The 41,646-nt window shown below is 61.7% G+C and carries 43 protein-coding genes and 1 tRNA gene; 7 read left to right on the top strand and 37 right to left on the bottom strand.

Annotated elements, in window-relative coordinates; all coding sequences use genetic code 11:
* From Q0K09_RS02960 to Q0K09_RS03080, 25 genes are all read right to left on the bottom strand, one after another.
* Positions 1-1,358, bottom strand: a 1,358-nt coding sequence (locus Q0K09_RS02960; RefSeq protein WP_294472657.1) for a flagellar biosynthesis protein FlhA, incomplete at its 3' end; no start/stop codon positions are given.
* 27 nt (positions 1,359-1,385) lie between these two features.
* Positions 1,386-2,450 (bottom strand): flagellar biosynthesis protein FlhB, encoded by a 1,065-nt coding sequence (gene flhB / locus Q0K09_RS02965; RefSeq protein ID WP_294472660.1) that lies wholly within the window; start codon positions 2,448-2,450, stop codon positions 1,386-1,388.
* 37 nt (positions 2,451-2,487) lie between these two features.
* Positions 2,488-3,264: a flagellar biosynthetic protein FliR gene (locus Q0K09_RS02970; RefSeq protein ID WP_294472661.1), complete on the bottom strand. Its 777-nt coding sequence runs from the start codon at positions 3,262-3,264 to the stop codon at positions 2,488-2,490.
* Positions 3,265-3,276: 12 nt separating this feature from the next.
* The gene (gene fliQ, locus Q0K09_RS02975) at positions 3,277-3,522 is read right to left on the bottom strand and encodes a flagellar biosynthesis protein FliQ (protein WP_294472662.1); all 246 of its coding nucleotides are present in this window, start codon (positions 3,520-3,522) and stop codon (positions 3,277-3,279) included.
* Positions 3,523-3,536: 14 nt separating this feature from the next.
* Positions 3,537-4,199: a flagellar type III secretion system pore protein FliP gene (fliP, locus tag Q0K09_RS02980; protein WP_294472665.1), complete on the bottom strand. Its 663-nt coding sequence runs from the start codon at positions 4,197-4,199 to the stop codon at positions 3,537-3,539.
* Between the two features lie 14 nt (positions 4,200-4,213).
* Positions 4,214-4,573 carry a flagellar biosynthetic protein FliO gene (gene fliO / locus Q0K09_RS02985; protein WP_294472667.1) on the bottom strand — a complete coding sequence of 120 codons (360 nt, stop codon included), beginning with the start codon at positions 4,571-4,573 and terminating at the stop codon, positions 4,214-4,216.
* Between the two features lie 12 nt (positions 4,574-4,585).
* Entirely contained in the window at positions 4,586-4,951 is a 366-nt protein-coding gene (locus Q0K09_RS02990) for a response regulator (protein WP_294472671.1), read from the bottom strand.
* A 65-nt stretch (positions 4,952-5,016) separates the two neighbouring features.
* On the bottom strand, positions 5,017-6,372 hold the full coding sequence (gene fliN / locus Q0K09_RS02995; RefSeq protein WP_294472673.1) for a flagellar motor switch protein FliN: 1,356 nt from the start codon (positions 6,370-6,372) through the stop codon (positions 5,017-5,019).
* A 24-nt stretch (positions 6,373-6,396) separates the two neighbouring features.
* Complete coding sequence (fliM, locus tag Q0K09_RS03000) at positions 6,397-7,389, bottom strand: flagellar motor switch protein FliM (protein ID WP_294472677.1); 993 nt, start codon at positions 7,387-7,389, stop codon at positions 6,397-6,399.
* 44 nt (positions 7,390-7,433) lie between these two features.
* Positions 7,434-8,258: a flagellar motor protein MotB gene (locus tag Q0K09_RS03005; RefSeq protein ID WP_294472680.1), complete on the bottom strand. Its 825-nt coding sequence runs from the start codon at positions 8,256-8,258 to the stop codon at positions 7,434-7,436.
* Positions 8,259-8,285: 27 nt separating this feature from the next.
* A complete protein-coding gene (locus Q0K09_RS03010; RefSeq protein ID WP_294472684.1) occupies positions 8,286-9,134 on the bottom strand; it encodes a MotA/TolQ/ExbB proton channel family protein in 849 nt (282 codons plus the stop codon).
* 56 nt (positions 9,135-9,190) lie between these two features.
* Positions 9,191-9,409 (bottom strand): flagellar FlbD family protein, encoded by a 219-nt coding sequence (locus Q0K09_RS03015; protein ID WP_294472686.1) that lies wholly within the window; start codon positions 9,407-9,409, stop codon positions 9,191-9,193.
* A 77-nt stretch (positions 9,410-9,486) separates the two neighbouring features.
* Positions 9,487-10,566: a flagellar hook-basal body complex protein gene (locus Q0K09_RS03020; protein ID WP_294472689.1), complete on the bottom strand. Its 1,080-nt coding sequence runs from the start codon at positions 10,564-10,566 to the stop codon at positions 9,487-9,489.
* A 100-nt stretch (positions 10,567-10,666) separates the two neighbouring features.
* The gene (locus Q0K09_RS03025; RefSeq protein ID WP_294472692.1) at positions 10,667-11,056 is read right to left on the bottom strand and encodes a TIGR02530 family flagellar biosynthesis protein; all 390 of its coding nucleotides are present in this window, start codon (positions 11,054-11,056) and stop codon (positions 10,667-10,669) included.
* Between the two features lie 25 nt (positions 11,057-11,081).
* Positions 11,082-11,666 carry a flagellar hook capping FlgD N-terminal domain-containing protein gene (locus tag Q0K09_RS03030; RefSeq protein WP_294472695.1) on the bottom strand — a complete coding sequence of 195 codons (585 nt, stop codon included), beginning with the start codon at positions 11,664-11,666 and terminating at the stop codon, positions 11,082-11,084.
* Between the two features lie 21 nt (positions 11,667-11,687).
* The gene (locus Q0K09_RS03035; RefSeq protein WP_294472698.1) at positions 11,688-12,911 is read right to left on the bottom strand and encodes a flagellar hook-length control protein FliK; all 1,224 of its coding nucleotides are present in this window, start codon (positions 12,909-12,911) and stop codon (positions 11,688-11,690) included.
* 36 nt (positions 12,912-12,947) lie between these two features.
* Positions 12,948-13,400, bottom strand: a complete 453-nt coding sequence (gene fliJ / locus Q0K09_RS03040) for a flagellar export protein FliJ (RefSeq protein ID WP_294472701.1) — start codon at positions 13,398-13,400, stop codon at positions 12,948-12,950.
* 19 nt (positions 13,401-13,419) lie between these two features.
* Entirely contained in the window at positions 13,420-14,721 is a 1,302-nt protein-coding gene (locus Q0K09_RS03045; RefSeq protein ID WP_294472704.1) for a FliI/YscN family ATPase, read from the bottom strand.
* Positions 14,722-14,745: 24 nt separating this feature from the next.
* On the bottom strand, positions 14,746-15,567 hold the full coding sequence (locus tag Q0K09_RS03050; RefSeq protein WP_294472707.1) for a FliH/SctL family protein: 822 nt from the start codon (positions 15,565-15,567) through the stop codon (positions 14,746-14,748).
* Positions 15,560-16,603, bottom strand: a complete 1,044-nt coding sequence (gene fliG / locus Q0K09_RS03055; RefSeq protein ID WP_294472710.1) for a flagellar motor switch protein FliG — start codon at positions 16,601-16,603, stop codon at positions 15,560-15,562. The genes Q0K09_RS03050 and fliG overlap by 8 nt, the downstream gene beginning before the upstream one ends.
* Complete coding sequence (locus tag Q0K09_RS03060) at positions 16,600-16,770, bottom strand: hypothetical protein (RefSeq protein WP_294472713.1); 171 nt, start codon at positions 16,768-16,770, stop codon at positions 16,600-16,602. Before Q0K09_RS03060 ends, fliG begins: the two co-directional genes overlap by 4 nt.
* Positions 16,767-18,374: a flagellar basal-body MS-ring/collar protein FliF gene (fliF, locus tag Q0K09_RS03065; protein ID WP_294472719.1), complete on the bottom strand. Its 1,608-nt coding sequence runs from the start codon at positions 18,372-18,374 to the stop codon at positions 16,767-16,769. Before fliF ends, Q0K09_RS03060 begins: the two co-directional genes overlap by 4 nt.
* A gap of 29 nt (positions 18,375-18,403) precedes the next feature.
* Positions 18,404-18,712, bottom strand: coding sequence for a flagellar hook-basal body complex protein FliE (locus Q0K09_RS03070; protein ID WP_294472725.1), 309 nt, complete (start codon positions 18,710-18,712; stop codon positions 18,404-18,406).
* Positions 18,713-18,756: 44 nt separating this feature from the next.
* Positions 18,757-19,206 (bottom strand): flagellar basal body rod protein FlgC, encoded by a 450-nt coding sequence (gene flgC / locus Q0K09_RS03075; RefSeq protein ID WP_294472728.1) that lies wholly within the window; start codon positions 19,204-19,206, stop codon positions 18,757-18,759.
* A 14-nt stretch (positions 19,207-19,220) separates the two neighbouring features.
* Positions 19,221-19,604: a flagellar biosynthesis protein FlgB gene (locus Q0K09_RS03080; protein WP_294472731.1), complete on the bottom strand. Its 384-nt coding sequence runs from the start codon at positions 19,602-19,604 to the stop codon at positions 19,221-19,223.
* A 1,095-nt stretch (positions 19,605-20,699) separates the two neighbouring features.
* Here Q0K09_RS03080 and Q0K09_RS03085 point away from each other — a divergent pair.
* Entirely contained in the window at positions 20,700-21,380 is a 681-nt protein-coding gene (locus Q0K09_RS03085; protein ID WP_294472733.1) for a hypothetical protein, read from the top strand.
* Positions 21,381-21,710: 330 nt separating this feature from the next.
* Here Q0K09_RS03085 and Q0K09_RS03090 read toward each other — a convergent pair whose 3' ends face one another.
* The 7 genes from Q0K09_RS03090 to Q0K09_RS03120 form a co-directional block, all read right to left on the bottom strand.
* On the bottom strand, positions 21,711-23,261 hold the full coding sequence (locus tag Q0K09_RS03090) for an oligosaccharide flippase family protein (protein ID WP_294472737.1): 1,551 nt from the start codon (positions 23,259-23,261) through the stop codon (positions 21,711-21,713).
* 143 nt (positions 23,262-23,404) lie between these two features.
* Positions 23,405-24,010: a hypothetical protein gene (locus Q0K09_RS03095; protein WP_294472738.1), complete on the bottom strand. Its 606-nt coding sequence runs from the start codon at positions 24,008-24,010 to the stop codon at positions 23,405-23,407.
* A 350-nt stretch (positions 24,011-24,360) separates the two neighbouring features.
* Positions 24,361-24,744 (bottom strand): hypothetical protein, encoded by a 384-nt coding sequence (locus Q0K09_RS03100; RefSeq protein ID WP_294472739.1) that lies wholly within the window; start codon positions 24,742-24,744, stop codon positions 24,361-24,363.
* Between the two features lie 56 nt (positions 24,745-24,800).
* Positions 24,801-26,000, bottom strand: a complete 1,200-nt coding sequence (locus tag Q0K09_RS03105; RefSeq protein WP_294472741.1) for a PepSY domain-containing protein — start codon at positions 25,998-26,000, stop codon at positions 24,801-24,803.
* A 200-nt stretch (positions 26,001-26,200) separates the two neighbouring features.
* Complete coding sequence (locus Q0K09_RS03110) at positions 26,201-27,169, bottom strand: PepSY domain-containing protein (protein ID WP_294472743.1); 969 nt, start codon at positions 27,167-27,169, stop codon at positions 26,201-26,203.
* A gap of 65 nt (positions 27,170-27,234) precedes the next feature.
* The gene (locus Q0K09_RS03115; RefSeq protein WP_294472746.1) at positions 27,235-28,608 is read right to left on the bottom strand and encodes a HAMP domain-containing sensor histidine kinase; all 1,374 of its coding nucleotides are present in this window, start codon (positions 28,606-28,608) and stop codon (positions 27,235-27,237) included.
* The gene (locus Q0K09_RS03120) at positions 28,605-29,297 is read right to left on the bottom strand and encodes a response regulator transcription factor (protein WP_294472747.1); all 693 of its coding nucleotides are present in this window, start codon (positions 29,295-29,297) and stop codon (positions 28,605-28,607) included. Before Q0K09_RS03120 ends, Q0K09_RS03115 begins: the two co-directional genes overlap by 4 nt.
* A 278-nt stretch (positions 29,298-29,575) precedes the next feature.
* On the opposite strand from Q0K09_RS03120, the gene hprK reads away from it, so the two are divergent.
* The 4 genes from hprK (at position 29,576) to Q0K09_RS03140 (ending at position 32,647) form a co-directional block, all read left to right on the top strand.
* Entirely contained in the window at positions 29,576-30,529 is a 954-nt protein-coding gene (gene hprK, locus Q0K09_RS03125; RefSeq protein ID WP_294472750.1) for an HPr(Ser) kinase/phosphatase, read from the top strand.
* Positions 30,530-30,548: 19 nt separating this feature from the next.
* On the top strand, positions 30,549-31,493 hold the full coding sequence (locus Q0K09_RS03130; protein WP_294472751.1) for a nucleoside hydrolase: 945 nt from the start codon (positions 30,549-30,551) through the stop codon (positions 31,491-31,493).
* A complete protein-coding gene (locus Q0K09_RS03135) occupies positions 31,490-32,428 on the top strand; it encodes a nucleoside hydrolase (protein ID WP_294472753.1) in 939 nt (312 codons plus the stop codon). Before Q0K09_RS03130 ends, Q0K09_RS03135 begins: the two co-directional genes overlap by 4 nt.
* A gap of 142 nt (positions 32,429-32,570) precedes the next feature.
* Positions 32,571-32,647: transfer RNA gene (locus tag Q0K09_RS03140), tRNA-Pro, on the top strand.
* A 63-nt stretch (positions 32,648-32,710) separates the two neighbouring features.
* On the opposite strand, the gene Q0K09_RS03145 is transcribed toward Q0K09_RS03140, so the two are convergent.
* From Q0K09_RS03145 to Q0K09_RS03165, 5 genes are all read right to left on the bottom strand, one after another.
* Complete coding sequence (locus Q0K09_RS03145; RefSeq protein ID WP_294472755.1) at positions 32,711-33,931, bottom strand: tyrosine-type recombinase/integrase; 1,221 nt, start codon at positions 33,929-33,931, stop codon at positions 32,711-32,713.
* A gap of 97 nt (positions 33,932-34,028) precedes the next feature.
* Positions 34,029-34,208, bottom strand: coding sequence for a helix-turn-helix domain-containing protein (locus Q0K09_RS03150; RefSeq protein WP_294472758.1), 180 nt, complete (start codon positions 34,206-34,208; stop codon positions 34,029-34,031).
* Positions 34,201-35,412, bottom strand: coding sequence for an FtsK/SpoIIIE domain-containing protein (locus Q0K09_RS03155; protein WP_294472775.1), 1,212 nt, complete (start codon positions 35,410-35,412; stop codon positions 34,201-34,203). Before Q0K09_RS03155 ends, Q0K09_RS03150 begins: the two co-directional genes overlap by 8 nt.
* A 151-nt stretch (positions 35,413-35,563) precedes the next feature.
* A complete protein-coding gene (locus Q0K09_RS03160) occupies positions 35,564-36,364 on the bottom strand; it encodes a hypothetical protein (RefSeq protein WP_294472761.1) in 801 nt (266 codons plus the stop codon).
* A 125-nt stretch (positions 36,365-36,489) separates the two neighbouring features.
* The gene (locus Q0K09_RS03165) at positions 36,490-36,741 is read right to left on the bottom strand and encodes a hypothetical protein (protein WP_294472764.1); all 252 of its coding nucleotides are present in this window, start codon (positions 36,739-36,741) and stop codon (positions 36,490-36,492) included.
* A 577-nt stretch (positions 36,742-37,318) separates the two neighbouring features.
* Here Q0K09_RS03165 and Q0K09_RS03170 point away from each other — a divergent pair.
* Entirely contained in the window at positions 37,319-37,963 is a 645-nt protein-coding gene (locus Q0K09_RS03170) for a SprT-like domain-containing protein (RefSeq protein ID WP_294472767.1), read from the top strand.
* A gap of 447 nt (positions 37,964-38,410) precedes the next feature.
* Positions 38,411-41,134, top strand: a complete 2,724-nt coding sequence (locus tag Q0K09_RS03175) for an S-layer homology domain-containing protein (RefSeq protein ID WP_294472771.1) — start codon at positions 38,411-38,413, stop codon at positions 41,132-41,134.
* Positions 41,135-41,646: the final 512 nt, after the last annotated feature.

Below are 41,646 nucleotides of genomic sequence, written 5' to 3' on the forward strand. Positions count from 1 at the left end.
GGCTCCACCGTCTCGATGCCGTCGATCTCCCCGGCGGGGTTGGCGGGCTCCAGGGCCAGGTAGTAGTCCACCAGAATTTCTCCCTGGGCCACCTCTTCCCCACGGATTTTGATGATGTACTGGTTGGTGCCCAGAGCCGCCCCGTCGTGGAGGCGGATGGACGGAATGACAAAGCCCATATCCTGGGCGTACTGCCGCCGGAAGATGACGATGCGGCTGATGAGCTTGCCGCCGCTGGCCTCGTCCACCAGGGGGATGAGGCTATAGCCAAACTCCATCTCCACCGGCTCCACCGTCAGCAGGGAGTAGACGTTGTTGATGTCCTTGTAGTAGTCGGCCTCGCTGGCCGCCTGGAGCTCCGGCGCCTCCTGGAGGGCCTCCGCCGCTTCAGCCTCGGCCAGCTGCCGGGAGGCCGTCATCTGCCGGTTGATCCAGAAGCCGCCCGCCGTCAGGCCGGCGCCCACCAGCAGCAGGGGGAGGGTGGGCGTTCCGGGGATGACCCCCAGGATCAACAGAATGGCGCCGGTGGCCATGATGGCCCGGGGCTGGGCCTTGAACTGGGTTAGCACATCGGTGTTCAGACTGCCGTCGGACACCGACCGGGTGACGATCATGCCGGTGGCGGTGGAGATCATCAGGGCGGGGAGCTGGGATACCAGGCCATCGCCGATGGTGGCGATGGAGTAGGTGGTGAGCACCGTCCCCAGGTCGCCGCCCCCCTGGACCATGCCGATGATGAGGCCGGCCACGAAGTTGATGACCGTGATGATGAGGGCCATCACCGCGTCGCCCTTGACGATCTTGGTGGCGCCGTCCATAGCGCCGTAGAAGTCGGCCTCCTTCTGAATCTTCTGCCGGCGAATCCGGGCCTCCTGCTCGTTGATGAGGCCGGAGCTCAGGTCGGCGTCAATGGCCATCTGCTTGCCGGGCATGGCGTCCAGGGTGAACCGGGCCGCCACCTCGCTGACGCGCTCGGCGCCCTTGGTGATGACGATGAACTGCACCAGCACGATGATGAGAAAGATCAGCACGCCGATGACGATATTGCCCTGGGTGATGAGGTTGCCGAAGGCCGCGATCACCACGCCCGCATGGCCGCCTTCGGAGAGAATCAGCCGGGTGGAGGCGACGTTCAGGCCCAGCCGGAACAGGGTGGTGATAAGCAGCAGGGATGGGAAAATGGAGAACTCCAGGGCCTCGGTGATGTTCATGGTGATCATCAGGATCATCACAGACAGGGCGATGTTCAGGATGATCAGCACGTCCAGCATCCACGGGCGCAGGGGGATCACCAGGAACAGGACCATGACCACCACGATCAGCGATATTGCGTTGTTGAGCAGCTGTCTAACTCTCATAGGCGCTCCCTGGTTCCATGTTTTCACTTATTTCAAGCTTTTGTCCATCTTGTAGAGGTACACCAGCACCTCGGCCACTGCGTTATAGAGCTCCTGGGGAATCTCCTGATTGAGCTCAGTGGAGGCGTAGAGGGCCCGGGCCAGAGGCACGTTCTCCACAATGGCAATCTTGCACTCCTCCGCCTTACGCACAATACGGGCGGCCACCTCGTCCACACCCTTGGCCAGGACCACCGGGGCCGGGTCCTTATCGGGCCGGTATCGGAGGGCCACCGCGAAGTGGGTGGGGTTTCGGATGACCACGTCGGCCTGGGGCACCTGCTGCATCATCCGGGACTGGGCCATCCGGCGCTGGGCCTGCTTGATCTTGCTCTTCACCTGGGGATCGCCCTCGGTCTGCTTGTACTCCTCCTTGATCTCCTGCTTGGACATGCGGATTTGCCGCTCATAATCCCACCACTGGTAGAAGGTGTCGGCCCCCGCCAGGACGATGTAGGCGATCCCGATTTGAATCAGGAGGGAAAAGCTCTCATCGAAGAGATGTCCGCAGGCAGTAAGGAGGTCGGTATAGAGATACCGGGGGAAGAGTCCCAGCGCCCCCACCAGAAATTGATAGATCAGGTAGAGGAGGATGCCGATCTTCAGCAGGCCCTTCAGGGCCTCAATCACGCTCCGAAAGGAGAAGAGGCGCTGGATGCCCTGAAGAGGATTGATCCGGCTGAACTTGGGCCGGAGGGACTCCCCGGTGACCAGCATCTTCGTCTGGAAGAGGGTGGCGGCGATGCCGATGAGGACAGCCACCGCCATTAGGGGGCCTGCCGCCAGCAGAAAGGACATGAGGAAATCCAGAAAGAGCCCGTTCAGCTCCCCGGTGACGGCCCCTCCGGGCAAAGCCGTCGCCCGGGCCAGACAGGAGCGCAGAAACTGGTATATCTGCTCCGCCATGAAGGGGGCAGCCAGCCGCAGGGTGAAGAAGCTGCCCAGCAGCACCGCCACCGAAACCGCGTCGTTGCTGAAAAAGATGTTGCCCTTTTTCCGCTCGTCCCGCCTTCGCTTTGGGGTTGCTTTTTCTGTCTTCTGACTGTCGGCCAAGTCTCCTCACCTCCCGGCCGCAGGTTCTTCGGCCGGGCTATCCCGAGACGCTCAGGACGGTCAGGGCCTGGCGGAGCTGGAGGAGCATCTCCTGTTCCACCTCCAGCAGAAACTCGTTGATGGGGACGAGGAACAGAAAAAGCAGGACCAGTCCGATAATGACCTTCAATTCAATGTTGATGACAAAGGCGTTAATCTGCGGGATGGCCTTCATCAGAATACCCATGCCAATCTCTCCCAGCAGCTCGGCCGCCAGGATGGGCATGGCCAGCTTCACCGCCAGGACCATGCAGCTGCAGAAGATCTCCACCACATAGACGGCTGTGTCCTCTCCCAGAGCCGCCGTCCCGTAGGGCAGCACCTCGGCGGAGGTCAGCAGAATCCGCATCAGGGTGTAGTGGCCGTTCTCCAGGAAGAAGTTCAGCACAAAGAGGACGTTCAGCAGGGACCCGGTTATCGTCATGTTGATCTGGCTTCCGGCGTCATAGGTCTGGGCCATGCTCAGCCCCATCTGGGCGTCGATCACCTCGCCCCCCACATGGACGACGGCATTGCTCAGATGCATCAAAAAGCCCAGCACAAAGCCCACCGCCAGCTCCAGCAGCATGATCACCGCCAGCTCCGCCAGGGTCCCCGGCGGCTGCACTGCGGCGCCCTCCCCCAGGCTGTAGACAAAGACCGACAGCACCAGGATGACCCCCGCCTTCACATAGCCGGGAATATTGCTGCGGCCCAGAATGGGATTGAACAGGACGAAGCCGCTCATCCGCATCAGTACCAACTCGAAGAAATAGAGTTCTGTCCAACCAACCATGACTGCCTGCCTCTACATCAGGGTAAACAGGTACCGGCTGAAATCCATCAAAGTTTCCATCATCCAGCCGCCACCCACCAGGAGGACCAGGACCACCACAATCAGCTTCAAAATGAACGAAAGGGACTGCTCATGAATCTGTGTCACGGCCTGGAAGATGGCCACCACGATTCCCACCGCCATACTCAGCAGGAGCACCGGCGCGCTCAGCATCAGCGCCACGCCGACCCCCTGCCGCATAATATCCGCCGCATCCATTTCTCATCCTCCTCTCACTGAAAGCTCCGCACCAGAGTGGAAAAGAGAAGCTGCCAGCCATCCAGGGCGATGAAAAGAAGGATCTTGAAGGGCATGGAGATCATAGAGGGCGGGAGCATAATCATACCCATGGACATGAGGGTGGAGGCCACCACCACGTCAATCAGCAGGAACGGAATGAATAGGTAAAAGCCAATGAGGAAAGCCCGCTGGAGCTCGCTGGTCATGAAGGCCGGCACCACTATGCGCAGAGGCAGGGCCTCAGCCTCGGCTGTGGTCGTCGGGGCGTCCACCCCCGCCAGGTCGCAGAAGAGCTCCAGGGCGCTGGGCTCCATGTTCCCAATCATGAAGTCCTTCAGGGGCACCTCAGCCCGGGCCAGGAACTCCTCCTGGGTGATTTCCTCCGCCACATAGGGCTCATAGGCCTCTGTCTGGATCTGGCTGATCACCGGCGACATGGTGAAGAGAGTCAAAAACAGGGCCATTCCAACCAGGACCATGTTGGGCGGGTTCTGCTGCAGGCCCAGAGCGGTGCGCAGAAAGGAAAAGGAGATGATGTACCGGGTGAAGGAGGTCATCATCACCACCATGGAGGGCATGAGGGTGAGGATGGTGGTCAGAAACAGGATTTGCAGGGTCTGTACATTCTCCCCATTGACATTGATCAACGCGTCCAAACGGCCGGGCCTCCTTATCTCTTTCTCTGCCGGATGACGTTGCGAAGCGCCTCCTGGAAGCTCAGCTCCGGGGCCGGATGCGCCGCCGCATCCTCCGCGCGCCATTTGGCGGCCTCCTCCTCCGGCACCGTCCGCAGATAGGTCACGCTGCCCTGGGACGCCCCCAGCAGATAGACCCGCTCCCCCACCTGGACCAGGAGCAGCTTCTGCTCCCGGCCCACCGGGACCTGCTCCAAAATGGTGATGTGCCGCCCCCGCAGGCCCCGGGGCAGGCCCGTCCGGCCCACGACATACCGGGTGAAGAGGTAGGACAGAGCCAGCACCACGCAGATCGCCGCCAGGGCCCCCACCAGGGACAGCACAGTCTCCGGCATACCGCTTCCCGGTTAGGGCGCGCCCAGAATGGAGGTTACCGTCTTCATCAGCCGGTCCTCCTTAAAGGGCTTGACAATAAAGTCCTTGATGCCCGCCTGGACCGCCTCCACCACCATGGCCTCCTGGCCCATGGCGGAGCACATAACGATGTTGGCGTTGCTGTCCTTGGCCCGAATGGCCTTCAGGGCCTCCAGACCGTCCATGTTGGGCATCGTAATATCCATCAGAACCAGGTCCGGGTGAATCTCGAAGTACTGCTCCACCGCGTCCTTGCCGTCCACTGCCTCGGTGACGTCGCTGTAGCCGTTTTTGGTGAGGGTGTCCCGGATCACCTTTCTCATAAACGCTGCGTCATCGACGACCAGAATCTTTGCCATGTCACTCATCCTTTTCTATCATCAGATTGATTGATTTCGGCCTCTGGGAGACCGTTGGAGGACTGTCATTTTGCCGGTGCAAGATCGGTTAGCTCGGGCCGCTTGAGCACTTCGGTAATCCGCACACCAAAGTTGTCGTCGATGACGACCACATCTCCCCGGGCCACACAGAGGCCGTTGACAAAGAGGTCCACCTGGTCTCCGGCCAGCTTATCCAGCACCACCAGGGATCCCTTGGAGAAGGTGAGGATATCCTCCACCTTGCGCCGGGTCCGCCCGATTTCCACCGAGACCTCCAGGGGCACCGACATGATGAGCTCCAGGTTCTGGGCCTGCTCCTCGCCGATCTTTTCGGCCACATCCAGGTGAGGGAGCTGCAGGGGCTTGGAGTTGACAACCCGGAGGTCCGGCGGCGCATAGCCCTGGGGCGGTACATAGCCCTGGGGCGGTGCATAGCCCTGGGGCGGCGCATAGCCCTGGGGCGGCGCATAGCCCTGGGGCGGCGCATAGCCCGGAGGCGTTCCATAGGCCGCCGGCTGCTGCTGGGGCGCTGGCTGGGCGGGGGCCGGCTGAGACGCCGCCTGGGCCGCCGTCCCGCCGCCCATGAGGCGTTCGATCTCCTCCTGGTCCAGCTTCCCGCCGCCGGAATCCGCCGCGGGGGCGGGAGCCGCCTGGGGAGCGGTTCCACCGCCGCCCATGAGGCGTTCGATCTCCCCCTGGCTCAGCTTCCCGCCGCCGGAGCCGTCCGCCGCCGCAGGGGCCGGGACCTCCTCCTGGGTGGGCATCTGCACCGGGGCCTCTGGCTCCGGCTGGCCGTGGCCGCTCAGGTCCATGCCAAACCCGGCAATGAGCTCCCGGGCCAGGTCCACCGACATAACGTTGACAAATTCACTCTGGAGGACATCCTCAATCCCCAGCAGGAAGCGGACCACCACCAACATGCCATGGCTGTACTGGAAGTACTCCTTTTTGAAGGCGTCCAGGTCGTCCAGCGTAAAGGACTGGGGGGTGGAGATGTTTACAGGCCGGGCCAGGAAATCGCTCAGGGCGGTGGCGGCCGCCCCCATCATCTGGTTCATGACCTCGCAGACGGCGCTGATGGTGAGGTCGTTGAGCTCGAACTCCTCGTCTGGAATGGTAGTGCCCATGAGGATGTCCACAATGATCTTGACGTCGTTGCGCTTGAGGAGCATGATGTTGCTCCCCTCCAGGCCGGAGACGTACTTGATCTCGATGCCAATGGCGGGCTCCAGGTCCCCCAGGGTAAACTCGTCCACCGGAACCACCGACACGGTCGGTGTGGTGATGTCCACCCGGTGATCCAACATGTTTGAAACCGCAGTGGCGGAAGACCCCAGGCTGATGTTCATGATCTCGCCGATGGCGTCCAGCTCCATCGGACTAAATACGTTTTGGTTCATAGGTGTCTGATGTCCCCTCTCCCCTTATTGGTAGGTCTCGCCAATTTTCACGGCCATATTGTTATTCTGGATGCCCATCTTGCCGCTGAACCACGGCTTGCCGCCGACATACAGGTAGACCGGCTCCTCAGTGGGATGGCCCAAATCAATGACATCTCCCACGTCCAGGAAATAGATATCCCGCAGCTGGAGCTCGGTGCGCCCCAGTTCGGCGGAGATCTCCAGCTCGGAGTCCCGCAGGATATCCAGGATTTCCTCGGAGTTGTCCTCCCCGGTCCCCCGGCCGGACTGGTTGGCTGCGGCAATCCGGGTGAAGATATTGGCCAGCACCGTACCGGGCAGGCAGATGTTCATCTGCCCGGAGCTGTTGGAGAACTGGAAGTTGATGCCCACGATAACCACCGTCTCATCCAGACCGATGAGCTGCACCAGGGTGGGGTTGGTCTCAATGCGGCGGTAGAAACAGGTCAGGTCGATATAGTTCTCCCAGCTCCCGCCCAGTACAGATACCATATCCTCCACCAGGCTCTCGTAGAGCCGCAGTTCCATGTCGGTAAAGGTATAACTGTCCGGCAGCTTGGCGTCCATGTCGCCCTCACCGCCCATCAGGCGGTCCATCATGCTCAGCATCAGCGAGGTGGTATAGTGGATCAGTACCGGCGGCTCCTCCGGGTGGTCCTGCCCCTCCAGCTCCACCTCGGCAATGGTCAGCACGTCCCCTTCGGTGAGGGCGTTGGAGAACTCATAGTACCGCTGCTCCTCCACCGACTCCACCGTAACCTCGCAGGTGGTGTGCAGCATGCCGTTGATCCTGGAGTTGATGACCCGGGTATAGTTCTCAAAGACACTGCTGAGCATTTTCAGCCGGTCCTTGGTAAACTTTCTGGGGCTCTTGAAGTCATACTTTCGGTATTTCTTTTCCGCCTTCTTCACTGTGGAAGCCGATAGATCCATCTCGCCGCTGCGGGCCGCACTTAACAGGGCGTCGATTTGGCTCTGTGATAAGACTTCTGCCATTTTCTTCCCTCCCTGGCAGCGTTGGATTTCTGACGCTTCCGCGTCTACGTTTCCGGGGTCTGCGTAACAGCCGGAGGCTCTGTGGACTCCGTGGGCAGCGGGGTCTCCGCTGAGTCCACAGTGTCCCGCATGGTGTAGTACTGCTGGATGTCGTCTCCCAGCTCACTGTCCAGGTCGAGGCCGGAAATAATCAGCTCCACCCGGCGGTTGCGGGCCCGTCCCTCCGATGTGTCGTTGCTGGAGACGGGGCGCCACTGTCCATATCCCACACTGACCAGGCGCGCCGGGTCAATGATATTTTTCTCCTGTAAGTAGACCGTCACCACCGTGGCCCGGTTGGAGGCCAGGAAGCGGTCGCCGGTGGGGTTGTTGGGCCGGTTGGGATCGCCCTGGGCGGTGTGGCCCAGCACCCGGATTTCGTTGATGGAGTCCGCCGCCTCAGCGATGGAGAGGGAAATCTGGTCCAATACCTCTTGTCCGGAGTCCAAAAGCACCCAGCTGTCCGGACCGAAAAACACCGTCTCATCAAAGGAGATGAAGACATAGCCGTTGCCCCGGCCGATGCTGACCTGACCGGTCATATTGGCTGACTGGATATAGCTCTGCATGGACTCGAAGAGCTGCTCGATCTCCTGGTCGATTGACTCCTGGGAGACCACCGAGCCGTCGGGCGGTACGTCCACCTCCGGGCCACTGGCCACAACGGCGTCCGGGTTCAGGGCCTGGACCAGGGCAATCCAGCGGTTTTGGTCCACACTGGACATAGCGTAGAGCATGACGAAGAAGCACAGCAGAAGGGTCACCATGTCGCCATAGGTGTCCATCCAGTTGGCGCCGCCGCCGCCGCTCTTTTTTCTTTTGACTGCCATCGTTCCCGCCTCCTTGCCGCCGGGCCCTTACTTCTTCCGGCTGCGGCCCTTCCTGCCGCCGCCGGACCCGCCTTCCGTGCCGCCTCCCACAACGTCTCGCCGGTTCTGGTTGACGAAGGTCATCAGCCGTTCCCGGAGGAACTTTGGATTCTCGCCGGACTGAATGGCCATGATGCCCTCCACAATGATCTGCCGGCAGAGGATTTCCTCCTCGTCCCGGGCGGTGAGGTTGGCCACAATGGGGTTGAAGATGACGTGGGCCATCATACAGCCATAGAAGGTCGTCACCAGAGCCACCGACATGTTCGGGCCCAGGGAGCTCAGGTCGGCGCTGTCCAGATCCTTGAGCATGTTGATGAGTCCAATGAGGGTGCCGATCATACCGAAGGCCGGGGCTGCGTTGGAGCCCCGTTCGTACATTGACATGACCTCCTGGTGTCGGGCCGAGGTCTGCTCAATGTCGTTTTCCAGGATGCCCCGGACCCGGTCTGGGTCGTTGGCGTCCACGATGAGCATGATGGCCTGGCGGAAGAAGGGGTCTGGCTGCTGGTTGGCTCTCTCCTCCAGGGCTAACAGGCCGTTTTTCCGGGCAATCTGGGCCAGCTCCACCAGCTGATCCACATAGGTGTCCGGCTCGAAAGCCTTGGACCGCAGCAGGATGGCAAAGTGCTTGGGAAAGGACTTTGCCAGCTTCGGATACGAGGCGATCACCACCGAGAGGGTGCCGAACACCGTGATCAGCACGCTGGACAGGTCGACGAAGTTTAAGAGATTGGCCATGGTGACGGTAACGCCGCCCGCGCCGATGGTGACCACAATACCGAACATGGTAAAAAATGTAGCCAGGAGAACGCCCACTAAGTACATTACATTCATAACTGTTTTCCCCTTCTATCTCTCAATCCTCCGGCCCCATGGGGCCGCCGCAGGCCTCAGCCTCTCCGGTCGTTGACGGTGATTTCCCGGTGAATATCCTGGACCTTGGCGTTGTAGTCGGCGATCTTCTGGATGATCTGCTCCACTGTGTCCCGGACCAGGTAGTAGTCGTGATTCATCATCACGACCTTGCACTCTGGGATGAGCTCGATGCACTCGATTTGGTTGTGGTTGATGAGGAACCGCTCTCCGTTCATTTTTTGCAGAACAATCATGGTATGCTCCTCTCAGGCCGCCCCGCCGGGCCCCGGGGTTCTTCCCCGGGGCCGCGGAGCTGCGGTCACGAAAAAACTCAGCGCTTGAGGTTCACCAGCTCTTCCAGCATGGTGTCGGTCACGGTGATGATGCGGGTGTTGGCCTGGTAGCCCCGCTGGTAAATGATCATGTTGGCAAACTCGGTGGCCAGATCGGTGCCCGACTGCTCCAGGAAGCCGGTCATCAGGGAGGTCTGGCTGCCGCCCAGCAGCTGGGTGCCCTCGGGGGCGTCATCAGGCGTCTGGTTGTTCAGGTTGCCGGTGACGGCGCTGTTGGGGGCGCTGATGCTGATGTCCCCCGCCGCGTCTCCGGCGGTGTAGTAGGGGCCCTCGGTGTGGGACAGGCCGTTGGGGTTCTCCACCTTGCCCAGGGCGATGTAGCCCACCACCACCGGGTCCTTGGTATCATCGTTGACGCAGGTGATGCGGCCGTTCTCGTCGATCTGGAGACTGGTGTAGTTGATGGTGTCGGGATCGGCGCCAACATCGCCCGCCTCGGGCTCCACATTTGCGTTGACGCCCGCAGCCCCCTGTCCGGGATAGACGGTGGCGCCCACTTCCGCATTTAGGCCGTTGCCTTCCACGGCGGCAAGGGGCAGGCGGATGGGCGCCAGGACGGTGCTCGTGGACACCCCTGTCGTCCCGGGATCTTCCGTGCCGGTGGTGGTGAGGAAGCCGTAGACCACATTGCCGCCGCCGTCCACCAGATAGCCGTCGGCGTCAAACTCGAAGTCGCCCACCCGGCTCAGGGACAGGCTCTTGAAGTCCTCCTTGTTGGTAAAGTCCAGCGTCTTGGGCCCCACCAGGAAGAAGCCGTCGCCCTGGATGGCGCAGTCCAGGGGGAAGCCGGTGGACTCCAGGGCCTGGCTGGTCATGTCCAGGTCGATGGTGCCCACGCTGGTGCCGTAGCCGGTCTGCCGGGGGTTGGTGCCGCCCATGGTAACGGTGCCGGCCGAGCCGGCGGACTGAGTGGAGTAAATGCTCTCCCGGAAGGTGACGCGCCCGGCCTTGTAGCCGTAGGTGTTGACGTTGGCCACGTTGTTGCCCACCGTGTTCAGGGCCTCCATGTGGGCCTTCAGCCCGGAGATGCCCGCGCTCATTGCGCCTGTCAATGCCATTTGAATCGCTCTCCTTTTCTAAGGGTCCGCGCCGGCGCCGCCGGAGGTCCGCCAGTCGGGCGGCCTCCAGGACATCCAAACTTGGTCCTGCCCTCTGTGTTCACAGGATCACGGCGCCGTCGATGTTGGTAAAGATGTTCTCCCTCATCTCCTCCTGGGAGATGGCGGTAATCACCCGCCCGTTGGGGACGTTAATGATGAAGGCCAGGCTCCGGTCCAGGGCCAGGATGTTGGTGGCTCCCTTGGCCTGGGCCCGCTCCACCGAGTCGGTCAGCCGGTCCAGCAGTCCCGGGGTCACTTCCACCCCCCGCTCCTCCGCCCGCGCCATTGCGTGCTTGGAGAAAGCCACCTGCCGCCCCTCCGACCGCTCCAGCTCCTGCTGGAGGGCGGCGGCGAAGCCGGTGCGCCCGCCGTCCGTTCGGACCGCCTGTTCCCGTCCCCCACCGGTCCCCAGCTGGGGGCCCAGGGCAGAGGAAACATGGTCGATCATGCTCCCGCCTCCTTGTGGATAAGTATCAGCTCTGCTCTGTGGACGGCGTCTCCGTCTCGGAGCCGGAACTGCCGCCCTCGCCCTCCGACGGCGTCTCAGGCACCGCAGGGAGCGTCCCCACCGCCATAATGTCGCTGAGGGCGTACATCTCACCGCCCACGAAGATCACGGGGCTGCCCTGATAGGTGCCGGTGCCGGTGACCTCGCCCACCAGCTCCTGGAGGTTGCCCTGGTCATCGTACACGCCGATGGTCACGGTCTTGCCCACCAGGGAGGCGGCATAGGTCAGGGTGTTGGCCTCCACCAGGCTGTCGATGCTGGTCTGTACCTTGGTCATCATCTCCACCACCGACATCTGCACCAGCTGGTTGAGCATGTCAGAGGTGTCCGTGGCGTTGTCCATGGTCTGGTTCTGGAGCTGCTGCACCATGAGCTGGAGGTAGTCCTCGAAGTCCAGGCCGGTGTCCTCGCCGGGCTGGTTGATTTCAACGCCGTTGGCGTCCAGCCAGTCCAGCTGCTCCTGGGTGAGCCCTCTGGCGGCGCTCTGGCCGCTCAGGGTAGAGGAATAATAGCGGTTCTCCACCCCTTGGGGCATAAAATCACTTGCCATAGGGTATGTATCTCCTTTCCGTCAGACCAGATCGGTCTGATAGAGGCCCAGCCGGAGCTGATGGAGGAAGTCCTCCGTCTCCTCCCGCCGGGGCTGCTGCTCCTGGTGGCGGGAGTGTCCGCGCTCCTGCTGCCCGTTCTGCTGGTCGGGCTGCTGCCAGGGCCGCTCAGACTCCCGGGCCTGGGGAACTTCCACCCGGACCTCCCCCTGGCCGCTGCTCTGGAGCAGCATACCCAGCGTGGAGGCGTGCTCCCGCAGGAGATGGGCGGTCTGCTCGTTCTCCGCCCGCAGCACCACCTGAAGCACCCCGGCATCGCTCCGGGTCAGCTCCACGGCCAGATTGCCCAGGTGCTCCGGGGAGAGCCGCAGCGCTACCTTCTGCTGTCCCTGCTCCAGGGCCCCCATGAGGGTCCGGCTCAGGTTGGCGTCAAACTGGTCGGAAGTGGTGTCCAGGGTGGGGGCGTTGCCCACCTTCACCGGCGCGGTCTCCACCTCCCGGAAGAGAGGCTGCCCGGCGCTGTTGTCCTGGACAGTCACGGCGTCTGGGGTATCCTGGGACTGCTTGCCGCTGGTCTGCACGTCGGGGGCCTCGGCCCGAACCTGGGTCTGCTCCTCCACCACGGGCTGGACCTCCTGCTGGGCCTGCGCCTGGGGCTGGACGCTCTGCGGCTGCTGGACGTTCTCCTGGGACTGGGGCTGGACCTGCTGGGTCTGGGTCTGCGTCTGAACCAGCTCCGGCTGAGCCTCCCGGAGGGGGACCGCCTGCTGTGCCGGGGCCTCCTGGGCCACCGGGGCGGCAGTTTCCACCCCCTGAGGCTGCTGCTCCACCGCCGGCAGGATCTCCGCCGTCAGGGCCAGGACCTCCGCCTGGGGCTCCGCCGCCTCCGGCTCCTGGATCACCACCGGGACCTGCACCGGGACGGCCGGCGCCGTCAGGGCCGCCGCCAGCTCCGCCAACACCCGGTCATTCTGACCGTCGGTGGAGGGAGCGGCCTCGGTCTGGCCTCCGTCCTCCACGGGCTTCTGGACGGGCGCCTCCTGGCTGGCGGTGCTGTCCGCGGGCTTCTGCTCCGGCCGCGTGGACTCGGCCTGGGTCTTCTTGTCCTCCAGCATGGTCTGGAACTGGCTCTTCTCCCCTGTGCCGCTGGTAGAATTGCCCACCTGAGGCAGGGAGTTCTGGCTGAACTGGACGGCCATCTGCGCCATCCGCAGCAGCAGCTCCGCATCGTTCGCGTTCACATTCATTCGTTCTCACCTCCTTTCAATGGGATTCTCTATCGTTCACGACAAATTGGACGCCATCACCCGGGTGGTGGACACCAGCTCGTCGATGAACTGCTCCTCCTGCTTCTGGACCATCTTCTGGTAGTCCTCCAGCTTGTGGTCCCGGAGCTTCTCCAGGGAGGCCGTCTCCTGCCGGGCGGCCACCATCTTCAGGCGCTTCTCCTCGGCCTCGTCCTGGAGCTGGCGCAGCCGCTTCTCCTGGGCCTGGATCTCCTTTTCCAGCACCCGGAGACCCGACTCGTAGCCCATGGCGTCGGCGATGGTGATACCCTCCGCCGCCGCTTCCCGGAACTCCTGATTCAGGTCTCGGTAGCGCCCCTCGGTCTGCCGCAGGAGGGCCTCCTGCTCCCGGACCCGCTGGGCCGCGACGGCGTACTCGTTCTGGAGGCTCTCCAGAACCTGGAGCTTGTAGCGCAGCACCGTGTCCAGGCTGAATTGAAATTTCTTCATCGCTGACCGCCTCTTTTTCTTACAGCAGCTTTCTCATGAGCTCCAGGTCCTGGTCGTAGGAAAAGGCCTCGTTGATGCCCTGCATAAGGAATTGGTTGATGCCGTCGATTTTACTCAGGGCGTAATCCAGCCTGGGGTTGGTTCCGGCCTTATAGGCCCCGATGGAGACCAGATCGGAGTTCTTTTCATAGATGGCCAGCACGTCCCGGATGCGGGCGGCCAAATCCCGGTGCTCCTGGGAGACAATATCCACCATCAGACGGGAGATGCTGGCGCTGATGTCGATGGCGGGAAAGTGACTGCTGTTGGCCAGCCGCCGGGAGAGGACGATGTGGCCGTCCAGAATACCCCGGACGGTGTCGGCGATGGGCTCATTGGTGTCGTCGCCCTCCACCAGCACGGTGTAGACCCCGGTGATGGAGCCTTTTTGGAAATTGCCGCTGCGCTCTAAGAGCTTGGGGAGCTCGGCATAGATGGAGGGGGTGTAGCCCCGGGCCACCGGGGGCTCCCCCACCGCCAGGCCAATCTCCCGCTGGGCCATGGCGAAGCGGGTCAGGGAGTCCATCATCAGCAGCACGTCCAGCCCCTGGTCCCGGAAGTACTCGGCGATTCCCGTGGCCACCGAAGGACACTGTTTGCGCAGCATGGCCGGCTGGTCGGAGGTGGCCACCACCAGCACCGAGCGGCGCATTCCCTCGGGCCCCAGGTCTTTCTCCATAAATTCCAGCACCTCACGGCCACGCTCGCCCACCAGGGCGATGACGTTGATGTCGGCCTTGACGTTCTTGGCGATCATGCCCATGAGGGTGCTCTTGCCCACGCCGGAGCCGGCAAAGATGCCGATACGCTGGCCCTTGCCGATGGTGAGCATACTGTCAATGGCCTTGACCCCGAACTCCATCCGCTCCCGGATGGGGGGCCGGGCCATGGGGTTGATGTACTGGCTGCCCTCCACGCAGAAGGGGACGCCGCCATGGAAGGGCCCCTTTCCGTCGATAGGCTGGCCCAGGGCGTTGATGACCCGGCCCTTGAGGAAGGGCCCCATCATCAGGCTCAGCCGCCGCCCGGTGTTGCGGACGAAGTTGCCCGCAGAGATGCCGGACATGTTTGCGTAGGGCATGAGGAGGATGCGGTCGTCCTTGAAGCCCACCACCTGGGCCATGACCTGCCCGCCGGACTCGCCGCTGTAGATCTGGCAGATGTCCCCCACCGCCGCCCGGCCGCCGGAGGCCTCAATGGACATGCCCACGATATTCTCGATCTTGCCGGTGTAGCTGATGGTCTCCGCCTGCTTCACCCGCTGGATCATCTCCTGAAACACGTCCCTCGCCTCCTCTCTCCGGGGTCAGCCCTCCCGCAGGAGGTCCCGAATATTTCCCAACTGGGTGGAGGCGCTGGCGTCGATGATCTCGTTCGGCATCTCGATGATGCACGCCCCCGCCTCCCCGTCCGACATGGGGATAATTTTAATGTGGTCGGAGAGCCCCGCCAGCGCGGTGGTGAGCTCCGGGGTAACCTGGGCCAGGTCCCTGGCCTCACAGCCCCCCACATAGATGTGGACCCACTCCCGGCGCTTGAGCTTCTCGGTGGCCGTCTGGATCATCCGGGCCACCACCTCCCGACTGCTCTTGAGGCTGACGTGGATGATCTTTTCAGCGATGGCCAGGCTCAGGTCGCACAGCTCCACCTGGGTCTCGTCCATCAGACTCTCCCGGGCGGCGCTGGCCTTTTCCAGGAAAACCCGGAACTCCTCTGCCTGATGGCGGAGGGCCTCCTCCTGTTTGGCGTTCCACTCGGCCCGGGCCTGGGTGAGCCCCTCGGCACAGCCCTGGCGGAAGCCGTCGGCCCGGGCCTCCTCCCGAACGGCCTCGGCCTCCTGCTTGGCCTGCTCCCGGGCCTCCTCCAGCAGCCGGTCCCGCTCCCGGCGGGCGTCGGCCAGAATCTCGTCGGCCTGAACCTGGGCAAAGGAGAGCATGGCCGCCGCGCTGTTCTGCCCGGCCTCCTGACCGGCGGACTCCGAAGCCTCCTCCCCGGCGGGGGCCTCCTCCGGTTCCGGGGGGGACTCCTCCTGGGGGGCGGGCTCCTCCTCCACCTGGAGGTCCTCCGCCTCGGGAAAGGTATATGCGGCAAAGGCGGGCTTCAGGAAGCTCTTGAAGATGTTAGGCAATGATATCGTCCTTTCCGCCCTTGAGAATAATCAGCTCGTTGCGCTCCTCCAGGTCCCGGATGATGCCCACAATGCGCTGCTGGGCATCCTCCACATCCCGGATGCGGACGTTGGTGGTCACCTCCAGATCCTCCCGGATGCTTTGGGCCATACGGGTGGACATGTTGGAGAAGATCTTGTTGGCCACGTCGCTGTTGGCCCCCTTGAGGGCCAGCACCAGGTCTCTGGGGTCGCAGTCCCGGACAAAGCGCTGCACCGAGCGGTCGTCCATGGTGATGATGTCCTCGAAGACGAACATACGCTTGCGGATCTCGTCGGCCAGGTCCTCGTTGTAGGAGGAGAGGCGGTCGAAGATGTTCTTCTCGCTGGAGCGGTCCAGATTGTTCATGATGTCGGCCACATAGTCCACGCCGCCCACCTTGACGTTGTTGGTGGTCATCAGGCTGGAGAACTTCTTCTCCATCTCGGCCTCGATGATCTTCACCGCCGTGGGGGAGGCGCTCTCCATCTTGGCGATGTTCTCCACCACCTTGACCTGCCGCTCCTCGTCCAGCTCCTCGATGACGGCGGCCGACTTTTCGGCGTCCACATAGGAGAGCACCAGGGCGATGGTCTGGGGACGTTCATGCTGGAGAGCCGCATACAGGGACTTCTCGTCCGCCTTGTTCAGGAAGGAGAACTCCCGGTTTTTCAGGGACTTGGTCACCTTTTCCAGAAGGCTGTCCGCTGTCTGCTGGCCGTAGGCCTTTTCCAGCACCGCCCGGGCGTACTCCAGTCCGCCCTCGGTGACGGCCTTGTTGGTCATGCACATCTGGTAGTACTCGGTGAGTACGTCCTCCGTCATGTCGGAGTCCAGATAGCCCAGCTTCGCCACCTCCAGGGTGAGCTGCTCCACGTCCTCGGGGGACATATACTGATAGAGCTGGGATGCCTTATCTGTCCCCAGGGAGATGATCACCGCCGCAGCCTTCTGCTGTCGGGTGAGCTTGGGGTGGGCGCGGCCAACCGCTTTTGTCTCCACTGCCGGTTCACTCATCCCGTCTCATCTCCTTCTCTCAGCCACATCTTCACCATCTGGGCGGCAGCCTCCGGGTTCTCTTCCGCAAGCTTACGGATCTCTTTCGGCCCCACCGCCTTTTGCTGGGCAGCGGGCTTGGGACGGGGGCGGCCAGCCTCTCTTGTCTCCACTGCCGGTTCACTCATCCCGTCTCATCTCCTTCTTTCAGCCAGGCCTTCACCATCTGGGCGGCAATTTCCGGGTTCTCCTCCGCAAACTTGCGGACCTCTTTCCGCAGCTCCATGCTCTTCTCGGTCTGCATGGTCATGATATCGGCGCCCTCCTCGGGAACGGCCACCTGGACCGGGGTGGCGGGCAGAGCCACAGCGATGTCTTCCTCCATAGCCTCCAGGGCCGCCTTCTGCCGCTTCCGCTTGTTCCGGCGGACCAGCAGGATGATCAGCAGCAGAATGAGGAACACGCCCAGGCCGGCCAGGGCGGCCGCCACCGTCCAGGGCAGGGTCTCCGGCGGCGCCGGCACGGGGAGATCGGTCTCCAGGTTGAAGGGCGCGATGAGGATGGAGATCTTGTCATTCTGGAGGTCCAGTCCAATCCCCGAGGCCCTGGCCACATGGGCGTACAGGTCGTTCATGTTGACCTGCCCTGCCGCCGACTGATTGATGGAGACCGCCACCATGACGTCCTCCACGGTCCCCGCCAGATGCTCCACCTGGCGGTTCTCGGTGTCCACCACGTAGTTGTCCTGGCCGGAGGAGGAAACCAGCGTCTCGGTGCCGTCGGCGTTGAGCTGGTTCTCCACATAAGTATTGATGTCGGCGTTGGCCTCGGTGCCCACCACACCGCCCACCGCCTGGCCGGCGCCCCGGATGATCTCCCGGTCATAGATGGTGCTGCCGATGATGCCCTCGCCGTCATCCTCTTCGCCGCTGTAGTTGGTGGTGTCCGTGAAGGTGCGGTCCACGTTCACCACACTGCTGACGCTGACCCGGACGTTGCCCTCGCCAAAGAAGGGGGTCAGGGCCTGCATCACCTGGGTGCGAATCTTGTTGTTGGTCTGCTCCTCCAGGGCCATCTTCAGCTCGGAGACATCCTGGATGTTTGCGAAGCTGTCGGTGCTGGAGTAGTTGTTGCCATAAGTATCGTCAATGGAGACGTTGTCGATCTCCAGGCCCTGGACCGCGTTGCTCACCAGATTGCGGATGGCGGTCACCTGGCCGTCAGTGAGCGTCCGCCCCTCCTCCATAACCACCGTGACGGCGGCGGATGCCTCCACGATGTTGCTGCTGTCCAGGATGTAGGTGCGGTCCTCCCCCGGCGTAATCTGTACTGTGGCGTCCCGGACATAGGGGAAATACCGGATCACCGACGCGAGCCGCTCCTGGAGGTCCTGCAGGGCCAGATACGTCCGCTCCGACTCGGTGGTGAGGCTGCCCACATTGTCAAAATAGGTAGAGGAATAGCCAAAGCCAGAAGACGGATAGCCTTGCAGCAGCAGCTCGCTCTTGAGCTGGGCTTCCTGTTCCTCTGGCACCAAAATGGTGTCCGACCCCTCAATGCGGTAGTTGGACACCCCATTGTCCGACAGATAGGAGACAATGGAGCTCAGGTCCGACTGATTGAGCCCTGTGAACAGCGTCGCATAGGGCCGGTTCAGGCTGACGATCGCCACAAGTACGATGACCGCCAGCAGCGCAACGGCGCCAGCCCCGATTAAGACCTTTGTCTTTTTCGCGGCCGCCTTCCACCACTGTCTTATCTTGTCTGTAAATCCTTTTAATTTCTCCCGCACGGCCCCTTACTCCCGTCTCCTGTGTTCCATCACAGGCTGATCCGCATAAGCTCGTTGTAAGCGTCCAGGGCTCTGCTTCTCATCTGGATCAGCAGCTCCAGGGACATGGTCCATTGGCTGGACACAAAGGTGACCTCCGCAGGATTGTCAATCTGCCCGGTGGCCAGGCGGTATTCCGCGTCGTTCTTTGCCGCCTCCGTCTCCCGGACGTTGTCAATGGCTGATTGGAAAACATCTGCGAACAGGGTAGGCTGGACCCGGTCTCCCGACCCCTGGGTTTCTCCGGCTGCCTCTGTGCTCCAAAGGGGCCGGATGGGTTCTATTGCGCGAAATTCCATCTCTCTTCTCCTCCTGACTCCTCAGCGCCCGCTGGGGCGGGCGGTCACTGTCCGATCTCCAGGCCCTTGTTGGCCACCTGCTTAAGCACATTCAAGGCCGTTACATTGGCCGAGTAGGCCTGGGCGGCAGCCATGGCGTCGGTGATCTCCTTCATCATATCTACGTTGGGCATCTCCACATAGCCGTCGGCGTTGGCGTCGGGATGGGTGGGGTCGTAGACCAGCTTGAAGTCGGAGGGGTCCTCCGCAATCTGGACCACCCGGACGCCCCCCTCCTGCCCGGAGGAGACGACGCCCCTGGCCCGGTCCAGGGCCGCCTGAAAGGGCGTCTGGGTCCCCTCGGCCTGGAAGACCACCAGCTTCCGGCGGTAGGCGCCGCCGCCCTCGGTGCGGGTGGTGGTTGCATTGGTGACGTTCTCCGAGATCACGTCCAGGCGGAGCTGCTGGGCCGTCAGGCCGGAGCCGATTACGTTGATGGAGCTCATAAAAGCCATATCAGTGTTCCTCCTTATCCGCGGATGACCGCCCGGATGGTGGAGACGTCATTGGCAATGGCGTCAATCACATACTGGAGCTGATAGCCGGTCCGGGACAGTTCAATGGACTGCTCGGTGATGTTCACCCCGTTGTCATCCAGGCGGGTGCTCTCCTGGGCCTCTTGGATCACCACCGGAGTGTCCCGGATGGCCTCCCGGATGGCGGCGGTGGAGACGCCATCCTCCGCCGAGGTCAGAATGGCCGAGCGCAGGGCCTCCTCAAAGGTGGCGTACTTGGCCTTGTAGTTTGGGGTCTCCACGTTGGCGATGTTGTCCAGGATGCAGGCCTGCTTGCTCCAGAGGAATTCCATGGAGCGCTGCATCATCAGGAGGGAATTGCTGCTTAGGATATCCATTCTCTATCACCCTGCTTTCTGATTCACTGCGGATTCTCCCGGCCCTAGGGCTTGTTTGAAAATTGGCGATGTGTCCGGAAGCGAGGGATTTTGAGCCGCTGGCAAGCAATTTTTTCGCAGGAATCCTGGCGGATTGCAAGGAAAAATTGCGCCGTCCAGGGGGCAAAAGACCCGCTGATTGGACATGTTGCCATGTTTCAAACAAGCCCTAGGGCTTGTTTGAAAATTGGCGATGTGTCCAGCAACGAGGGATTTTGAGCCGCTGGCAAGCAATTTTTTCGCAGGAATCCTGGCGGATTGCAAGGAAAAATTGCGCCGTCCAGGGGGCAAAAGACCCGCTGATTGGGTATGTTGACATTTTTCAAACAAGCCCTAAGAACCGCCGCGTCTTTTTCGACAAGATCGGCCGGCGCCGGACCCTGAAAAATATATGCCGCAGGCGGGGAACAAAAAAACAAACGGGACCGTCTAAGTACTTGCTCTTGTTGCATTATACCGAAAATTCTCTGCTAACGCAAGTGTTTCACAGGAAAAAATCTTGGAGCTTTTTTCACGCTTACTGACGCCTGCGGATTGTTGCGAATTCTCTATTTTTTTTTTTTTTTTTTTGAACATTTTTTGAACGTTTCTTGAATAAACTTGATTTTATATATTTTTACGGGAAATAGGAAACGCCTTTTTTATTCTATATATTAGAAAAAACCCCAATATATTCTATGTTGATCCGGCGCTGCTCTGCGGGTCCACGCAAAAAAACAAGGGGCCGCAGAAATTCTGCGGCCCCTCCGCTTTGAGGCTTGCCGGCGGCTCAGCCGATGGCGATGGTGGACTGCTTGGGCAGCTCCTTGGGCGGGCCGCTCCGGGACCCTCTCCCTTGGCACAGGCTTTTCATAGCACGGCGGATTAGCACTGTCAATCATCGAGTGCCAATGTTTACAAAAGAACCACAGCTTATTCACAAAATATCTGATTTCGCCGGTTCCGATGGAGGCCGGCCGCCGGCTGCCGCAGGAGATGGAAGAAGCTTCCTTGCGGCTTTGGCCTTCCTATGCTAGAATATCGAAAAAACTTCCTTTTGACTTGGAGTGGTTTACTGTGTTCGGAAAAAATGTGCCCCAGCCCCTGAGCGGACCTCTTCCCCCGCTGGGACTGCTGGACTTCGATTCCACCATGAAATTCCGGGAGACGGCCCTGGAACAGTTCCGGTCCCACGGCCAGGGCGCCTCGGTGGTGCTGGACTGGATGATCCGCACCCTGCTCAACAGCCTTATGGCGGACAGCGCCGCCCGGATTTTCCTGCCCAAGACGGAGACCGGCCCCTTTGTGCTGGACGACCTGCTGCCCCTCTCCGCAGTGGAGCCCACAGGCCAGGCCAAGCTGCCGCTGAACCGGACCTACCTGGTGGCTCCGGCCTGGAACAACCGGGAGACCGCCGAGGCCCTGCGCCGGGCCTCTGAGCTCCCCATGGAGGCGCTTGGAGGCGGGGCGCCGGTGGGGGTCTATCTCCGGGAGCTCAATCTGGCCATTGTGGACGCCGCCCCCCACGAGAGCCTCTGCTGCCGCTTCCTGGGCCGGGGGGCCGTGGTCTTGGACGCCTATTCCCTCCGGGACCTGGCGCCGGTCATCCGCACCGATGGGACCGACTGGTTTGTCACTGAGGCCGGCGGGGACGAGACCTACTGCCCGGTCCTGGAGCCCCGGATGGCCGCCCTCTACCGCCTGGCCCTGGAGCGGTACTGTCCCGACCTGCTCTCCACCCAGCGGGAGAAGCGCTAGGGCTTGTTTGAAACATGGCAGCATGCCCAACCGGCGGGTCTTTTGCCCCCTGGACGGCGCAAGTTTTCCTTGCAATCCGCCAGGATTCCTGGGTCAAAATTGCTTGCCGGCGGCCCAGAATCCATCGCCGCTGGACACATCGCCAATTTTCAAACAAGCCCTAGCTCCCATCACCCCGGCACAAACTTCCTCATAAGAAATGTCGTGGGGATTGGAATGGGTCCCGGCATACTGCGAATTTGCCCGGAAAACTCCGGCCCCAGCCTGTCATAGCAGGCAAGGCCCCCGGTTCGGACAATGCGCCCGATGCGGTGCAAAGGGGCTGGGAGGCTACCGGGCCGCCCGGCGGCGGAGATGGAAGAGCTCCCCCACCCAAACCCCCTGGGCGGAGAGGGCGGCCAGATAGAGGACCGAGCCCAGGACCAGGCAGGCGGCGGCGCTCCACGGCCCGGAGAGGCCCCGGTCCCGGAGGACGCGGAAGAGGAGGTTGACGTTGAGGCCCATCAGCAGGGCGGCCAGGCCCGGGGCGGTGAGCCAGCGGAAGAGCTCCGGCCGGAGCCCCACGGCCCGGTAGAGCCCCACAGCGCCCAGCACCACCCCCAGCAGGGCGCTGGCCAGGGCGGCCAGCACATAGCCCCGGAGCCCCACCCCGGGCAGGCCCACAGTGAAGAAGACGATGACCAGCTCCACCGCTCCGCAGAGCAGGGCGTTTCGGGCGGCGGCGGGCTGCCGCCCCACCCCGTTGAGGGAGCAGGAGAGGACCGACTGGTAGCAGGAGAGGACCACCCCCGCGGAGAGCGGGGTCAGAAAGTCCCCCACCGTGGGCTCCTGGAAGAGGGCCGCCCCCAGGGTGGGGCCCAGCACCACCAGAAAGGCCATGGCGGGGAGCATCAGCACCGAGGCGCCCAGCATGGCCTTGGAGATGCGGCGGCGGGCCTCGGCCTTTCGGCCCAGGGCGGTGGATTCGGCCAGCTTGGGCACCAGCACCAGTCCCAGGGCGGCGATGAAGGCGGTGGGCAGGTTGAGCATAGGGATGGACATGCCGAACATCACCCCGAAGGCCGAGACGGCGGCGGAGACCTCCATGCCCCCGGCCACCAGCTTCTGGGGGATTAGAATGGCGCACACCGAGCCCATCAGGTTCCCCAGCAGGGCGGTGGCGGCGATGGGCAGGGCGATGCGGGCGATGCGCCGGTCCAGCTCTCTGGGGGGAATGCCTGGGCCGCGTGGGCCGGAGAGACCCCGGCGGTACCGCCGGTGGAGGAGGGCGAGGGTGCAGGCGGAGAAGACCTCGCAGAGGACCATGCCGGTGACGATGAGGCCCACGGTGCGCTCCGGGTTCTGGGGGAGGAAGGCCAGCAGCAGGCCCAGCACGGCGCAGGTCCGCACCACCTGCTCCAGCAGCTCGGTAAAGGCCGGGGGGCGGATCATGCCGGCGCCGTAGAAGGCGTGTTTGTGGAGGTTTTCCACCCCTGTCAGGAGGATACAGGGCAGCAGCAGCAGGAGTCCAAGCTGGGTTCGGGCATCTCCCAGCAGATAGACCGAGATGGGGTCGGAGAGGAGGACCACTGCCAGGGCCGGGAGGGCCAGCAGGGCGGCCAGCAGCACCAGGCACCGGCGCAGGACCTGCCCGGCGGCGGTGAAATTCCCCAGGGCCCGGTACTCCGAGGTGAGGCTGGACACCGCCGCCGTCAGCCCCACGGCGGTGACCGAGAGCAGGACGGAGTAGACAGGCATCACCAGCTGGTAGAGCCCCATGATCTCCGAGCCCGCCAGCCGGGAGAGGAAAATGCGGTAGACAAAGCCCAGCGCCTGGTTGAGAAGCCCTGTGGCCGTGAGCAGCAGCGCGCCGTAGAGCATGGATGTTCGGTCAACCTTCAAAAGAGCGCCCCCCTTCGGTGCAGTATATTCGCCGGGGGAGGAGAACTTGCCTGAAGGGTCCGCCGGGCGGAGAAACCGGGCTCTGGAACGTCAAGCAGTGCGGCGAGGCCAGAAGGGCCTCTGCGGCGCTCCGGCCGCGCCGGTCACTCCTCGGAGAGGGAGGAGAGGTATCCCTCCAGGGTGGAGAAGGGGACGGCCTCCTGGTCCGGGGTAAAGAGCATGATGAGGATGAGGTAGTCGCCGTCCTTCCGGGCGTACTGCCGCTGATAGGGGGCGGCCTCGCCCTCCATGGTCAGGGGGAGGGCCAGATAGCGCCGGCCCGCCAGCTCCAGATGGAGGACCTCGCCGGTGGTGTAGGCGGCCCCCTCCCGCTCGGCGCCGGCCTGGAGGCCGTTCAGATAGGTATCGGCGTTGGCGCCGGTCTCCTGGACCAGGGCCAGAATACCCGCCCCGGTCTCCGGGTCGGTGGCCGAGAGGTCATAGTGGTAGACAGAGGCCGGGTCCTGGCCGTCGCCGCCCAGCTGAAGGTCCAGGGCCCGGTCGGCGTCGGCGCCCATCTGCTCCAGCGCGGCCTCGCCGGCGGCCTCCCAGCCCTCGGGAAGGGTGAAGCGCAGGCCCAGGAAGGCGCTGTAATAGGTGTCCTCCCGCCAGTATCCGGGGGAGTAAAAGGGTTCTTCCGCCTGGCAGCCGGACAGCAGGCCGGCAGAGACGGCCAGGACCAGGGCGGCGGCGATGGTGCGCAGCTTCATAATTGTGTTGAGCCTCCTGTGTTCAGACATTCTCGTTGTATCATACCACAAAAAACGGCGGGTGAAAACAAAAATCCACATATAAAGAAAACAAGCTGAGCCCGCAGGCTCAGCTTCAGGTTGTCAAACAGGGTGTAAATTGGGCAGACACGCACCGGGGGATCGTGTGAAAGGGGGGCGGGGAGCCCCCTTTCCCGCGCAGTCGGAGACTTTTTCGATGGAATCGAAAAAGTTCGTCCGCCCGCCGGAAAAGGCCGAAGGACTTTTCCGGCGGGCGGATGCACTGAGTATGCAAACTCAGCTTGTCAAAGGCTTGCCGGATAAACCGGCGTGGGCCGGGAGTGCGAAGCTCAGCGTGGGAGCCGCTCCTGGTTTTGGGGGACGGGCTGCTCCGCAGCAATGGGCGGTGTGGGGAAGCCGTCCCGGGGCCGGGCCAGGAGCTCGGCCTTACTCTGGAGGACGCAGGCCACATAGCGGCAGGCCACCACCGCGCCCCAGAGGAAGAAGGCGGTAAAAACCTCGTCATCCATCTCGTCCATGAGGAAGATCAGGGCGGTGCCAAGGCCCCCGGCCATGGTCAGCCGCAGGCCCGCCAGCAGGAGACCCAGGGACGTGAGGATGGCGGCGATGAAAAGGAGCAGGGAGAGCAGCTTCACCGCCCCTCCCGCAATGGATAGGTTCGAGGCGGCGGGGTGCTCCGCGTACAGCCGGAACCACTTTTGCTCATGCTTCATAAAAAACCTCCGTGATGGAAAAGCGGGGGCCCCGGCCGGAGGCCGGGGCCGGATACTCAGTCGTAGATGGAATCCATGTCGCGGGAGATCACCGCGCCGGTGTAGGCGTCGATCTCGAAGTCATACTCCATGGTGCCGTAGATGATCTCCACCTCGTACTCCATGCGGCCGTCGTCCCAATCCAGGCGGGCGTAGCGGACGTTGGCGTCGGTGGCTCCGGAGACATAGGACAGAGCGATGCTTCTGGCCCGGGCCTCGCCGATGTAGGAGCCGGTGTTGGTGCTGGGCTGGGTGTAGCTGTAGTACTCGGCGTCGGCGTCGAAGCTGAGGATGGCCCCGGTGTAGGCGTCGATCTCGTAGTCGTACTCCTTGTAGTCGCTGGTGTAGAACTCCACGTCATAGACCTGGCGGCCGTCGTCCCAGTCCAGGTGGCTGCGGACAAAGCTGACCTGGCCGGCGCTCAGGCTGGCGTGGGCCAGGGCCGCGTTCTTGGCCTGCTCAGAGCTGATCATGCCGTTGGAGGTCGTCGTCTGGGTGGGCGGAGTGGTCTGGACGGGCTGCTGCGGCTGGACAGGCGGAGTGATCTGGACGGGCTGCTGCGGCTGGACAGGCGGAGTGGTCTGGACGGGCTGCTGGGTGGTGGCGCCGGTGTTGTTAAAGCTGTCGGCGTCGGTGACCAGCAGGCCGCTGCTCTGGGAGGCACCGGTGCTGCCGCTGCCCAGGATCACGGTGTTGGTGGCCTGGTTCCAGCTGACGGACTTACCCATAAGGTTGCCGATGGCCCGGATGGGCAGGTAGACGGAACCGTTGTAGATCATGGGATAGACGACGCTGCCGTTGACATCGGTGAAGGTCTGCCGGACGCCGTCCACCAGGATCGTGACGTCGGAGCGGATGTCGCCGGTGATGTTCTGGGTCGCCGTCCAGGTGTCGGGCGTACCGGAGACCGTCCCCGTGGTGCGGGTGCCGGAGAGGCTCACCGTCAGGGTGGCCTGGTCCCAGTTGACGTTCTTGCCCATGATCTCGCCGATGGCCCGGATGGGCAGATAGGTGGTGCCGTTGTAGGTAATGGGGTGGACCTCGGCGCCGGAGACGTTGTAGAAGGTCCGGGCGGCGCCGTCCACCACGATGGAGACGTTGGGGGAGAGCTGCGCGGTGACCCCCACAGCGCCGGCGGACAGGGTGAAGGTCCCGACAGTCAGGGCGGTGCAGAGGGCCAGGGCTCCCGCACGCTTGGTGAGTTTGTTCCAATTCATAACAATTCCTCCTAAATGAAATAAAATGTTGGCTCCTCAGGGCTTGTTTGAAAATTGGCGATGTGTCCAGCAGCGAGGGATTTTGGGCCGCTGGCAAGCAATTTTGACCCAGGAATCCTGGCGGATTTCAAGGAAAAATTGCGCCGTCCAGGGGGCAAAAGACCCGCCGGTTGGGCATGTTGACATGTTTCAAACAAGCCCTAGTCGTAGATGGATTCGACTTCCCAGCCCCGGATGGCTCCGCTGTAGCCGTCGATGGTGAACTCATACTCCATACCGGAGTAGTAGATGGTGCCCTCATACTCCAGACGGCCGTCATCCATGTCCACCTCGAACTCCCAGATGTCGCTGGCGCCGGCGCCGGGCACCTCCGCCAGGGCGATCTGCATCGCCTGATCGGCGGTGATGGCGGTGGAACCGGCGGCGGGGGGAACGTAGCCCTCCGCGTCGAAATCATAGGAAAGGATTTCCCCGGTGGAAGCGTCGATCTCGTAGTCGTACTCGGTAAAGCCGGCGGTGTAGAACTCCACCTCGTAGCACTGCCGCCCGCGTTCATAGTCCAGCCGGCTGCGCACAAAGGTGACCTGGCTGGCGGTGAGCCCCGCGTGGGCCAGGGCGATCTCCTGGGCCTGCTCCCCGGTGATGCCGGCGGGCGCGGGCTGGGCCGGTACGGCCGGCGTGGGGGCGGCCGTGCCGGCGGCGGGCGTGGGCTGGGCCGGTACGGCCGGCGTGGGGGCGGCCGTGCCGGCGGCGGGCGTGGCCTGCGCCTGTACGTCCGGCGTGGCGGCGGCTGTGCCGGCGGCGGGCGTGGCCTGCGCCTGTACGTCCGGCGTGGCGGCGGCTGTGCCGCCCGGCAGGTCCGAAACCGCTGTCATAGCGGAGGCCGCGCCGCCTTCGATGATGACGCCTGTGACGGCGTCAATGTCGTAGGCGTAGTTCTGACCGTTGGCGGTGAAGTCCACCGCATAGTAGTCCATACCGTTCTGCTGGTCCAGACCCGCTGTGGAGAAGGCTGCGGCGGACTCACTCACACCGGCGGCCTCCAGGGCGATGGCCTTGGCGGCGTCGATGCCAATGTACTCCGCCTGGCTGCTCTGCTGGCCGCAGCCGGCTGCCGAGAGGGCGATCAGGGCCGCCGCACACAGGGGCGGGACGGATCTCAGCTTCAACCGTGTGTACCTCCTTTCCTCTTGCTGGCCATATCTTACCATCCAAACATGAAATCAACATGAAATTAAAGGGCGAGCTGAAAAATTTTTTCCGGCTCCTCCAGGGGCAGGTGGAGGGTGAAGGTGCTGCCCAGTCCGGGGATGCTCTCCAGGCTCATGGAGCCGCCGTGGGCCTGGGCGATTTTCCGCACCATGGACAGGCCCAGGCCGGCGCCGTTCCCGGCGCTGCGGGAGGGGTCCACCTGGTAGAACCGCTGCCAGACCTTCTCCTGCTGCTCCGGGGGGATGCCGATGCCGTCGTCCTTGACCTCCAGGCGGAGCTCTCCCTCCTCCCGGCCCAGGGAGACCCACACATGGCCCCCGGGCTTTCCGTATTTAAAGGCGTTTTCCACCAGGTTCTGGATCAGGCGGGCCAGGAGGGCGGGGTCCGCCCGGGCGGTAAGGCCCTCCTCCAGATCCAGGCTCAGGCGCTCCTGGGGCCAGGGCCCCTCGGCACAGACCGTGTAGACCAGGCTGGACAGGTCCACCTGCTCCCAGTGGACGGCGTCAGTCCCCTGATCCAGCCGGGTAATGCTCAGAAGCTGACCGATGAGGAGGGACATCTTGCCGGCCTGCCGGTGGATCATATCCAGGGTCTCCCGGTACTCCTCCGGGGACTCCCCATACCGCAGGGCGTACTCACAGGCGCTCTTGACGACCGAGACCGGCGTGCGCAGCTCGTGGGAGGCGTCGGCGGTAAATTGGGCCTCTGCCTCAAAGGACTGCTCCAGATGGGCAAACATCTGGTTGAAGGTCAGGGCCAGGCGGGAGAACTCGTTGTGTCCCGGCGGGACAGCCACCCGGGCCGAGAGGTCGGAGGCCTCGTTGATGGCGGCGGCGGTGGCTGTGATCTGGTCCAGGGGGCGGAAGGCCTGCCGGGCGATCCAGTACCCGCCCAGCCCCGCCAGGAGGATGAAGAGGGGCAGCGCAATCATCGCCAGGTAGAGCAGGTTGGTCAGGATCTGGGGGTTCTCCGGCGCCTCCAGGATGCCCCGGAGCCACACCCCGCTGTCCCAGCCCAGGGGGACCCAGAAGTCCAGGACGTAGTAGCGGTCGTCCTCCACCGACACCGGGCGGGTCAGGCCGTTCTGGAAGGGCTCCGCCGCCGCCGAGAAGGAGACCGGCACCTGCCCCGCCAGGAGGGCCTCGCTCTGGCTGTAGACCAGGGAGTAGACCCCGTCGTTGTAGAAGTGGAAGTCCTCCCCCAGCTGGAGGCTGCCGTCCGCCATGCTGATCTGGCTGAGGTTGCCCCGGAGCGTCTGGGAGAGCTGCTCCATGGAGGTCTGGGTGGAGACGGTGCCGCTGATGAGCAGGAGAAAGCCCAGCAGCAGCCCGGCCATCAGGGTCATCAGCAGGAGATACCAGATGGTGATGCTGACCTTGACGCTCAAATGCTTCACGGGTCCCCTCCCTCGTCCCTGGGGGCCCGGATGACCCAGCCCTGGCCCCGTATGGTGTGGATGAGCTTCTGGTCCCGGCCGTCGTCGATCTTCTTCCGCAGCCGGCTCATGTAGCCGTCCACATTGTTGGAGTTGCCGGAGTACTCATAGTTCCAGATCTGGTCCTCGATCTGCTCCCGGGAGAGGACCTTCTCCCGGTTGCGGAGGAGGTATTCCAGGATGGAGAATTCCTTGGGCAGCAGGGGGATCTCCTCCCCGCCCCGGGTGACCCGCCGCCGCTCCACATCCATGGTCAGGTCGCCGATGGCGAGCAGATTGGTGTGCAGGCCCACATGCTTCCGGGTCATGGCCCGGATGCGGGCCAGCAGCTCGTCAAAGTCAAAGGGCTTGATGAGGTAGTCGTCCGCTCCCAGATCCAGACCCTTCACCCGGTCGGCCACACTGTCCCGGGCCGTGAGGAAGAGAACCGGCGTGTTGAGTCCCTGCGCCCGCATCTCCCGGACCAGGGTGTACCCGTCCTTTTTGGGCATCATCACGTCCAGAATCACCGCGTCGTACGCCGCCCCCATCAGGTGGAGGGCGGCGTCCTCCCCGTCCAGACAGCCGTCCACCGTGTAGCCGGCCTTGGTCAGCACCTTTCGGAGCAGGAGATTCAGGTCCTGCTCATCCTCTACCACTAACACGCGCATGTGGAGCGCCCTCCCTTGATGGCTGCCGGGCGCCGCCGCCCCGCAGGCCGCTGTTGCCTATATTATAGCACAGCTTCCTCCGTTCTGCCAGAGGGGGGCGGGGAAAAAGCGCGGAAATCCTTCTGCCCCCGGGCGCCGCAAAAGCCGGGCCGGCGGGCCGTCCGGCTGGCAGATAGCCATTGCGAAAACCCGGAAAGTCGGTTATACTAGACCTACAGGGCGGGCCGGGGCCGCAGGGCCCCAAGGCTCCGCCGAGTTCAAAAGAGACAGAAGGAGGGATGGCGGTGGAGGGCCGGTATTCCATGAAGCTGGGCAAGCTCATCAAGGACTTTGACCTGGAGGTGCTCCGCAGCGTGGCCCACTATGAGGATGTGCTGGTTCAGCGGGAGGACGTAAACCGCCCCGGACTACAGCTTGTGGGCTTCTTCGACTACTTTGACGCCAAGCGGCTTCAGGTGCTGGGCAAGGTGGAGAACACCTATCTGACCAAGGTGGAGCCGGAGGACCGGCGGCGGATTTTTGACGATCTGCTGGCCTATGAGATCCCCGCGCTCATCATCACACGGGGGCTGGAGCCCTTCCCGGAGCTCATGGAGATGGCGGACAGGCACGACCGCACCATCCTCCGCACCCAGGAGACCACCACGGCCTTCATGGGGGCCCTCATCGCCGGACTGCGCAATGAGCTGGCCCCCCGCATCACCCGCCACGGGGTGCTGGTGGAGGTCTACGGCGAGGGGGTGCTCCTGCTGGGGGAGTCCGGCGTGGGCAAGAGCGAGACGGCCATTGAGCTGGTAAAGCGGGGCCACCGCCTGGTGGCCGACGACGCCGTGGAGATCAAGCGGGTGGGCGTCAGCCGCCTGGTGGGCTCCGCGCCGGAGCTCATCCGCCATTACATCGAGCTGCGGGGCATCGGCGTGGTGGACGTGCAGCAGCTCTTCGGCATGTCCGCTGTCCGGGAGGACCAGGACATCGACCTGGTGGTAAGCCTGGAGCAGTGGAACGACGAGGCCATGTACGACCGCCTGGGCCTGGAGGAGCTCTACACCGTTATTCTCGATGTGAAGGTGCCCTCCCTCACCGTACCGGTAAAGCCGGGCCGGAACCTGGCCATCATTGTGGAGGTGGCGGCCATGAACAACCGCCACAAGAAGATGGGCTACAACGCGGCCCAGGCCTTCACCCAGCAGATCAATGAGCACTTTGAGCAGGCCCTCAGCGGCCAGCCCTGAAGGCGGGAGGCGCACGGAGATGAACAAACCGATCCCCGTTTTCCTGGACGGCGACCCGGGCCACGACGACGCCATGGCCTGGATGCTGGCCCAGGCCTCTCCCCTGCTGGATATCCGGGGGGTCTCCTCGGTCTGCGGCAACCAGACCATCGAGAAGACCACCTGGAACGCCCGCCAGGTCATGACCCTTCTGGGTATCCGGGCCCCCCTGGCCCAGGGCCGGCAGGGCCCCCTGGCGGCCGGGCCCATGCCCGCCCCCGGCATCCACGGGGAGTCCGGTCTGGACGGCCCCGCCCTGCCGGAACCGGCGGTGGAGACGGTGGACCTGCCCGCCTGTGAGCTCATGGCCAGGGTTCTGGCGGAGAGCCCGGAGCCGGTGACCCTGGTTCCCACCGGCCCCCTCACCAATGTGGCCGCCCTGCTGCTGGCCCACCCGGAGCTCAAGTCCCGCATTGCCGGCATCTCCCTGATGGGAGGCGGCGTCACCCGGGGCAACTGGACCCCGGCGGCGGAGTTCAACATCTTGGTAGACCCGGAGGCCGCCGGCCTGGTCTTCCGCTCCGGGGTGCCCATCACCATGGCGGGGCTGGACGTCACGGAGCAGGCCCTGGTCCTTCCGGAGGACTTTGCCCGCATCCGGGCCCTGGGGAATCCCGTGGCCGAGGTGGTGGCCGGCTGGCTGGAGTTCTTCTACGGCTTCCACCGCAGCATCGGCTACGCCGGGGCCCCGGTCCACGACGCGGTGGCGGTGGCCGCCCTCATCGCCCCGGAGCTCTTCCAGATGGAGGAGATGTATGTGGCGGTGGAGACGGCGGGGGACTACTGCCGGGGGACCACCGTCGGGGATCGCTACCACCTGACGGGCCGCGCCCCCAACGCCCGGGTCCTCCTGGGCCTGGACCGGGCGGGCTTTGTCCAGCTTTTGACGGACGCCGTGGCGTCCTACGGGGAGGGAACGGCATGAGCACGGAAAAGCGCCCGGTGATTCTGGACTGCGACCCGGGCATTGACGACGCGGTGGCCATCCTCCTGGCCGCCCGGGCCCCGGAGCTGGACCTCCGGGCGGTAACGGCGGTGGCGGGCAACGTGGATCTGGAGCACACCAGCCGCAACGCCCGGCGGGTCCTGACGCTGGCGGGGGTGGAGGCGCCGGTCTGCGCCGGGGCGGCTGGCCCCCTCTTCGGCCCGACGGTTACCGCCGGCGAGGTCCACGGCGCGGACGGCCTGCTGGGTCTCCCGGTGCCGGAGCCCGCCTTTCCCCTGTCGCCGGAGCCGGCCTGGGACGCCCTGTACCGGGAGGCCCGGGCCTGGGACGGCGCCCTGGAGGTGGTGGCCACCGGGCCTCTCACCAACCTGGGAGTGGCCCTGGCCAAATACGCCGATCTGCCCCGGTACCTCCGGCGGATTGTGCTTATGGGAGGCGCCACCGCCTTCGGCAATACCACCCCGGCGGCGGAGTTTAACATCTATGCCGACCCGGAGGCCGCCGGGATGGTGTTCCGCTCCGGCATCCCGGTAGTGATGTGCGGGCTGGATGTCACCCACAGGGCCTACCTGACCCATGCCGACATCGATCGGGTGGAGGCCCTGGGCACGCCCCAGGCCCGCTTTGCGGCGGACACCATGCGTTGCGGGGTGGCGCAGCACGAGCGGTTCCTGGTCCCCGGGGCCCCCATGCACGATCCCTGCGCCATGCTGTACGCCCTGGAGCCGGCGCTCTTCACCACCCTGCGCTGCTGGGTGGGGGTGGAGTGCCATGGAACTATCACCCGGGGCCGGACCGTCACCGACGCCTATAGCGACGCCAAACGGGAGCCCAACACCGAGCTGGTCACTGATGTGGACCGGGAACCGTTCGTAGACGCCCTGACCGCCCGGCTGGCGGTCTATAGCGGTTAAAACCCGGGCCGGCAGTCCTTCCGGGGCCGCCGGCCCGGGTCCCAGGGCGGCAGAAAGAAATTTGAAAAAAACGAAAAAAAGACTTGCATTTTCTGTGTGGCCATGGTAAGATGTATGAGCCGTCTGAAACGGCCGGCCATTTCCGGGTGTGGCGAAGTTTGGTATCGCGCTTGAATGGGGTTCAAGAGGCCGCTGGTTCGAATCCAGTCACTCGGACCATGAAAGTCCTGTAACCGCAAGGGTTACAGGACTTTTTCTATGTCCAGTACCCTTATTTTACCCTTATTGGCCCACAACGCCCTCAATGTACTGCTCCATCCGCTGGGCGCTCTCCCGGCGCATCTGGTCCGTCACATGGCCGTACACATCAAGGGTAAAGGAAGCGGTGGCGTGACCCAAATTCCCCTGCACCGTCTTGATATCATCACCGCTCTTGATTGCGGCCACCGCATAGCTGTGACGCAAATCGTGAAAGCGGACGGTGGGAAGCCCCATATCAGTCACAACGCGCTTGAAGTTGTGGTAGACGGTATGGGTCATCAAATGACTGCCCAGCTCATTGGTGAACACTAGACCCGTGTCCTCCCATGCGGGCCCCGCATGTAGCCTCCACTCAGCCTGCTTGCCACGCTGCCGCTTGAGCCAGTGCATCACAATAGGGGCCGGGGCGATTTTCCGCCATCTGCTGTTTTTGACGGAAATGAATTGATAACGGTATTTTTTGCCTCCGTTTTTGGCCCTGTCCTTGTCCTGGACCATGACCTTTTGGAACTGCCGCCGGACCAACACGGTCCCCCGCTCAAAATCCACATCCTCCCATTTGAGCCCCAGCACCTCTCCCTGACGCATACCCGTAAACAAGGTGACCAGGAAAAGAAACTCATGGGGGTGCCCCTTGACCGTTTCGATGAACTGGTGAATGGCATCATCATCCAGCGGGTGCAGCTCCTTGCGCTCGACTCTGGGCAGGACACAGGCGTCCGACGGGTTGAACCGCAGGTAGGAAATAGCCACTGCCTGTTGGAGTGCCTTGTGGAGCACACCATGGACGATTTTCACAGACTTCGGCGATAGGCCGCTCTTGGTCAAGCCGTTGTAAAAGTGCTGAATCATATGGGTACTCAACGCTTCCAGCTTGATAGGGCCAAGCTGGGGCCGGATATGGTTCTTGATTTGACACTGATAGGATTCTACCGTTCTGGGCTTCACGCTGCCCAGATATTCCTCCATCCAAATATCCAGCCAATCTCCGACGGTGAGCATGGATGGGGCCTTGTAGGTCCCTTGGTCTACCTCCACGGCGATTTCCCGCATCTTCTGGGCGACTTCCTTCTGGGTCTTTCCGGTGATGGTCCGCTGGACCTGCTTGCCGGTAATGGGGTCAATGTCCACCGTGACCCGGCCCTCCCAATAGGTATAGGGCTTCCCGTTTCGCGTGACTTCTCTCTTACGGATGGAGCCGCTGCCATTGGCGGCGCGGCCCGTCTTATTCTTATGTGGCATGAATTTTTTACCTCCTTTGTCCGCCACATAAGCGCACACCTGTATTGTAACGCTCATGCGGCGGACGGTCAATATCTCCTGCGATTGCATAGGGCCATCAAGCGGCCAAATACTCCATAAGGGCCGCCTTTGGCACCCGGTACTGGTGTCCTACGCGGACACTGTGAATGATACCAGCCCTCACGAGATTATAAGTGGTATCCCGGCCCAGGTTCAGGGCCTGAGCAACCTGGGGAACGGTGAGGACAAGAGGGATCTGCTCAAAATTCTTAATCATAGTCGAGCCTCCATTCGTCGAAGTAGTACGCCTGCGTGACAACATAGTTGTCCGCGCCCTGGCTGACCACAAAGCACCCCTGCTTCCCGCGAGGGATGAGGTCAGCGGCGGCGGTAGAATCCAGGACGATTTTGCTGAGCACCTCGTTTGCCATCCCGCAGGCAGAGAAGGACACATTTGCTTTGATTTGGGGCGGCAAAGTATTTGAATCGGGTCTCTGGGTACTCAGGAGGAGATGGAGGCCCGAGGCCCGGCCACGCCTGGCAATCGAGGTGATGTACTGCTCCGCCTGCTCAATCATGGCCTTATGGGCTTTACCTGCCCCGGTTTTGTCAAACAGCTCCGCTGCCTCGTCGATCGCCAGGACGATGTGGTCGAAACGGTGGGCCTTGGGCCTTGCGTTGTACTCGTCTATATCCTGGTAGTGCCTTTCGGCCAGCACCTTTTCCCGGTGGGCCATCTCTTCGGAGAGCTCTTCCAGCACAGGGAGCAAATCCTCGATGCTGGTGATGACACGGCACTTTTTGGCCCAGCGGCTAAAGCCCACGCCTCCCTTGAGGTCTACGATGATGGGGACCGCCCCCCAGGTGATGCACTGGTACAGGAGGCAGCGCAAGGCGACCGACTTGCCGCTTCCTGTCATGCCCGCAAGAACCCCATGCCCTTGACGCAGGTCCCAGGTGACCTGCCGACCGGCACAGTCCACCCCCAGGGCCAGGACAAAAGGCTTCAAATCCATCATACAGTCTGGGGTCCACAGTATCTTGGTGGGCAGAGTGGAGGCAGGGGGCGCAGTGGTCAGTTTGATGCGCTGGTTATCCTGCCCATTCTCGACCTCCAGGATGGTCAGATTCAGGGCCGACTGGAGCTCGTCCACACGGTCACGCCAGTCGGAGGGCGGGAGACCACAGGTTTCGTATTCTTGGACCTTGATTCTGGGATTATCGGGGTCCTGCGTGATGGACAGCAGCTCCGGGACCTCGCCGTTCTCATTGGCAAACCCGATACGCGCCAGACTTTCTTCCACGCGCTGGGCTGACAGCGGCCCTCCCCAGGCCCAAAAGAGGGCCAGAGTGAGGGCCGCTGCCAGCGTCACAGCAGCCAGGGCGGTCACGATGCAATAGAGCTGTCCCAGGGGACCGCCCATCTTTACGCCGTCAATCAGGCCGGTGCAGGCCCAGAACATGCACAGAAGGGTCAGCATCGCAACCAAAACAGGCCCATTCCCTCCGCCTGGCGCGACCTTACGGGCTCCGCGCTTCATACGCCTCACGATGCGGCGACGCTCTACCTTCTGGGGCAGCTTCCCGCCCGACTTTTTATCTGTAAGCATGATAAACCATCCTTTCTAATATCTAAATTTTGGGGAATTCCTCCGAGAGCACCCGGAGGCCGTTATAAATCTCACCTTCGTGTTGTATATGAGCTTTCAACTTTTCCTCGTCCCGAAACTCGTCGTAGTTCTCCGGGTCATGGGGGTAAGTGTTAGGACCTTTGACCAGGTCCCGGCTGTGCAGATACCACTTTCCAAAAATCTTGCCGCCGTTGCCCTTGGTGATGTACTTGGCGACATAGTTGGCGGTGCGCTCATAGTTCTCGTCGAGTGGGATGCAAGTGGAGAAACCGTATTTCCAATCGAGCATGTTAAAGACTGGTCGGCCCTCCTTGTCGGTCCTGCGGTGGCCCAGCTTGTCCCTGGCCCGCTCAACGCGCACCTTGCCCAAATGGCAAAGGCCGTGCAGGTGGATGGCGGGCCGGTCCTCTCCGGCCTTCTTTTTGTGGTACTCCGGCACAAGCAGATAAGAAAATTCCTTCCGATGGACCGCGTTGCCCAGGAAAGTCCGCAGCTTCTGATAGACGGCTTTCGGATCATAGCGGTCAAGGAGGTCGGGGTCGATGGTCCAGGTCAGAAAAGTGTCAAAAGTGTCCATATTACAGAGGGCGAGGTCTCTCACCTTGGACTTTGCCCGCTGCTGGCTCATTTTGATGGACCGCTCCTGGTCCTTGGCGTGACCCGGTCGAGAGACCGCATAGGAGCGCGGCTTGGACGCGCCTGGAATCATGGGAAAAATCGCCCCCGTTGCCACCTGCTTTACCAGGGATTTAGGGTACTCCTTAATCCTACAATTCGTGTAAACAGTTGGTTGGTCTGGCATTTCGATTGCTCCTCTTTTTCCTTTCAGATTGCCTCGGGGTGAAATCAATCTGTTGATTCATCAAGTAAGAACGGCCTCCCACGCCCCCCTTACGGGGAGCGTGGGCCGTTCTTTTTTGCGGGGTCTTACGACTGGAAGAGGATGGCGTCCGGCTTGCCGAAACGATTGTACTGGACGGTCACCTCAGAGCCGACCTTGAACTTACCAGCGTCCAGGCCGCACTTGGCGAGCTTGGCATCGGTCATGTAGATGTGCTCGGCCACCATGCCCTGGGCCTCCGGCCCAGTGGCGGGGTAGGTCAGGTAGAGGTTGTAGCCGGTGATGGTTACGCCCTCGCGGGTAGTGAAATCGTTGCGCTTAAAACCAATCAGTTTCATTTGTGAATCGTTCCTTTCTTGTGCATATCGCACGGTCCAAATGGTGGATAGGTACACCCTGCCAGAGCGGGCAGGACGCGATGGGGACTTGACGCAGCCCCACCTCCGCGTTGCTGGAATACAAAGTAAGCGATATTCAGTTGTCAAGGTGCACGGGAAGCTGGGAAGCCCCATTGACAGGCAATACGAGTAGTGATAGAATAAATTGGGTTATTTTTGCCTGTCACTATACTTATATGCCTTGGCTCGACAGGTTATGCAGTTTTTCCCGTCAATTCGAGAAATTTTCTGGAAGCATTTCCTCCGGCTTCCGCTTATATCATATGTTTTCGCCACATTTTGATGAGCACACCCAAATACCGGCCTATTTCCACCCCGAAAAGTCGAAATAGCACCCCCGCCCCGCCCTATCAAGGCCGAAAAAAATCCCTGGTTCCGAAGAGCCAGGGATTTTTTTGCGCGAGTGGCCCCTTTGGGGCCAGCCTTGACAGGTCGGGGCGGGGGCGCGTCGGTGGCGACACAAGCTCGCGAGCGAGCTGTGCTACCACATCTTTCTTACTATGGGAGGGCCTACGAAATGAAACAGACCACAAAAATGAGCCGTGCCGTCAATTTGCTGGAGCGCATATTTAATTCCCTGAACACCGACTTTTTCGGTGGGGAGCTGCCGGTCCCCATTATCACAGTCCAGAGCAAGCCGGGAACCTATGGACACTGTTCCGTGGCGAAGGTCTGGCAGAGGCCGGACGGCGGCGCGTATGAACTGAACATTGCCGCCGAGGTCTTAAACTACCCAATCGAGGAGACTTTAGACACCATACTCCACGAGATGGTGCATCTCTTTTGCCGCCAGCACGGAATCCAGGAAGTGAGCCGGGGCGGTACATATCACAATAAGCGGTTCAAGGAGGAGGCCGAGCGGCGGGGCCTGGAGTGCTACCGGACGGAGAAGTACAGCTGGAACACCCGGCCCAGCGACCGGCTTGTGGAATACGCCCTGGAAAAGGGGTGGAGTGAAATCAAGATCGGGCGGAGCACCCTGCCCCCGATGATTCGGATCGGGGCCGGAGGCACCGCCCAGCCGGGAGCTGCCACCCCGGGCGGCAAGCGGCCCAGCTCCACCCGAAAGCTCATTTGTCCCCAGTGCGGGCAGAGCGTCCGGGCCACCAAGAAGGTCCATATCATCTGCGGGGATTGCATAGTCCCCATGGTGGAGGTGTAGGGGCAAAAAAATGAGGTGCACTTTTCAAAACCTGGAACAGGCAATTTTGAAAAGTGCACCTCAGAAAAATTCTCAGCAAATTTTGACTTTTCTCTTTGAATGGCCCTTGCTTTTCCTATGCGGAACGGCTAAAATAGGGCTTGGAAACATATAAGCGGCAGTTCGTGGGGTGCTGGGAACACCCCACGAACCTGTGCGAGTCCTCGGCACTCGACACAACAGTCTTATAAGACTGCACCACGGGGCTATTATACCTATTTCGCCGCGCTTTTTCAAGGCGGGAGAGGGAAATAGCTTTGTGCTACGCGTGATTTTATCAGGCGGTGTTGAGTACATAACTCGGCACCGCCTTATATGTTTCCGGCGGACACCCTGGGCGGGGCGTTGGCCCCGTCCGGGGGAGGTCGTCCGCTGGAAAACGATTTATTTCAAAAAGGGGAGGAAAATATGAAAAAGCGGATATTATCTTTTGCATTGTCCTTGACTCTGTGTTTAGGGCTGACTACCCCAGCATTCGCGGTAGACACTGGAACAAGTTTTCTTGAAAGTGGTAGTGACTCTATTGATAAGTTGAGCAAAGAAGAGATTGTCCAACTGCTAGAGGAAAATCCGCTGACCCTGCCTGACAATGTATTTGACCAAGTTCCATCTTGCTCTGCTCCTTATTCAACAGGTAAAGTAAAGACTTCCGCCCTCCAGACAGCCACTGACCGGCTGAATGCTCTACGTCAAATTGCTGGTCTCCCGAATGTCCAACTAGACCTGACCCTTTGTGAGCAAGCCCAGTATGGAGCAGTCATCATCGCCGCTCAGGGGGCGTTGAATCACAACCCCAGTAAACCGTCAGGCATGGATAACGACTTCTACGAAAGGGCCTACGATGCCACATCTAGTAGTAACCTCTACGCAGGTCAGACCCTAACTACGGCAGTAGATGGGTTTATGGACGACAGCGACACCAGTAACATCGACCGCCTAGGACACCGCCGCTGGCAACTGAATCCTGGGCTCGGGAAAATCGGCTTCGGATATGCGGAAAGCGATACCCGCTATCGTACTTATGTGACAGAAAAAGTATTTGACAAGAGCGGAGATTGCGAGGATTATAAATTTATTTCCTGGCCTGCTTCTGGTAATTTTCCCTCTAATCTGTTCGACGGGGATATTGCGTGGAGTGTGAGTCTGAACACCAGCGAGTACAGGACACCCCGGCAGTCTGACTTGACGGTTACCTTGGTCCGGGAGAGCGACGGAAAAACATGGACCTTCCGGGGAAGCGGCTACGGGGCCTCTGATAATGGAGCATACTTCCATATAGATACTGCCAACTATGGTATTCCCAACTGCATTATTTTCCGCCCGGAGGGTATCACCTCCTATGAGGGCGTGTATACCGTTACCATCGACGGGCTGAAATCTGCCAACGGTAACCCCGTGGACTTTTCCTATCAGGTGGACTTCTTTAATCCTGATGACATCGGTGTTGAGCCGGAGAAGCCCCAAGAGACCACACAGCCTGAGGAGCCAGACAAACCCCAGAGACCCGGTCAGGAGGAATGGCCCATAGAAGGCGGAGACCTGACGGTAGTCGCTTCCGGCAATAGCACGGTAGCGAGGGACTATGTGGTCCTAGCCGATGGACGGCTGGTCAACTGGAAAGATGGGACCTTGTTTGACACGGGTTATCAGGCGGTTTCTTTTGCAGAAAACCGATATATGGGTCTGAAAGCAGACGGCACGCTTTGGGTTTGGGGCGAGTGGTATTCTCTATCTGACAATACGCTTGAAGAGCCAGTAGAAGTGCTGTCTAGTGTAAAGCAAATCAGCGGATACCTTGCCCTAAAAGAAGATGGCTCTGTTTGGTCTCCTGAACCGTTGAAGGGTATGGAGCAACGGCAGGACGGTATTTTCTATCAGGTGATAGCCAATGGTATCGCACAGATTTCCAGCTATCGGGAGGATGCCGGTACTGCTGTTGCAGAGGACGGAACTCTTTACAGTTGGGGCAGTAACTGGGATGACGCATATCTTGGCAGAGAGACGGATTCAAATACCGGGAATCCTCCGGCTTCTATTTTGAACCAGGTCAGCTATGTCAATGGGCATTTTGCAATTCGGGAGGACGGTTCGCTGTGGTCCTGGGGTTCTAACACATTTGGGACCGTTGGGAACGGAAGCGGCAGTATAGCAGCTACTCCCGTAAAAGTGATGGACCGTGTGGTAGGAGCCTGGGCAGACGAGGACAATTTGGCTGCGGTTCGCACAGCGGATGGAACACTATGGACCTGGGGCGTGAACAACGCAGGGGAACTGGGTTATGCCGACTTTGACAATCGTCAGACCTATGGCTTGGGATCGGTGGCCGGCCCTGGAACACCCTACCAGTCAACGCCCAAAGCGGTACAGATGGATAATGTAATCCAGGTGACTGCCGGCGGAATGGATATTACTCTGGCGTTGAAATCAGATGGTACCTTGTGGGCTTCCGGCAAAGGATATGGTCCCGCTTTTATCAAGGTTATGGATGGAGTTAAAACCCCAGGCCAGGAACAGCAACCCACCGAGCAGGAGAAGCCTCAGCAGCCAGAAAAGCCCAATGAAACCACAGAGGCTGTGTTTACTGATGTGCCCGCCAATCACTGGGCTCATGACTATGTAGAAAAAGCCGCGGCAGAGGGATGGGTCAATGGCGTTGGCAACAATCGCTTTGCCCCCGACAAGGAAATCAGTTACGCGGAGTTCTCGACTATGCTGATACGCGCCTATTATGCGGACGAATTGAATACCTACACTGGCTCCAGCGACCCTTGGTTTATGCCCTATTGCACTGTCGCGCATAACCTTAGTCTCTACGATGGGACCAATATGGGACAGTCCGCCTTTGACGCAATCGCAGAAATTTCCTGCAACCGCTATGAGATGGCCCAGCTCCTATACAATATTCTCAACGACCAGGACGCCATGCCCGAGTATGATGCTGCGAGCGTTCAGGCCAAAATCGGCGATTGGAGTAGCATCACCGGGAAATACAAGGACGCTGTGACTGGTGTCTTTGCTGCTGGCCTCATCGGCGGTGTGGACGCCAACGGCACCTTTAACGGTGACGGCGTCATGACCCGTGCCCAAGCCGCTACCGTCATGTGTCGGCTGGCTGAGTTGATTGGGGATTAACGCACCCCGCCGAATAGAATATACAAGCACAAATGGGGCTGACCGGAAATGGTCAGCCCCATTCTTTTCGTACTTGTTCATCCTATTTTTGTTCATGAAAGTGTACTTCAAGAGGAATGAGGCCACCCTGTCTTTTTTACGGTGGAAAAGGCGGGAAGGGCATTTTTGCTGGATAGGACGGCCGCTTGTGCCACCCGCTCCGAGCCCCTTGGCACGACACCCAGATTGAAAGAACGAGGGGCGGCCCCGCGCTATGCGGTGGCCGCCCCTCTCTTGTGCGCTTATGTGGTCGAACTTGTACCCTTATTTTTACCCTTAAACGGTCAGTTTTGGTCAGGAAAAGGCAGTATCATCCAGGATTGTCCAAGCCCGCAATCCCTTGGAAACAGGACATTCCGGGAAAAGCCAGGGCTGGACAGACTGCTCTTTTCGCAATTCGAATCCAGTCACTCGGACCAACTAAGGTTGCTGAAAAAGATGCAACCCCTGAAACCCTTGCTGCGGCAAGGGTT

Origin of the sequence: uncultured Intestinimonas sp., assembly GCF_944387725.1 — a bacterium.
In the GTDB taxonomy this organism is placed as follows: domain Bacteria; phylum Bacillota; class Clostridia; order Oscillospirales; family Oscillospiraceae; genus Intestinimonas.

Bases quoted from the DNA above. Each gene is read 5' to 3' on its own strand.
- Q0K09_RS02970 (WP_294472661.1), bottom strand. From the start codon at position 3,264: ATGGTTGGTTGGACAGAACTCTATTTCTTCGAGTTGGTACTGATGCGG.
- fliQ (WP_294472662.1), bottom strand. From the start codon at position 3,522: ATGGATGCGGCGGATATTATGCGGCAGGGGGTCGGCGTGGCGCTGATG.
- fliO (WP_294472667.1), bottom strand. From the start codon at position 4,573: ATGCCGGAGACTGTGCTGTCCCTGGTGGGGGCCCTGGCGGCGATCTGC.
- Q0K09_RS02990 (WP_294472671.1), bottom strand. From the start codon at position 4,951: ATGGCAAAGATTCTGGTCGTCGATGACGCAGCGTTTATGAGAAAGGTG.
- fliN (WP_294472673.1), bottom strand. From the start codon at position 6,372: ATGAACCAAAACGTATTTAGTCCGATGGAGCTGGACGCCATCGGCGAG.
- fliM (WP_294472677.1), bottom strand. From the start codon at position 7,389: ATGGCAGAAGTCTTATCACAGAGCCAAATCGACGCCCTGTTAAGTGCG.
- Q0K09_RS03005 (WP_294472680.1), bottom strand. From the start codon at position 8,258: ATGGCAGTCAAAAGAAAAAAGAGCGGCGGCGGCGGCGCCAACTGGATG.
- Q0K09_RS03010 (WP_294472684.1), bottom strand. From the start codon at position 9,134: ATGAATGTAATGTACTTAGTGGGCGTTCTCCTGGCTACATTTTTTACC.
- Q0K09_RS03015 (WP_294472686.1), bottom strand. From the start codon at position 9,409: ATGATTGTTCTGCAAAAAATGAACGGAGAGCGGTTCCTCATCAACCAC.
- Q0K09_RS03020 (WP_294472689.1), bottom strand. From the start codon at position 10,566: ATGGCATTGACAGGCGCAATGAGCGCGGGCATCTCCGGGCTGAAGGCC.
- Q0K09_RS03025 (WP_294472692.1), bottom strand. From the start codon at position 11,056: ATGATCGACCATGTTTCCTCTGCCCTGGGCCCCCAGCTGGGGACCGGT.
- Q0K09_RS03030 (WP_294472695.1), bottom strand. From the start codon at position 11,666: ATGGCAAGTGATTTTATGCCCCAAGGGGTGGAGAACCGCTATTATTCC.
- Q0K09_RS03035 (WP_294472698.1), bottom strand. From the start codon at position 12,911: ATGAATGTGAACGCGAACGATGCGGAGCTGCTGCTGCGGATGGCGCAG.
- fliJ (WP_294472701.1), bottom strand. From the start codon at position 13,400: ATGAAGAAATTTCAATTCAGCCTGGACACGGTGCTGCGCTACAAGCTC.
- fliG (WP_294472710.1), bottom strand. From the start codon at position 16,603: ATGAGTGAACCGGCAGTGGAGACAAAAGCGGTTGGCCGCGCCCACCCC.
- Q0K09_RS03060 (WP_294472713.1), bottom strand. From the start codon at position 16,770: ATGAGTGAACCGGCAGTGGAGACAAGAGAGGCTGGCCGCCCCCGTCCC.
- Q0K09_RS03070 (WP_294472725.1), bottom strand. From the start codon at position 18,712: ATGGAATTTCGCGCAATAGAACCCATCCGGCCCCTTTGGAGCACAGAG.
- flgC (WP_294472728.1), bottom strand. From the start codon at position 19,206: ATGGCTTTTATGAGCTCCATCAACGTAATCGGCTCCGGCCTGACGGCC.
- Q0K09_RS03080 (WP_294472731.1), bottom strand. From the start codon at position 19,604: ATGGATATCCTAAGCAGCAATTCCCTCCTGATGATGCAGCGCTCCATG.
- Q0K09_RS03095 (WP_294472738.1), bottom strand. From the start codon at position 24,010: ATGAAGCTGCGCACCATCGCCGCCGCCCTGGTCCTGGCCGTCTCTGCC.
- Q0K09_RS03100 (WP_294472739.1), bottom strand. From the start codon at position 24,744: ATGAAGCATGAGCAAAAGTGGTTCCGGCTGTACGCGGAGCACCCCGCC.
- Q0K09_RS03105 (WP_294472741.1), bottom strand. From the start codon at position 26,000: ATGAATTGGAACAAACTCACCAAGCGTGCGGGAGCCCTGGCCCTCTGC.
- Q0K09_RS03120 (WP_294472747.1), bottom strand. From the start codon at position 29,297: ATGCGCGTGTTAGTGGTAGAGGATGAGCAGGACCTGAATCTCCTGCTC.
- hprK (WP_294472750.1), top strand. From the start codon at position 29,576: ATGGCGGTGGAGGGCCGGTATTCCATGAAGCTGGGCAAGCTCATCAAG.
- Q0K09_RS03130 (WP_294472751.1), top strand. From the start codon at position 30,549: ATGAACAAACCGATCCCCGTTTTCCTGGACGGCGACCCGGGCCACGAC.
- Q0K09_RS03135 (WP_294472753.1), top strand. From the start codon at position 31,490: ATGAGCACGGAAAAGCGCCCGGTGATTCTGGACTGCGACCCGGGCATT.
- Q0K09_RS03145 (WP_294472755.1), bottom strand. From the start codon at position 33,931: ATGCCACATAAGAATAAGACGGGCCGCGCCGCCAATGGCAGCGGCTCC.
- Q0K09_RS03150 (WP_294472758.1), bottom strand. From the start codon at position 34,208: ATGATTAAGAATTTTGAGCAGATCCCTCTTGTCCTCACCGTTCCCCAG.
- Q0K09_RS03155 (WP_294472775.1), bottom strand. From the start codon at position 35,412: ATGCTGACCCTTCTGTGCATGTTCTGGGCCTGCACCGGCCTGATTGAC.
- Q0K09_RS03160 (WP_294472761.1), bottom strand. From the start codon at position 36,364: ATGCCAGACCAACCAACTGTTTACACGAATTGTAGGATTAAGGAGTAC.
- Q0K09_RS03165 (WP_294472764.1), bottom strand. From the start codon at position 36,741: ATGAAACTGATTGGTTTTAAGCGCAACGATTTCACTACCCGCGAGGGC.
- Q0K09_RS03170 (WP_294472767.1), top strand. From the start codon at position 37,319: ATGAAACAGACCACAAAAATGAGCCGTGCCGTCAATTTGCTGGAGCGC.
- Q0K09_RS03175 (WP_294472771.1), top strand. From the start codon at position 38,411: ATGAAAAAGCGGATATTATCTTTTGCATTGTCCTTGACTCTGTGTTTA.